The sequence below is a fragment of the Leucobacter aridicollis genome (genome assembly GCF_024399335.1).
Taxonomy (GTDB): Bacteria; Actinomycetota; Actinomycetes; order Actinomycetales; family Microbacteriaceae; genus Leucobacter; species Leucobacter aridicollis_A.
The window spans coordinates 1,372,558-1,429,142 of sequence record NZ_CP075339.1; the positions used below are offsets into that span (position 1 = coordinate 1,372,558).

General features: G+C 65.6%; 55 protein-coding genes, 1 tRNA gene and 1 pseudogene (2 of these 57 only partly in view). 29 read left to right on the forward strand and 28 right to left on the reverse strand.

What is annotated here, in order from left to right; translation table 11 throughout:
- The 9 genes from KI794_RS06110 to KI794_RS06150 form a co-directional block, all read left to right on the forward strand.
- Positions 1–1,315 carry the 3' portion of a PucR family transcriptional regulator gene (locus KI794_RS06110; RefSeq protein ID WP_119282972.1) on the forward strand. The gene continues 137 nt to the left of window position 1, outside the view, so the window shows 1,315 of its 1,452 coding nt (coding positions 138–1,452); its start codon lies off the left edge, out of view; it ends in the stop codon at positions 1,313–1,315.
- Between the two features lie 10 nt (positions 1,316–1,325).
- A complete protein-coding gene (locus KI794_RS06115) occupies positions 1,326–2,285 on the forward strand; it encodes a Ppx/GppA phosphatase family protein (protein WP_119282973.1) in 960 nt (319 codons plus the stop codon).
- 186 nt (positions 2,286–2,471) lie between these two features.
- On the forward strand, positions 2,472–3,575 hold the full coding sequence (locus KI794_RS06120) for a BMP family lipoprotein (protein ID WP_119282974.1): 1,104 nt from the start codon (positions 2,472–2,474) through the stop codon (positions 3,573–3,575).
- Positions 3,576–3,695: 120 nt separating this feature from the next.
- Positions 3,696–5,210: an ABC transporter ATP-binding protein gene (locus KI794_RS06125; RefSeq protein WP_255809499.1), complete on the forward strand. Its 1,515-nt coding sequence runs from the start codon at positions 3,696–3,698 to the stop codon at positions 5,208–5,210.
- Positions 5,207–6,463: an ABC transporter permease gene (locus KI794_RS06130; protein WP_255809500.1), complete on the forward strand. Its 1,257-nt coding sequence runs from the start codon at positions 5,207–5,209 to the stop codon at positions 6,461–6,463. The genes KI794_RS06125 and KI794_RS06130 overlap by 4 nt, the downstream gene beginning before the upstream one ends.
- Positions 6,460–7,749, forward strand: coding sequence for an ABC transporter permease (locus KI794_RS06135; RefSeq protein ID WP_119282976.1), 1,290 nt, complete (start codon positions 6,460–6,462; stop codon positions 7,747–7,749). Before KI794_RS06130 ends, KI794_RS06135 begins: the two co-directional genes overlap by 4 nt.
- A 5-nt stretch (positions 7,750–7,754) precedes the next feature.
- Positions 7,755–8,174 carry a cytidine deaminase gene (locus KI794_RS06140; protein ID WP_370647869.1) on the forward strand — a complete coding sequence of 140 codons (420 nt, stop codon included), beginning with the start codon at positions 7,755–7,757 and terminating at the stop codon, positions 8,172–8,174.
- 25 nt (positions 8,175–8,199) lie between these two features.
- Entirely contained in the window at positions 8,200–9,504 is a 1,305-nt protein-coding gene (locus KI794_RS06145; RefSeq protein WP_119282978.1) for a thymidine phosphorylase, read from the forward strand.
- Between the two features lie 111 nt (positions 9,505–9,615).
- Positions 9,616–9,690, forward strand: a tRNA-Gln gene (locus KI794_RS06150).
- Between the two features lie 59 nt (positions 9,691–9,749).
- Here KI794_RS06150 and KI794_RS06155 read toward each other — a convergent pair.
- From KI794_RS06155 to KI794_RS06185, 7 genes are all read right to left on the reverse strand, one after another.
- A complete protein-coding gene (locus tag KI794_RS06155; protein ID WP_255809501.1) occupies positions 9,750–11,345 on the reverse strand; it encodes an ATP-binding cassette domain-containing protein in 1,596 nt (531 codons plus the stop codon).
- Entirely contained in the window at positions 11,342–12,949 is a 1,608-nt protein-coding gene (locus KI794_RS06160) for an ATP-binding cassette domain-containing protein (RefSeq protein WP_255809502.1), read from the reverse strand. Before KI794_RS06160 ends, KI794_RS06155 begins: the two co-directional genes overlap by 4 nt.
- The gene (locus KI794_RS06165) at positions 12,946–13,812 is read right to left on the reverse strand and encodes an ABC transporter ATP-binding protein (protein ID WP_119282981.1); all 867 of its coding nucleotides are present in this window, start codon (positions 13,810–13,812) and stop codon (positions 12,946–12,948) included. The genes KI794_RS06160 and KI794_RS06165 overlap by 4 nt, the downstream gene beginning before the upstream one ends.
- Before the next feature lie 5 nt (positions 13,813–13,817).
- Entirely contained in the window at positions 13,818–14,900 is a 1,083-nt protein-coding gene (locus KI794_RS06170; protein WP_185986614.1) for a FecCD family ABC transporter permease, read from the reverse strand.
- Complete coding sequence (locus tag KI794_RS06175; protein WP_255809503.1) at positions 14,897–15,949, reverse strand: FecCD family ABC transporter permease; 1,053 nt, start codon at positions 15,947–15,949, stop codon at positions 14,897–14,899. Before KI794_RS06175 ends, KI794_RS06170 begins: the two co-directional genes overlap by 4 nt.
- Positions 15,950–16,020: 71 nt before the next feature.
- Positions 16,021–17,085, reverse strand: a complete 1,065-nt coding sequence (locus KI794_RS06180) for an ABC transporter substrate-binding protein (protein WP_119282984.1) — start codon at positions 17,083–17,085, stop codon at positions 16,021–16,023.
- Positions 17,086–17,161: 76 nt separating this feature from the next.
- Positions 17,162–17,980 (reverse strand): siderophore-interacting protein, encoded by an 819-nt coding sequence (locus tag KI794_RS06185; protein ID WP_255809504.1) that lies wholly within the window; start codon positions 17,978–17,980, stop codon positions 17,162–17,164.
- A gap of 161 nt (positions 17,981–18,141) precedes the next feature.
- Here KI794_RS06185 and KI794_RS06190 point away from each other — a divergent pair, with 161 nt between their 5' ends.
- Together KI794_RS06190 and KI794_RS06195 are read left to right on the forward strand one after the other, a co-directional pair.
- On the forward strand, positions 18,142–19,746 hold the full coding sequence (locus tag KI794_RS06190; protein WP_255809505.1) for an AraC family transcriptional regulator: 1,605 nt from the start codon (positions 18,142–18,144) through the stop codon (positions 19,744–19,746).
- Between the two features lie 237 nt (positions 19,747–19,983).
- Positions 19,984–20,442, forward strand: coding sequence for a hypothetical protein (locus KI794_RS06195; protein WP_255809506.1), 459 nt, complete (start codon positions 19,984–19,986; stop codon positions 20,440–20,442).
- Here KI794_RS06195 and KI794_RS06200 read toward each other — a convergent pair.
- The 6 genes from KI794_RS06200 to KI794_RS06225 form a co-directional block, all read right to left on the reverse strand.
- A complete protein-coding gene (locus KI794_RS06200; protein ID WP_255809507.1) occupies positions 20,323–22,134 on the reverse strand; it encodes an ABC transporter ATP-binding protein in 1,812 nt (603 codons plus the stop codon). The two genes, KI794_RS06195 and KI794_RS06200, sit on opposite strands and share 120 nt — an antisense overlap.
- Positions 22,134–22,958, reverse strand: coding sequence for an ABC transporter permease (locus KI794_RS06205; protein ID WP_255809742.1), 825 nt, complete (start codon positions 22,956–22,958; stop codon positions 22,134–22,136). The genes KI794_RS06200 and KI794_RS06205 overlap by 1 nt, the downstream gene beginning before the upstream one ends.
- Before the next feature lie 106 nt (positions 22,959–23,064).
- A complete protein-coding gene (locus KI794_RS06210) occupies positions 23,065–24,024 on the reverse strand; it encodes an ABC transporter permease (RefSeq protein WP_255809508.1) in 960 nt (319 codons plus the stop codon).
- Positions 24,021–25,610: an ABC transporter substrate-binding protein gene (locus tag KI794_RS06215; protein ID WP_255809509.1), complete on the reverse strand. Its 1,590-nt coding sequence runs from the start codon at positions 25,608–25,610 to the stop codon at positions 24,021–24,023. Before KI794_RS06215 ends, KI794_RS06210 begins: the two co-directional genes overlap by 4 nt.
- A 117-nt stretch (positions 25,611–25,727) precedes the next feature.
- Positions 25,728–26,858: an alpha/beta hydrolase fold domain-containing protein gene (locus tag KI794_RS06220; RefSeq protein WP_255809510.1), complete on the reverse strand. Its 1,131-nt coding sequence runs from the start codon at positions 26,856–26,858 to the stop codon at positions 25,728–25,730.
- Between the two features lie 235 nt (positions 26,859–27,093).
- Positions 27,094–27,309: a hypothetical protein gene (locus KI794_RS06225; protein ID WP_255809511.1), complete on the reverse strand. Its 216-nt coding sequence runs from the start codon at positions 27,307–27,309 to the stop codon at positions 27,094–27,096.
- Between the two features lie 270 nt (positions 27,310–27,579).
- Between KI794_RS06225 and KI794_RS06230 the strand changes: the two genes are divergently transcribed.
- The 4 genes from KI794_RS06230 to KI794_RS06245 all read left to right on the forward strand — a co-directional run bounded on the left by KI794_RS06230 (position 27,580) and on the right by KI794_RS06245 (position 30,557).
- Positions 27,580–28,047 (forward strand): MarR family winged helix-turn-helix transcriptional regulator, encoded by a 468-nt coding sequence (locus tag KI794_RS06230; RefSeq protein WP_255809512.1) that lies wholly within the window; start codon positions 27,580–27,582, stop codon positions 28,045–28,047.
- Between the two features lie 77 nt (positions 28,048–28,124).
- Entirely contained in the window at positions 28,125–28,799 is a 675-nt protein-coding gene (locus tag KI794_RS06235) for a DUF3105 domain-containing protein (protein ID WP_255809513.1), read from the forward strand.
- The gene (locus tag KI794_RS06240; protein WP_255809514.1) at positions 28,789–29,442 is read left to right on the forward strand and encodes a DUF305 domain-containing protein; all 654 of its coding nucleotides are present in this window, start codon (positions 28,789–28,791) and stop codon (positions 29,440–29,442) included. Before KI794_RS06235 ends, KI794_RS06240 begins: the two co-directional genes overlap by 11 nt.
- Positions 29,443–29,513: 71 nt before the next feature.
- Positions 29,514–30,557 (forward strand): VOC family protein, encoded by a 1,044-nt coding sequence (locus KI794_RS06245; protein ID WP_255809515.1) that lies wholly within the window; start codon positions 29,514–29,516, stop codon positions 30,555–30,557.
- Here KI794_RS06245 and KI794_RS06250 read toward each other — a convergent pair.
- Both KI794_RS06250 and KI794_RS06255 read right to left on the reverse strand, forming a co-directional pair.
- Positions 30,522–31,565: an alpha/beta hydrolase gene (locus tag KI794_RS06250; RefSeq protein WP_255809516.1), complete on the reverse strand. Its 1,044-nt coding sequence runs from the start codon at positions 31,563–31,565 to the stop codon at positions 30,522–30,524. The genes KI794_RS06245 and KI794_RS06250 overlap by 36 nt on opposite strands.
- Before the next feature lie 213 nt (positions 31,566–31,778).
- The gene (locus KI794_RS06255) at positions 31,779–32,654 is read right to left on the reverse strand and encodes a 3-hydroxyacyl-CoA dehydrogenase family protein (protein WP_255809517.1); all 876 of its coding nucleotides are present in this window, start codon (positions 32,652–32,654) and stop codon (positions 31,779–31,781) included.
- Positions 32,655–32,750: 96 nt separating this feature from the next.
- Here KI794_RS06255 and KI794_RS06260 point away from each other — a divergent pair, with 96 nt between their 5' ends.
- Positions 32,751–33,476, forward strand: coding sequence for a TetR/AcrR family transcriptional regulator (locus KI794_RS06260; protein WP_255809518.1), 726 nt, complete (start codon positions 32,751–32,753; stop codon positions 33,474–33,476).
- Positions 33,477–33,526: 50 nt separating this feature from the next.
- Here the strand turns inward: KI794_RS06260 and KI794_RS06265 are convergent, their stop codons facing one another.
- Positions 33,527–34,594 (reverse strand): ADP-dependent NAD(P)H-hydrate dehydratase, encoded by a 1,068-nt coding sequence (locus KI794_RS06265; protein WP_255809519.1) that lies wholly within the window; start codon positions 34,592–34,594, stop codon positions 33,527–33,529.
- Positions 34,595–34,845: 251 nt separating this feature from the next.
- On the opposite strand from KI794_RS06265, the gene KI794_RS06270 reads away from it, so the two are divergent.
- On the forward strand, positions 34,846–35,796 hold the full coding sequence (locus KI794_RS06270; protein WP_255809520.1) for an alpha/beta fold hydrolase: 951 nt from the start codon (positions 34,846–34,848) through the stop codon (positions 35,794–35,796).
- A 90-nt stretch (positions 35,797–35,886) separates the two neighbouring features.
- Here KI794_RS06270 and KI794_RS06275 read toward each other — a convergent pair whose 3' ends face one another.
- From KI794_RS06275 to KI794_RS06285, 3 genes are all read right to left on the reverse strand, one after another.
- Entirely contained in the window at positions 35,887–37,095 is a 1,209-nt protein-coding gene (locus KI794_RS06275) for an MFS transporter (RefSeq protein ID WP_255809521.1), read from the reverse strand.
- A 62-nt stretch (positions 37,096–37,157) separates the two neighbouring features.
- Positions 37,158–38,717, reverse strand: coding sequence for a class I adenylate-forming enzyme family protein (locus KI794_RS06280; protein WP_255809522.1), 1,560 nt, complete (start codon positions 38,715–38,717; stop codon positions 37,158–37,160).
- A gap of 3 nt (positions 38,718–38,720) precedes the next feature.
- The gene (locus KI794_RS06285) at positions 38,721–39,209 is read right to left on the reverse strand and encodes a MaoC/PaaZ C-terminal domain-containing protein (RefSeq protein ID WP_255809523.1); all 489 of its coding nucleotides are present in this window, start codon (positions 39,207–39,209) and stop codon (positions 38,721–38,723) included.
- A 189-nt stretch (positions 39,210–39,398) separates the two neighbouring features.
- Here KI794_RS06285 and KI794_RS06290 point away from each other — a divergent pair, with 189 nt between their 5' ends.
- The 6 genes from KI794_RS06290 to KI794_RS06315 all read left to right on the forward strand — a co-directional run bounded on the left by KI794_RS06290 (position 39,399) and on the right by KI794_RS06315 (position 46,266).
- Entirely contained in the window at positions 39,399–40,013 is a 615-nt protein-coding gene (locus tag KI794_RS06290) for a TetR/AcrR family transcriptional regulator (protein ID WP_255809524.1), read from the forward strand.
- 69 nt (positions 40,014–40,082) lie between these two features.
- Positions 40,083–41,015 carry a helix-turn-helix domain-containing protein gene (locus KI794_RS06295; protein ID WP_255809525.1) on the forward strand — a complete coding sequence of 311 codons (933 nt, stop codon included), beginning with the start codon at positions 40,083–40,085 and terminating at the stop codon, positions 41,013–41,015.
- On the forward strand, positions 41,015–41,806 hold the full coding sequence (locus KI794_RS06300) for a helix-turn-helix domain-containing protein (protein WP_255809526.1): 792 nt from the start codon (positions 41,015–41,017) through the stop codon (positions 41,804–41,806). The genes KI794_RS06295 and KI794_RS06300 overlap by 1 nt, the downstream gene beginning before the upstream one ends.
- Before the next feature lie 151 nt (positions 41,807–41,957).
- On the forward strand, positions 41,958–42,755 hold the full coding sequence (locus KI794_RS06305) for a siderophore-interacting protein (RefSeq protein ID WP_255809527.1): 798 nt from the start codon (positions 41,958–41,960) through the stop codon (positions 42,753–42,755).
- Positions 42,755–44,470: an ABC transporter transmembrane domain-containing protein gene (locus KI794_RS06310; RefSeq protein WP_255809528.1), complete on the forward strand. Its 1,716-nt coding sequence runs from the start codon at positions 42,755–42,757 to the stop codon at positions 44,468–44,470. The genes KI794_RS06305 and KI794_RS06310 overlap by 1 nt, the downstream gene beginning before the upstream one ends.
- Complete coding sequence (locus KI794_RS06315; protein ID WP_255809529.1) at positions 44,470–46,266, forward strand: ABC transporter ATP-binding protein; 1,797 nt, start codon at positions 44,470–44,472, stop codon at positions 46,264–46,266. The genes KI794_RS06310 and KI794_RS06315 overlap by 1 nt, the downstream gene beginning before the upstream one ends.
- Before the next feature lie 171 nt (positions 46,267–46,437).
- Here the strand turns inward: KI794_RS06315 and KI794_RS06320 are convergent, their stop codons facing one another.
- From KI794_RS06320 to KI794_RS06335, 4 genes are all read right to left on the reverse strand, one after another.
- Positions 46,438–46,731, reverse strand: coding sequence for a rhodanese-like domain-containing protein (locus KI794_RS06320; protein ID WP_162921165.1), 294 nt, complete (start codon positions 46,729–46,731; stop codon positions 46,438–46,440).
- 46 nt (positions 46,732–46,777) lie between these two features.
- Positions 46,778–48,220 (reverse strand): MBL fold metallo-hydrolase, encoded by a 1,443-nt coding sequence (locus tag KI794_RS06325; RefSeq protein ID WP_119283006.1) that lies wholly within the window; start codon positions 48,218–48,220, stop codon positions 46,778–46,780.
- Positions 48,221–48,447: 227 nt separating this feature from the next.
- Complete coding sequence (gene trxA / locus KI794_RS06330) at positions 48,448–48,834, reverse strand: thioredoxin (RefSeq protein WP_119283007.1); 387 nt, start codon at positions 48,832–48,834, stop codon at positions 48,448–48,450.
- A 35-nt stretch (positions 48,835–48,869) separates the two neighbouring features.
- Complete coding sequence (locus tag KI794_RS06335; protein ID WP_119283008.1) at positions 48,870–49,058, reverse strand: hypothetical protein; 189 nt, start codon at positions 49,056–49,058, stop codon at positions 48,870–48,872.
- Positions 49,059–49,185: 127 nt separating this feature from the next.
- Between KI794_RS06335 and KI794_RS06340 the strand changes: the two genes are divergently transcribed.
- Positions 49,186–49,521 (forward strand): metal-sensitive transcriptional regulator, encoded by a 336-nt coding sequence (locus KI794_RS06340; protein ID WP_119283009.1) that lies wholly within the window; start codon positions 49,186–49,188, stop codon positions 49,519–49,521.
- A 76-nt stretch (positions 49,522–49,597) separates the two neighbouring features.
- Positions 49,598–50,059 carry an SRPBCC domain-containing protein gene (locus KI794_RS06345; protein WP_119283010.1) on the forward strand — a complete coding sequence of 154 codons (462 nt, stop codon included), beginning with the start codon at positions 49,598–49,600 and terminating at the stop codon, positions 50,057–50,059.
- Positions 50,060–50,069: 10 nt separating this feature from the next.
- On the opposite strand, the gene KI794_RS06350 is transcribed toward KI794_RS06345, so the two are convergent.
- The 4 genes from KI794_RS06350 to KI794_RS06365 form a co-directional block, all read right to left on the reverse strand.
- A complete protein-coding gene (locus KI794_RS06350) occupies positions 50,070–50,882 on the reverse strand; it encodes an ABC transporter permease (RefSeq protein WP_119283011.1) in 813 nt (270 codons plus the stop codon).
- On the reverse strand, positions 50,879–51,850 hold the full coding sequence (locus KI794_RS06355) for an ABC transporter ATP-binding protein (protein WP_255809530.1): 972 nt from the start codon (positions 51,848–51,850) through the stop codon (positions 50,879–50,881). Before KI794_RS06355 ends, KI794_RS06350 begins: the two co-directional genes overlap by 4 nt.
- A gap of 129 nt (positions 51,851–51,979) precedes the next feature.
- Entirely contained in the window at positions 51,980–52,234 is a 255-nt protein-coding gene (locus KI794_RS06360) for a Txe/YoeB family addiction module toxin (protein WP_119283013.1), read from the reverse strand.
- Positions 52,235–52,486, reverse strand: coding sequence for a type II toxin-antitoxin system Phd/YefM family antitoxin (locus KI794_RS06365; RefSeq protein ID WP_119283014.1), 252 nt, complete (start codon positions 52,484–52,486; stop codon positions 52,235–52,237).
- An 83-nt stretch (positions 52,487–52,569) separates the two neighbouring features.
- Here KI794_RS06365 and KI794_RS06370 point away from each other — a divergent pair.
- Positions 52,570–53,266 (forward strand): annotated as a pseudogene (locus KI794_RS06370) (transposase); the annotation flags it as partial.
- A 178-nt stretch (positions 53,267–53,444) separates the two neighbouring features.
- On the opposite strand, the gene KI794_RS06375 reads toward KI794_RS06370, so the two are convergent.
- On the reverse strand, positions 53,445–54,023 hold the full coding sequence (locus tag KI794_RS06375; RefSeq protein ID WP_119283017.1) for a MarR family winged helix-turn-helix transcriptional regulator: 579 nt from the start codon (positions 54,021–54,023) through the stop codon (positions 53,445–53,447).
- Positions 54,024–54,185: 162 nt separating this feature from the next.
- Between KI794_RS06375 and KI794_RS06380 the strand changes: the two genes are divergently transcribed.
- The 3 genes in view from KI794_RS06380 to KI794_RS06390 are tightly spaced (each overlapping or abutting the next) and all read left to right on the forward strand, a layout consistent with a single transcriptional unit that may run on beyond the window.
- On the forward strand, positions 54,186–55,121 hold the full coding sequence (locus tag KI794_RS06380) for a transporter substrate-binding domain-containing protein (protein ID WP_255809531.1): 936 nt from the start codon (positions 54,186–54,188) through the stop codon (positions 55,119–55,121).
- Entirely contained in the window at positions 55,121–56,029 is a 909-nt protein-coding gene (locus tag KI794_RS06385; RefSeq protein ID WP_119283019.1) for an amino acid ABC transporter permease, read from the forward strand. The genes KI794_RS06380 and KI794_RS06385 overlap by 1 nt, the downstream gene beginning before the upstream one ends.
- Positions 56,026–56,585, forward strand: partial view of an amino acid ABC transporter ATP-binding protein gene (locus KI794_RS06390; RefSeq protein WP_119283020.1) — the 5' portion only. 238 nt of this gene lie beyond the right edge of the window; 560 of the gene's 798 nt are visible here — the first part of the coding sequence; its start codon is at positions 56,026–56,028; its stop codon lies off the right edge, out of view. Before KI794_RS06385 ends, KI794_RS06390 begins: the two co-directional genes overlap by 4 nt.

The following is a 56,585-nucleotide window of genomic DNA, read 5'->3' on the forward strand; positions in this document are numbered from 1 at the left end:
CCTCGTCACCGGAACCGTCGCTGAGCTCGACGCCAGGTTCGCGCAGGGAAGCGAGGCTGCGGCAGTGACCTCGCGTGCCGTGTTTGTGAGCCACGAAGACACGCCTCGCCTGCGAAAGGTGCTCGCTGCGCATGGCATGAGCGCCGTGCTCGGGGCATCCTCGTCTGGCGACGCATTGCACTACCGGCTCGCAGCGCTGCACGCCGACGATCTCGCCGCAACTGACCGACTCGTCGCGTCGGGAACACGCGTGCTCACGCAGGTCGCGAGACGGGGCGGCGCGACTGCGGTGATGGCTGAGCTCGCCCACAGGATCGACGGCTGGGCCGTGCTGCTCGACGCCCACGGTCAGCTCATCGCGAGCGCCGGTGCGGGGAGGCTCCACCTCGACGATGCGAAGGCCGTCGCGCTCGGACGGCCCGTGCGTGTGCGGCACCCGGGCCTCCAGACCCACCAGGTCGGATCGGATCTCGACTTCACCGGGTATCTCGTTGTCGCATCCAGGTCAAGCGCGACGAGCCGCATCCGCGACCTCGCCTCGCAGGCCGCCGCACTGTTTGACCTGGTGCTGCGTACCCGCGACCCCTCCGTCACCGAGCATCTCGGGCGAGAGGCGCTCCTCGAGATCTTGCACGCAGGGGGAAACCCTGCAACCCAGCTCCTGCGCAAGTGGGGAGTGCGTGAGATCGAGCTCACCGCGTTCGTACTCGGGACGCGAACGCGCACGGTCGACCTCGAACGGCTCGTCGAGCGTTGGCTCGACGAGCTCGGCGTTGAGCATATCTTCGTTGGCGACCCCGGCCTCGTGCGCGGATTCGTTGCGGAGCACCACGTCGGTGACCTTGTCGCGCTTGCTGACGGCTTCGAGCCGCTCGGCGCGACGTCGCTCCATCTCGGTGTCGGGGCTGCGGCCCCGATCGACGCCCTCGGCCGCAGCGCGGTGCAGGCGCGCCAGGCGTTCGACGCGGCGTTTGACGCGGGGATCGGGGCTCAACGCTACGCGGAGCTTCCGACAGTGGACTTCGTGCTTGACGTGATCTCCGAGGATCATCGCACACAGCTGGGCGGGGTGCTTGACGAGTTGCGGGATGCTCGGGGCGAGCATGGGGAACTGCTCGAGACGCTGCTCGTGTTCCTCTCGGAGAACGGTGCGCACCGCGCGAGCGCGGCACGCCTGGGGATTCACAGGCAGACGCTGGTGTCGAGAATTCACCGAGTGGAGGAGCTCACGGGCCTGTCGATGTCGCGACCAGACGACCGCGCGGCGGCCTGGCTTGCACTGCGGGCGCTCGGACACGAGGCGTTCACGCAATAGAATCGTGCTCATGCGACTCGGAGTCATCGACGTAGGTTCGAATACCGTTCATCTCCTCGTGGTTGACGCCCATCCTGGCGCGAGCCCGAACCCATACCACTCGCAGCGTTCGACGCTGCGGCTCATGCGCTACCTCGACGACGACGGTGCGATCACCGAAGAGGGTGTCACCCGGATCATCGCCGCGATCGCGGATGCAGTGAAGACCGTGCAGGAGATAGGCGTCGACGATCTTCTCGCGACGGCGACCTCCGCGATCCGTGAGGCTGCCAACGGTGAGGAAGTGCTCGCGCGGATCGAGCGCGAGACCGGTCTGAAGCTTGACGTGCTGTCGGGCGAGGACGAGGCGCGGATCACGATGCTTGCGGTGCGCCGCTGGCTGGGCTGGTCGGCGGGGGAGATTCTGCTCTTCGATATCGGTGGAGGATCGTTCGAGATCGCGCAGGGAGCAGACGAGTACCCCGACGTGCAGGTCTCCCTGCCACTCGGCGCTGGACGCTCGACGATCATGTACCTCCCAGAAGATCCACCCACAGCCGAGGGCATCTCCAGGCTGCGCGCGCACGCTCGCGAGGAGTTCACGCGGGTGCGCAAGGAGATGTTCAAGGGCAGGCCGAAGCCGAAGCGTGTCGTCGGCACGTCGAAGACGATCCGGTCACTCGCGCGCCTCATCGGTGGGCCACCCGACCCAGCGACTGGCGACCTTGCTGAGCTGCACTACGCAGGTCTTCGGGAGTGGGAGCCGACGCTGCGCGACATGCCGGGCTCGGTTCGCGAGTACCTGCCTGGGATCACGCCCGAGCGCGGCTACCAGATCATGGCAGGCGCCGTGGTGCTGCGCACGGCAATGAAGGTGTTCGATGTCTCGACTCTCACGATCTCGCCGTGGGCGTTGCGCGAGGGCATCGTGCTGCGCTACATCGATGCGCTCGATGGCCGCGGAACGGATCCGGTCTCGGAGGACAACTAACGCCCGAAAATCGGGTAGTTTTGGCGGAAGGTACAAACGCTTAACGTAGCTTCCGTGGGGTTGATATCGAAAATGCAACCATTTCCACTCTCGCGGTGCGTCGAGGGGCGTCGTGCTGTAGGAATACACTAATGAATCTCATTCGCCCGCGGTAGGCGCGGGCGCTCATCCATGGGGGTTAACCAATTGACCATCTCAACAACTAAGAAGATGCTCGGCCTCACCGCCGCGGCGGGCCTCGTGCTCGGCCTCTCGGCGTGTGGCCAGGCGCCCGAGGCTGGCGGCGAAAGCGGCGGCGCAGAGGCCGTTGCCGGCTTCAAGCCCTGCATGGTGTCTGACGAGGGCGGCTTCGACGACAAGTCGTTCAACCAGCTCGGCTACGAGGGGCTGACCAAGGCAGCCGAAGAGCTCGAGGTCGAGGCCGGCGAGACCGAGTCCAAGAGCGCGAGCGACTACGCATCGAACCTCAGCGGCCTCGTCGACGCAGGGTGCACCTTCATTGTTTCGGTGGGCTTCATGCTCTCGGAGCCGACGGTGAACGCTGCAAAGGCGAACCCCGACGTGCAGTTCGCGATCATCGACGACTGGGCTGACAACGACTTCGACGGCGAGACTGATGCGCCGAACATCAAGCCCCTCGTGTTCGACACCGCACAGGCAGCCTTCCTCGGCGGCTACGCTGCGGCAGCTGTCTCGGAGACCGGCACCGTCGGCACCTTCGGCGGCGCAAAGATTCCGCCTGTCACCATCTTCATGGACGGCTTCCAGGACGGCGTCGACTACTTCAACAAGGAGAACGGCAAGGACGTCAAGGTCATCGGCTGGGACGTCGCGAAGCAGGACGGCCAGTTCACCGGCGAGTTCGCAGCGAACGACACCGCGAAGCAGATGGCACAGGGCATCCTCGACCAGGGCGCAGACGTGCTCCTCCCCGTCGGCGGCCCGATCTACCAGTCGGCTGCTGAGGCGATCCGCGACTCCGGCGGGACCGCGAAGCTCGTCGGCGTTGACGCCGACGTGTACCAGACTGACCCGAAGGTGCAGGACATTCTCTTCACCTCGATCATGAAGAGCATGGACATCGCTGTGTACGACGCCGTGATGGAGGCCGCTCAGGGCAAGTTCAGCGCCGAGCCGTTTGTTGGCGTACTCGAGAACGACGGCGTGAGCCTCTCCGGGTTCAACGACTTCGCAGACAAGGTCCCCGCAGACCTGCAGAAGCAGCTCGACGAGATCAAGGCAGGCATCATCGACGGCTCGATCAAGGTTGAGTCACCCTCCTCGCCGTAAGGCACTCTGATGGCGGGCCGGCGGGCGATCCTTGATCGCTCACCGGCCCGCCATCGTGGATTCACCAGGGGTTGTGCCACTGCACTACCCCAGAGAAACGAACTTGGATAGATTTACGGCATGACGCTCGAACTGCGCGGGATCACGAAGCGATTCGGATCATTCACCGCGAACGACCGCATCTCAATCGAGGTGCGACCCGGAGAAATTCACGCCCTGCTGGGTGAGAACGGCGCCGGCAAGTCCACACTGATGAACGTGCTCTACGGGCTCTACCAGCCCGACGAAGGTGAGATCGTCGTCGACGGCGAGGTGCAGCACTTCAAGGGACCGGGTGACGCTATGGCCGCAGGCATCGGCATGGTGCATCAGCACTTCATGCTCGTGCCCGTGTTCACCGTCGCCGAGAACGTCATGCTCGGACACGAGAGCACGAAGTTTGCTGGCGCACTCGACCTCACGAGCGCACGCGCCCACGTGCGCGAGGTCGCAGATCGCTTCGGCTTCGAGGTCGATCCCGACGCAGTCGTCGAAGATCTCCCCGTCGGCGTGCAGCAGCGCGTCGAGATCATCAAGGCGCTGTCGCGCGACGCGAAGGTGCTCGTGTTCGACGAGCCGACAGCCGTGCTCACGCCGCAGGAGACCGACGAGCTCATGCAGATCATGCGACAGCTGCGCAGCGAGGGCACGGCAATTGTCTTCATCACCCATAAACTCCGCGAGGTCCGTGAGGTCGCCGACCGCATCACAGTCATTCGCCACGGCAAGGTCGTCGCGGAGGCGTCGCCCGAGTCTTCGACGAACGAGCTCGCCTCGCTGATGGTTGGCCGCGCTGTCGAACTCACCGTCCAGAAGGACGCCCCGAAGCTCGGCGACGGCGGACTACGGCTCTCCGATGTCACGATCGCCGACAGCACAGGCCACATCGTCGTGGACCGAGTGAACCTCGAGGTTCGCCCCGGCGAGATCCTCGCGATCGCCGGCGTGCAGGGTAATGGCCAGACCGAACTCACCGAGTCGCTGGTGGGCCTGCAGCAGCTCACGTCAGGGGACATCACCCTCAACGGGAAGTCGATCGTCGGCAAACCCGTAAAGCAGATCATCGACGACGGTGTCGGATTCGTGCCCGAGGACCGCATCGAGGACGGCCTCGTCGGCACCTTCTCGGTCGCGGAGAACCTGATGCTGAACCGTACGAGCGACCCCGAGTTCGTAAAGGCCGGAACGGTCAGGCGCGGCGTTCTCACAGACTTCGCCGAGGCGAAAATCGCCGAATACGACATTCGCACGCAGGGCCCCAGCTCTCCGGCCGGAAGCCTCTCCGGCGGCAACCAGCAGAAGGTCGTGATCGCCCGCGAGCTCAGCCGGCCGCTGAACCTGCTCGTCGCTTCGCAGCCGACGCGCGGCGTCGACGTCGGCTCGATCGAGTTCATCCACACCCGGATCGTTGAGGCGCGCGACGCAGGCGTCCCCGTCGTGCTCGTCTCAACCGAGCTCGACGAGGTCTCCGCCCTCGCAGACCGCATCGCCGTGATGTACAAGGGAGCGATCATCGGCATCGTTCCAGGAAACGCTTCGCGCGAAACCCTCGGCCTCATGATGGCCGGCGAAACCCCCGAAGGAGTCGCGGCGTGAGCGCACCGACAATTGACACGAACGGGCAGCCCGCAGGGGCGAAGCCCGAGACGGCGGAACGCCCGCCGCAGAACAAACTCATCAGCGAGCTGCTGTCGAGCTCGGTCACGACGACCGTGCTCGCGATCGTTCTGTCGATGCTCATCGGCGGCCTGCTCATTGCGTTCACCGACCCGAAAGTGATTGAAGCCTCAGGGTACTTCTTCCAGCGTCCGGCTGACACCTTCGTGGCGATCTGGGATGCGATCGCAGGCGGCTACGCCGCGCTCTTCCGCGGCTCGATCTTCAACTACGAGGCGCCGAGCTTTCTGCGCGCGATCAAGCCGCTGTCTGACACTCTGAACTTCGCCACGCCGCTCATCATGGCTGGCCTTGGCGTCGGCCTCGCATTCCGCGTCGGCCTCTTCAACATTGGTGGCCGCGGCCAGATGCTCATGGGCGCGGCGGCCTCAGGCTTTGTGATGTTCGGCATGGACCTGCCGTTCTGGCTGCACCTGCCGCTCGTCGTCGTCGCAGGCATCGCGGGCGGCGTCATCTGGGGCGGTATCGTCGGGTTCTTGAAGGCCCGCACCGGCGCGCACGAGGTAATCCTGACGATCATGCTGAACTTCGTCGCGTTCTACTTCATCGCGTGGCTGCTGTCGACGCCCGGCCTCCTGATGCGCCCCGGCGGCAACCAGCCGATCTCGCCGGTCACCCCAGAGAGTGCGAAGTTCCCGCTGCTGTTCGGTGCACCGCTCACCACCCACTGGGGCTTCATCGTCGCGCTGCTCGCGGCGGGCTTCGTCTGGTGGCTGATGGAGCGCTCGTCGCTCGGCTTCCGCATGCGCGCCGTTGGCGAGAACCCGCACGCGGCCCGCGCCTCTGGCATCAAGGTTGAGCGGATCATTTTCTACGCGATGGCGATTGCGGGCGGCCTCGCAGGTCTCGCCGGCGCGAACCAGATCGCCGGCACCATCACCACCGGCTTCGGCAGCCACATCGACGCGGGCATCGGCTTTGACGCGATCACTGTCGCGCTGCTCGGCCGATCGCGCGCGTGGGGCGTCGTCTGGGCGGGCCTCCTGTTTGGCGCGCTGAAGGCAGGCAGCTTCACGATGCAGATTACCGAGAAGATTCCCGTCGATATCGTGCTCGTCGTGCAGGCGCTCATCGTGCTCTTCATTGCGGCACCGCCGCTCGTGCGCACGGTCTTTGGCCTCAAGCGCTTTGACCGAGTGCACGCACTCCAGCAGAAGGGAGCGTCGGCATGAGCGCGGTCCACGAACTCACAGGCACCCAGGTCGTCGTCGACGGCGCTGGCGTCGTCCGCACCCGCAGCCTGAAGGCGCCGATCGCGTTCGCGGTCGTCGCGGCGATCGGTCTCCTGCTCGCCTTCCCAGGCTCGCGCGCGGGGGAGAGCACGTTCCGTCTTTCCGACCGGACCCAGTCCATGCAGCTGCCCGACGTCGCGCTGCCGACCGCAGGCACCGTTATCGCGTGTGCGCTGATCCTGACCGCGATGGCGGCGCTGACGTTCGTCTTCGCAGCCCAGTACAAGCGCATCCCGCTGTGGTTCACCGTGATCTTCGCGATCATCGGCATCTTCCTGTTCCTCACCTGGTCGGCCGCCGGTGGCATTGTCCCAGTGACGGGCCTGCTCTTCGGTGCGCTGTCGCTGTCGGTGCCGCTCATCTTTGGTGCCCTCGGCGGAGTCATCGGTGAGCGCGCGGGCGTCGTCAACGTCGCGATCGAGGCGCAGTTCCTGTTCGCCGCGTTCACGAGCGCGCTCATCGCCTCGATCACCGGATCCTACGTCGCGGGCCTCATCGGCGCGCTCGTTGCGGGCGCCCTGGTTGCCGCGATCCTCGCCGTATTCTCGATCACGTATGTCGTCACCCAGGTGATCGTCGGCGTCGTGCTCAACGTGCTCATCACTGGCCTCACGAGCTTCCTGCACGGAGCCCTCCTGCAGCCGAACGCTGCGACACTGAACTCGCCGCCGCGCTTTCCGCGGTGGGCGATCCCGGGGCTCAGCGAGATCCCGATCGTGGGACCCGTGCTCTTCAACCAGACCCTCATCGTCTACCTTGCCTACATCATCGTGCCGCTCGTCACGTGGGCGCTGTACCGCAGCCGCTGGGGGCTCCGCCTCCGTGCAGTCGGCGAGCACCCGCAGGCCGCTGACACCGTGGGCATCAAGGTGAACCCGACACGGTTCTGGAACCTGCTGCTCGCTGGCGCGATTGCCGGCATCGGCGGCGCCTACTTTACGCTCGGCTCCGTTGGCGCGTTCGACAAGGAGATGGCGGGTGGCCTCGGCTTCATCGCCCTCGCAGCAGTCATCTTTGGCGGCTGGGATCCGTGGCGGGCGACGCTCGCAGCACTGCTCTTCGGGTTCACGAAGAACCTCGAGACGCTGCTGAACAACCTCGGCTCGCCAATCCCGTCCGAGTTCATGTCGATGCTGCCGTACGTCGTGACGATCCTCGCCGTCGTTGGCTTCTCGGGTAAGTCCCGTGCGCCAGCCGCGAGCGGCAAGCCCTACGTGAAGGGATAACGGCCGTGACAATTGACGACCACGGCGTCGACTGGGCGGGGCTCCGTGCCGCCGCGGTCGCGGCGCTTGATCACGCCTACGTGCCCTACTCGAAGTACCCAGTGGGAGCGGCTGCGCTCACAGACTCGGGCAGGATCGTCTCGGGGTGCAACGTGGAGAACGCGTCGTACGGGCTGACGCTCTGTGCCGAGTGTGCGCTCGTCGGCGACCTGCACATGGGCGGCGGCGGCAAGCTCGTCGCATTCGTGTGCGTGAACCGGGCCGAGGAGACGATTATGCCGTGCGGGCGCTGTCGGCAGCTCCTGTACGAACACTCAGCCGAAGGCATGCTGCTCGAGACCGTGTCGGGCATCCGCACGATCGACGAAGTGCTGCCCGACGCGTTCGGTCCGCGCGACCTCGAACGCGTCGCTGAGTCGACCTAACCTAGCCCCTTCGAAAGGAACCACCGTGAGTGTTGAGCCATTTGATGCCGTAGATGTGATCCGTGCGAAGCGCGACGGGGGAGCGGTGCCCGAGCCGGCGCTCCGCTGGATGGTTGACGCGTACACCCGTGGCTACGTCTCCGACGCGCAGATGGCGTCGTTCGCGATGGCGGTCTACCAGCGCGGGATGGCCCGAGACGAGATCCGCGTGCTCACCGACGCCATGATCGACTCGGGTGAGCGGATGAGCTTCGCTGGCCTCTCCAAGCCGACCGTGGACAAGCACTCGACCGGCGGCGTCGGCGACAAGATCACGCTGCCGCTCGCGCCGCTCGTCGCGTCGTTCGGTGTCGCTGTGCCGCAGCTGTCAGGGCGGGGCCTCGGGCACACTGGCGGGACACTCGACAAGCTCGAAGCGATTCCCGGCTGGCGTGCGGCGCTGTCGAACGAAGAGATGTTCGCGCAGCTCGACGGTGACGTCGGCGCGGTGATTTGCGCTGCTGGGTCGGGCCTCGCCCCGGCAGACAAGAAGCTCTACGCGCTGCGCGACGTGACTGGCACCGTCGACTCGATCCCGCTGATTGCGTCGAGCATCATGTCGAAGAAGATCGCCGAGGGGACTGGCGCACTCGTGCTCGATGTGAAGTTTGGCTCGGGTGCGTTCATGCAGGACTACGCGATGGCGCGCGAGCTCGCAGAGACGATGGTCGCGCTCGGCACCGACTCGGGCGTCAAGACCTCTGCGCTGCTTACCGACATGAACGTGCCGCTCGGCCTGACGATCGGCAACGCGAACGAGGTGCGGGAGTCGGTCGAGGTGCTCGCAGGTGGGGGTCCCTCCGACGTGCGCGAACTCACGATCGCGCTCGCGCAAGAGATGCTCGCGCTCGCAGGGCTGCCAGACGCCGATGTCGCAGGCGCTCTCGATGACGGCAGGGCGATGGATTCCTGGCGTGCGATGATCGCCGCCCAGGGTGGCGACCCAGACGCTGCGCTCCCCGTGGCGCGCGAGACCCACGTCGTGACCGCGCCCGTTTCTGGCGTGATGTCGAAGCTCGAGGGGCTGCCATTTGGCATCGCGGCCTGGCGCCTCGGTGCGGGACGGGCACGAGCGGAGGACCCAGTGATCCATTCGGCGGGCATCGACCTGCACGCGAAGCCAGGCGACTCGGTCGTTGCGGGTCAGCCGCTGTTCACGCTTGCCGCGGAGGACGCTGCTCGGTTCCCGCGGGCCCTTGAAGCACTCGAAGGTGCCTGGGAGATCGACGCCGACGCGGCTCCGGGAGCCCACGCGCCGGGTCCGCTCGTGCGCGAGCGCATTACCGGCTGAGGCACGGCGCGCCCGGCGGCCGCTCGTCGCCGGGCCGGTTTTGAGTTCCGTGGGGAAACCGGGTAAAGTAATCTCTTGGTGCGGCGCTCGGAAGAGTCGCCACAGCCACAGTGGGATATGGTGTAATTGGCAACACTACGGTTTCTGGTACCGTCATTCTAGGTTCGAGTCCTGGTATCCCAGCCACAGAAAAGCCCCGGTTTTCCGGGGCTTTTCGCGTTAAGTCGGGTCGTGTTGGCTGCTCACTACGCGGGAGGTCGGTCGCTCTCGGCTGAAAGCGTGATGCGAAGCGACGGCTGCCAGATCTCAGACGATCGGTGCGTCACGAGGACGACCGTGCCGCGTGTTGCAGCGATCGACTCTACGACAGTGCGCTCAGCCTGAGCATCCAACGCCGACGTGGCTTCGTCGAGCACCAATACCGGTGCATTCTTGAGTAGCGCCCGAGCAATCGCAACGCGCTGGCGTTCACCTCCTGAGAGATTGGCTCCGCGGTGACCGGCTTCCTGGTGCACGCCCAACGGGGAGCGGTCGATCACCTCGCCGAGTGCCGCCCTGCGCGCAGCATCGATGACTGCATCGTCGCTTGCGGCAGGGTCGCCGAGGCGGATGTTCTCCGCAAGGGAGCCGGAGAACACATCCGGATGCTGCGGTACATACGCAACGTGCTCCATGAGCTGTGCGTGGTGCAGGTCCCTGAGATCTGCGCCGCCGAGCAGCACCCGACCCTCGTCAGGATCGTCAAACCGCAACAGCAAACTAAGTAGGGTGCTTTTCCCGCTCCCAGTGGGGCCCTCCACAATGACGGTCGATCCCTCGGGGAGTACCGCAGACACATCGCTGAGGACGGGCGAGTGCGAAAGCCGTTCGAACTCGATGACGTGGCCGCGAATGGCACCGGGACGCGATGGCTCAGGTAGATCTGGGGCATTGACGATCGTACCGAGCCGGGTGACGGCGTGACGCAGGTCGTTCACCGAGAGAGCAGCAAGCGCGAACGCTTCGAGCGGGGCAGACGCGCGCAGCGCGAGAATCGCCGTCGCGAGCAGCACGGAGGAGTCATACCCACCCGTAACTGCGCCCCACAGGATGATGCCGAGGACGGGAAGTACGCTCACCGCGGTAGCGAGAAAAGTTGCGGTCGCCGTAGCACGATTAGTGTTCCGTAGCGCTTGGGCTTGCGCTTCCCAGCGGTCTGTGAGGCGGTCAACTGCGTGGCGATTGCCGAGGGCGGATCGAAGCAACTCGAGGTGGTCAAGGAATTCGAAGGCAGACTCATGTGCCTCGTGTTCGCTTCGCCCCCGCGCGGCGTCAGCCCGGGCCAGCGAGCGCTGGGCGGCAACTTGTGCCGCGAATGCAACGCCAATTAGTACGGCAACGACCGCGGCGAGCCACCCATCACCCACGATCCAGACGCCGATGACCAGCAATACGGGAAGCAGCGGCGCAACCAAGAGGGTCTGGAGCTGGTGCGCAGGAACGCTCATGAGTGACGGGATGGTTCGGCCTGCGACATCACCTGCGAGAGCCCGGTTCGATTCAGTGAACCACGAGAGCTTTGCGCGTGAGAAGGTCTCGCCGACTGCGCGATAGAGATCCGCGGCGAGGCCTGCGCCGGTAATATACCCGCTTCGCGAGACCACGACCGTGACGGCTATCGCGACAACCGCAGTGACCAAGACCCAGGCAGGGCCCTGCTGCCTCGCAATCGACGCTCCCAGGGTGGTGTAGGCAGCGGCCTCGGTGAAAGCGACCAGGACCCAGCCGAGCGAGATCGAGGCAATCTTTCGCTTCACCACGGTTGGGAAGCCCGGGCTGAGCTGTTGAGGTACAGAGTTCATGCGAGTTCTCCTGAGGCCGTGACGTGATCCGCGCCGAGATCGAGCCGTTCGTCGGCAAGTTGTGCCATGCGCGTGTCGTGGGTGACGAACACGACGGCGCGATCCTCATCGTGCGCAAAGCGCACCAGCTCGGCGACGAGTGCGTGGCCTGTGGCGTCATCAAGCGCGCTCGTTGGCTCGTCGAGCAGGATCAGGGATGCATCACTGAGGAACGCCCGTGCAATGTTCACCCGCTGTCGTTCGCCGCCGGATAGCGGGCCGGCGGGTGTCTCGGGGCTGGCAGCCAATTGGGCCTGCTTCAGTGCTCGCACAACCTGGGTGCGCTGCGCATCACCGTTGCCGAGACGCACATTCTCCGCAATCGTCCCAGGCAGTAGGTCGCTACTTTGAGGGATGAGTAGTGGTACGGCACGCTCGGCCGCTCCAAGAGGGTTCGTTCCGAAGCGGATCTCACCCCGATCCGGTGAGTCGAGGCCGGCAATCGCTCGGAGCAGGGTTGACTTTCCGCAGCCACTTGGCCCAGTGATTGCGGTCACTTTTCCGCGAGCAAAGGAGTGGGAGAGTCCTTCGACAAGTGTCCGATCTCCAGTGAGTAGCGTGACGTCAACGATCTCAGCGACTGCACCCGAGTCGACCGCTGCCGCAAAGTTCTCTGGGACAGTGGCCAGGTGGAACAGGCCGGTCACCCGGTGAGCCGCTTCTCGGCCCGTGCGAATGTAGTCGATGCCGTGTCCCAGCCGCATCGCGGGCGTCACTATCGCAAGTCCGAACAGGAGCATTGCTGCGAGGGCCTCGGGATCCGCTGAATAGCCCAGCGCGTACGCGATTGCGTATGTCGCGACGGCCTGCATAAACGCGGTCGCTAGGGCCGAAAGCGTTGCAACCTTGCGGACGTAGCGCACGAATCCATCGGTGAAGTTCCGTGTGGCGGAGGCGTAGTCTGCGGCAGCGCCGCTTGTTGCGCCGAACACTCGACAGGTCTGCATGCCATGGGCGTAATCGTCGACCGCGGTGATAATCTCGCCCATGACGCGGGCGTTGCGGTCACCGTGCCGGCGTGAGAGTTTCGGGACGACGAGCAGGAAGTGCGCTGCTGCGAGGAACCCCGGGACGAGAGCAAGGAGCGACACCGGCCCCGCGAAGCTCATAAGCGCCCCAATTGTCGCGACGGGCACGACGACAAGCGTTGTGAGCTCGGAAGGGAGATGGGCGACCATATGGTGCAGCGCCGAAATATCGTCTCCGATCAGGCGCCGGAGATCATTTCCGCTGTACCGTGAGAGGGTTCGGCTCGGTAGTGCGGCAATGTGGGTTGCGGTCTGGCGGCGGAGGCTCGCCGAGAACCGCCCCTCGCCTTCGTGTGCCAGCCACGACGAAAGCGCAGCACCAAGCGCACTGAGCACCCACAACCCGCATATTGCCGCGGCGAGCGGCACGGATGGAGAAACCACGCTGCGAACGACGCACCACAGTGCCCCCACCATAGCGAGACCGCTCGCGGCAGCGGCGATCACCGCGATGGTGAGCTGCCACGCGCCACGTGTCAGCGCAGAAGCGATCGACGGTTCGCGCCTGACTCCTTTGGAATTGCCAGCTGCAGTCATGACATCACCGCCTCTCGTTCGGCGGTCACATCTTCCAGATGAGTCCGCCCGAGCGGGATGACCTGCGGGGTGCCGGCGACCGGGTCTGGGACCACCCTGCATGGGAGGTCGAACACGTGCTCGACGAGTTCTTCGGTGATGACAGCCGCCGGCGCCCCTTCCGCGACGATTGCCCCGTCTCGCATCGCGATGAGGTGGGTCGCGTAGCGTGCGGCCTGGTTGAGATCATGGAGCACCGCGACGAGCGTCCGCCCTGAGCGGTGGAGATCGGTGAACAGTTCAAGGAGTTCGATCTGATGCGTGAGGTCGAGGTAGGTAGTGGGCTCGTCAAGGAGCAGCACGTCAGTTTCTTGGGCGAGTGCCATGGCAACCCACACCCGTTGGCGCTGCCCGCCAGATAGCTCATCAAGAAGCCGACCGGAGAGCTCGTGCACGCCGGTCGCGTTCATCGCCTCCGAGACCGCGGCTTCGTCGGACGGGCTCCACTGCCGAATGAGCTTTTGGTAGGGGAATCTCCCGCGGGCGACTAGGTCGGCGACGCGAATGCCGTCGGGCGCGATCGAGGTCTGGGGGAGAAGCCCGAGGCGCCGTGCAACTTCCTTCGCGGGATAACCGTGAATGTCGCGTCCATCGAGTACCACCTGCCCAGCTTCGGGCTTGAGCAGGCGCGATAGTCCACGTAGGAGCGTTGACTTTCCGCACGCGTTCGGGCCGATGATCACCGTAAACGAGCCATCAGGAATCGCGACGGTGAGGTCAGAGGCGATTGTGCGCTTGTCGTAGGCGAGCGCCAGGTGCTCGGCTCGCAACCGGTGCTCGGTGTGTGTCTCCGGGGCGCCGCTTGCGCGGCTGGGAAGGGACATGTGTGTCAAAGTGATTTTCTCGTTTCTCGGATGAGCAGCCAGATCAGGTAGAGACCGCCAAGGCAGACCGTGATCAAGCCGACGGGAATTGGCCGGTAGAGCTCTGCGATCAGTAGTGAGAGTGCGTGGGCGCAGGTGAGCAGAGCTGCTCCCATGCAGGCAGCGCCGCCGACGGTGACCCCTGGAGTGCCGGCAAGACGTCTGGCCAGTTGCGGGGCAGCGAGAGCGACGAACCCGATCGGGCCGGCGGCCGCGGTCACCAGCGCTGTCGCAGCGACGCCGGTGATGAGCAGCGCTGGGCGCGAGCGGTTGGCATTCAAGCCCTGAGAGAGCGCCGCATCGTCGCCGAGCTCAAGCTGCCTGAGTGCGGGGGCGAGTGTCGCGATGAGGCCGACGATGATGAGGCCCCCGATCGTGGCGGGGAACAGCCCCTCCCACCCGACCCTGCTCAGGGAACCGGCTGCCCAGAACCCGACGCTCATCGAATCGGTGATGTCTGCCCGGGTGACGAGGTAAATGTTGACGGCCCCCAGCATCGCGGAGACCGCGATACCCACGATGATGAGCCTGAAACCCTGAACGCCTCGCCGATAAGCCAGTAGGTACACGATCGCAGCTGTCGCGAGCCCACCGATCAACGCGGCAGACGCGACGCCCCAGTAGTTTTTTGTGCCCAGCGTCAGTACGGCGATTGCGACCGCGGTGTAGGCCCCGGTGTCAAACCCGATAACGTCTGGCGACCCGAGCGGGTTGCGCGTGAGCGACTGAAAGACGGCGCCGCCGATGCCGAGGAGTAAACCGAAGAGGAGCGCAGCGAGGGCAACGGGAAGACGCCATTCGATGACAATCATGCGCTGGAACTCGTCACCCTGCCCGGCCAGGGCGGCTACCACTTCCGCAGGGCTGAAAGGGTAATCACCGAAGCCGAGCGCGAGCACCGCAGCAACGAGAGCGATGGTAACGAGCGCGGCGTTGACCGCGACACTGCGAACACTCCAGCGAAGCGAGACTTGCGCGCCAAGGCGAGTCTGACGCGAGCTGTAGCCGAAATCGATGGGGGTTCTTTCCGGGGTGACACTCGCGCTCATAACGTGGATGCCTTTCTGCGCCGCACGAGCGCGATGAGAACGGGGGCGCCGAGAACCGCGGTCATCACGCCGGCTTCGATCTCGCCGGGGCGCGCAACGACTCGTCCGAGAACGTCCGCGCTGAGCACGAGCACCGGAGAGGCGAGGGCTGTGTACGCGATGATCCAGCGCTGATCGGGTCCCGTAAACCAGCGAACGAGGTGCGGCACAGCGAGCCCGACGAACGCGATGCCTCCAGTCAGCGCGGTCGCGGCCCCTGCGAGAAGTGTGACGCTGATGAGTCCGATCGAGCGTGTCCGGGCGATGTTTGCCCCGAGCGATGCGGCCTGATCGTCTCCGAGCGCGACCGCGTTGAGCGATCCTGAGATGACGACAGCGAGCACCAAACCCAGAACAATCAGCGGCAACACGGTGAGTGTGTCTGATACAGAGACCCGAGCGAGCGAGCCGAGGCTCCAATTCCGGAATGAGCGGAAGGTCTCCTCGTTGATGAGTTGGAGGAACGTCGCGAAGGCTGTGAGTACTGCCGCGAGCGCGACACCGGCGATAACGAGGGTGACGGGGGAGGCGCTGCCGCGGCCCGAGGCGCCGATGAGGTACACGAGAACGGTCGCGAGGACTGCTCCGGCGAACGAAAACCAGACGTACCCGGCGATCCCCGTCACTCCGAACACGGCGACACCGACGGTGATAGCAAAGCCGGCCCCGGCATTCACACCGAGAATCCCCGGGTCAGCGAGCGGGTTTCGAGTGATGGCTTGGATGAGCGCGCCAGCGACCCCGAACGCCGCCCCAGCTACGATCCCAACGAGCGTGCGGGGTGCGCGCAGCGTCCAGACGATTGAGGAGGCCTCGCTCCCGTCTGAGTCGAACACGGTTCGCCACACCTCCGACATTGGAACGGGGTTCGCGCCGTAGGCGATGCTCAACACCAGCGCGAGGCAGAGTGCCGCTATGAGGGCTGCGATTCCGAGAAGTCGCCGCTGCGTTGCATGGCCCTTGGCACGTAGTGGGCGCGCTGCGTTCTCAGTGTGAACAGGGGAAGTCATCTAGGTTCCTGGAAGTAGGGTCAAACTGGGCGCGGAGCCTCGTAGGCGCCGCGCCCAGCTTGGACGAGTTGCTAGAACTTCTCGGCGAGCAGCGGCACGAGTTGTTCGGCCGCCCACGCGTTTCCGATCGGCCCACCGCTGGTGATGGCCCAAAGGAGGTCACCGCCGTCGTCGGTCTTCGGGGGGAGCTGGACGAACCTGCCAGACTTCACCGCTCCGAGGCTGGTGAACAGGTCGGTGCCGGTCACGCGCTCAGCCATTTCATCGAGGGTCGTGGCCTCGCTCTGCCCGAGCACCAGCACGTCTGCATCGATCTTCGAGATCAACTCGTCGCTCACCGTCGTATCCTTCGCGAACGCGGCTGCGCCCGGGTTCGGGGCGAATCCAAGGTCGGTGAGGAAAAGCTCGGGCGCTGCTCCGTTCTGCGAGAAGTACTGGAGCCCGGTCGCCGGGCCGTAGTAGATCGCCCACGTTGCCGTCTTGCCGTCGAACTCTGGGTGCGCCTCTCGGATCCCCGAGAAGAGTTCTTCGTGCTCATCAATCACAGCTTCTGCTCGGTCGCTCAGGTCGATGGCCTCGCCGAGCAGCCGGATCGACTCTTGCCAGGGAACGATGCGCTGGTCGGACGCCGGGCTGGTGAGAACGGGCGCGATTTTCGCAAGCCGATCGTAGATGTCCTCCACGCCGCCAAATCCCGGCACCCAGCCCACCGTGACGATGAGATCTGGCTTGGCCGCTGCAACGGCTTCCATCGGCACGTCCTCGCCCCGTACATATTCGTAGGTATTGAGATCAGCCGCGCCGTGAGCGTCGAGGTAGCCGCCCTCGGAGACCATGTTTGAGTTGAGCACGGGAGTCACCCCGAGCGACAGTAGAAGCTCGGTATCTACGCCGTTGGGTACGATCGCCGCGATCCGTGTTGGCCGTTCCTTGAGTACTGTCTCGCCGTACGGGCTATCGAGGGTGAGCGGATACGACGTAGTTCCCTCGGCGGCTGGCACGAGCTCTGAAGCCTCGGCTGCGGCGCTGTCGTTCGAGCTGGATGTTGCTGGCGCCGAGCACCCGACGAGCAGGAGCAGCGCGGCGAGCGCTGACCCGACAAGGGCGGTTGAGTGAACATTTCTTCGCAGGGGCATGATTGCCTTTCGTGAGTGGACGAGTTCTGAGATTTCGAGACTGTGTGGTTGGCGACTGAAGAGGGCCTGAGCTGGCTCAGGGCGCGTCTGACGCGTCAGGCACGGGAACGCCTGACTGCCCGCGTTTCCAGTAGCCGGTGAAACTGATCGCGGCCCGCGGCAGCTCCCATGTCTGCACAAGGAAGCGCCGGATCTCGCGCACTTCTGCCTGCTCTCCAGCAACCCAGACAGCGAGGTTCTCGCGCGGCAGAGTTGTCGCCTCGAGCGCTACAAGCAGGGGGCTCCTGGTAGGGCTTGCAACTGCGTCCGCATTGATCCAGCGAACACGTACCCCCGCGGGGGCTTGAAGTTCGTATCGGTACTCCTTGCCGGGCACGCTGAGCAGCACCTCGCCTGTTGCTCGCTTGGGCAGCTCCTCGAGTAACCGCGCGACAGCCGGGATCGCGGTGTCGTCGCCGAGGATGAGGTAGTTGTCGGCGCCGCTCGGAAGATCGACGGTTTTTCCGGGCCCCACGACATACATGACATCTCCGACTGATGCCGTCGACGCCCACGTCGAGGCAACGCCTGTGCCATGAAGCACGATGTCGATGTCGAGCTCGCGGGTCGTGGGGTCAAAGCGTCGGACCGTATAGGCGCGGGCGATCGGGCGGCGGCCAGGCGCAAACGTGACTCGCCCGTGTTCGATTTCAGGCAATACAGGGGTCAGATCTCCCGGGTAGGGGAACAGCAGCCTGACGTCATCGTCGAACCCCGGGCTCGAGAACGCCGGCGTGACGTTACCGGCCTGGTCTGTGTGGGCGTCAAGGGCCGCGCCGGTGAGCGTGATGCGCAGCATCGTTGAAGTGACCTCGGTGAGCCTGCTGACCCTGAGTGGTCGGATGCCAACGGGCATGAGCTGTACCGTTCGAGCGGATACGGGCAAGTCGTGTTCTCCCTCGGAGAGTTCCCGTCTGATGGGGGCCGGTGTACCTCACCGGCCAATGAGAAAGGCTATTGTTGGAATCATCAGATGATTTATCCTGATGCGCAAAGATCACATACTGAGGGGGTTCGGTGCCGCAAGATTCGCACTGTGTGCTGCTCGAATCGAACGAATTCGCCGCTGCGGTCGCTGAGAAGGTTTGCAATTCGCGCGAGCCATCCCTTATTTGGGCCTATGCGGGACAGGGGCGCGTCTCCATCGGCAATCATGTCTATCCGCTGCGCCAGGGCGACGCGATCTGGGTGCCGGCGGGCCTGGAGTACGATATTCGAAGTTCCCCGAACAGCGTGCTTATCCCAATCTTCCCGGCAGCCAGGCGGGCCCACTTTGCGCTCTCGACGCCAACGAGAACGCACTTCGCTGCTGAATGGAACGACTGGCTTGTCTATCAGTTCGCACGGAGCATCGGGTACCTCCGTGGCGCGGCTGCCGCCCAGGGGCTTGCGGGTGTCGTCGTCGGTTCTCCCGGGTCAACCCCAGGAGGCACACCGATGCCCGCGGCACCTGTGCCGCTGCCTCCGAGGCCGAACTCGCCCGAGGCGTCACGGGTCGCATTGCGTCTCATGCAGGATCCTGCCGATTCTGCTTCGATCGATGAACTCGCCTCGGGTGTGAGCGTCTCCGTACGAACGCTGCAGGCGCAGTTTTCGAGCGAAACCGGCTTCGCGATATCGGAGTGGCGAGCCCAAGTTCGTATCGCGGCAGCAGCGACGTATATCGATCTTGGCCACGACATTGGGTGGACTGCGCAGCAGGTCGGGTATGCCACTCCCGCAGGGTTTACCAAAGCATTTTTCAGGCAAACGGGGGTGACCCCGAGCGCTTTCGCACAGCGCAGAGGGCAGCGGGTCCGCCCTAGCGAGCCAGCGTCTGATTTGGCCCCTCCTGGTGAGGCCGGCGAGACTGCTGCATCTCGTCGAGGCGTTCCTCCCGTCGTGCCTGCGAGCAAGACTTGGGACAGGGTGAGCGATTTCCATGTGCTCGTGTGGGTGTATCGAGGTTCAGCACGGGTGGAAATCGCAGGCGAACTGTTCAAGCTGCGCGAAGGCGAAGCCGCCTGGCTACCGGCTGGCCTCTCGAACAGTGTCAGCTTGCCCGCAGGGTCGATCCTGCTGCCCCTTGGATCACAGGAAGTGAATTACGGGGCGGACGCTCCGGATGTTCTGGTGCAGCGGTTCTCTGACGATGCTGGGCTGTTTCTCATGCACACAATGGTGGCCAACTACTCGCGCCTTCGCCCCACAATCCACGACCCGCATGCGATCACGCGGGCGTTTGCTCAGCAGAGCGCGGTCATGGGCGTCTCCGCGGGGGTGCGCGCTTCATCCAATGCCTCGCGCGTTCAGGCGCTCGCGGCCGAGCTGCATAGAACCCCCGCAGATCGAAGAAACCTGAGTGAGTGGGCCGGCCATTTCGAGATCGAACCCGCTCAGCTGGCGTCGGCGGTCTTGTCGATTACCGGAATGGAGTTCAGCCGGTGGCAGAGCCAGATCCGTATGACGATGGCCCGCCGCTACCTGGCAGAAGGGATGAGCGTGGCGCGGGTAGCGAGGACTCTCGGATACGCCCACGCCTCCGGCTTTGGACAGGTGTTTACGCGGAAGCACGGACTCTCCCCGCGCGCCTATCAACGCGAAGGGTGGCAGCAGACTGCTGAGCCATTGATTGTCCCCTGACTCCGCTTCGGCGGACCACGCCCCTCCGGTGTGAGTGTGACTGGGGCGAACTGCACGAGCCGCACGCGCCGCACGCGCCGAGGCTCCGGAATCCCCGCGACGATTTGCGTTCGGTGCGCGGATGGGGGACGGCGGCGCCATGGCGGGTCCTTCTACGGCATTGTCCGACGGCCGACGCTCAGGTTGGCGCATGCCGCAGAGTCGATGCGGCGAAGGGCGCTCGAAATGGCGTTGGTGATGGCAGCGCTTGCAATTGTGATTACCCTTGGCCTCGCGACGGAGGACACGCTTTCGTCACTTGCAAAGCAGACGCACGAACGGATCGGCCCCGTGCACCTCATGCCAGAAAGGGGAGAGCCGGGCGTTGAGCCCTTCACAGATGTCATGCTGGACGCGGCTGTTGAGCCGTTCACCAGCGACGACGCGGAACGCGAAATACGAGTGCTCGTCGAGGCGGCACTGGCGGAGCCCAGCGGGCCCGCAACGACGAGCGAGCGGATGAGCGAGCCCTCCATCGAGTTCGACGCAGCTCACCCGCCGATCGTCGGGCAGAGCTGCGCCTGCGCCACCGCCCTCCTACAGCGTCGGGATGTTCGCGAGCAGCTCCTTCGTGTAGGCGTGCGTCGGGTTGTTGAGCACCTCGTCGACCGGGCCGTCGTCCACTATCTCGCCACGGTTCAGCACGGCGACACGTGACGCGATGTGGCGCGCCAGCGCGATGTTGTGGGTGACGAAGAGTACCGTGAGATCACGCTCCTCCTGCAGTGTGTGGAGCAGCGAGATGATGTTCGCCTGCACGGAGACGTCGAGCGCCGACGTGATCTCGTCGCACACGAGCACCGACGGCATGTTGACGAGGGCCCGCGCGATCGCGGCGCGTTGCCGTTCGCCGCCCGACAGGTCGCCTGGCCGCCGGTCGTAGAACTGCCGCCCGAGCTGCACGGCGTCGAGGGCGTCACGCACGCGTTCGCGGCGCTCTTCCGCGCTGTACTCGCTCGCCATCTCGAGCGGCACGAGGAGTGACTGCCCGAGTGTGCGGCGCGGGTTCAGTGACGAGAACGGTGACTGGAAGATGTATTGAATCTCGCGCCGCTGGAGCTCAGTGCGACCCCGTGTGGACTTCGCGAGCTCTTCGCCCTGGTAACGGATAGAGCCCTCGTAGCCGCTGAGCAGGCCTGCGATGGAACGGGCGAGGGTCGTCTTGCCTGATCCTGACTGGCCGAGGAGGAGGGTGCTCTCGCCCGCCGCGAAATCGAGGTCGATCCCCCGAAGCACCTGGTTCTTGCCGTAGGAGACGTGCAGGTCGCGGATCGAGATCCGCGCTTCCGCCGAGACTGGAGCGGCTGGGCTCCCGGCGCTGCTCACACGCGACACGCCTTCGGGCCCGCGGCCTGATCGGGACACGACCTTGTCTGGGGCAGTGTGCTTGAGGATGTCGAGCTCGCCGGTGAGGAACTCTGCGGTGCGCGCGTCCATCTTCGAGAGCTTTCCGAGCTGGTTCTTGCCCGCGAGGTCTGGCACGGCCCTGAGAAGCCGGCGGGTGTAGTCGTGCTGCGGTCGCACGAGCACCTGACCGGTGTCGCCGACCTCCACGATCTCGCCGCGAAGCATCACCGCGACGCGATCCGCGATCTCCGACACGACGGCGAGGTCGTGGGTGATGTACAGCCCGGCGACGCGGTTCTTCACGGTCATGTCTCGAATAGTGTCGAGCACCTGCTCTTGCGTGGTGACGTCGAGGCCTGTCGTCGGCTCATCGAGCACGATAACGTCTGGGTACATTGCGAACGCCATCGCGATCCCGATGCGCTGCTGTTGCCCGCCGGACAGCTGGTGCGGCCAGCGGCGCTGGTACTCGTCGCTGTCGGGGAGTCCGACCTCCCGCAGCACCGAGCGCACCCGGTCCGTGCGGTCGGCCTCGGACGCGCCGAAGCCGTGAATGTCGAGCACCTCGCGAATCTGGGCGCCAACCCGCATGCTCGGGTTCAGCGAGAGCGCCGGATCCTGAGGCACGTAGCTGACGCGAGCGCCGCGGAGCTGTCGCCTCGCGGACTCGCCCAGCGTGAGCATCTCGGCGGGGTCGGGGCTGTCGGATGGATACAGCGTGACCGTTCCGCCGGTGTGCGCGAGGCCCTCGCGGATGTGGCCGAGCACCGCGAGGCCGACTGTCGTCTTACCCGATCCCGACTCGCCGACGAGCGCGAGGATCTCCGCCGCCCGCAGGTCGAGGTTCACGTCGGACACCACGGCGAGGCCGGTGGCAGCCGCGGAAATCGTGAGGTCGTCTACCTCGAGGATCGGTTCGTCGGCCGACATGCGCAGCTGCCAGGCGGTGCCGTTCTTCTGCGCGTCAGTCTCGATGGGCGCGACGGGGGACTGCTGAGTCATTACTTCTCACCTGCGTTCGTGTTGGCGGATGCGCGAGCGATCGAGTCCGCAATGAGGTTGGTGCCGACGGTCAGGATCGCGATCGCGACGACCGGGAGCAGCACGCCCGCGGGCTGCAGCGAGAGGGCGATGCGGTTCTCGTTGATCATCAGACCCCAGTCAGCCGCAGGCGGCTGCACTCCGAGCCCGAGGAACGAGAGCGACGCGATTGCACCGATCGAATACGTCAGCCGCAGCCCGGCCTCGACGGCGAGCGGGCCGGTGATGTTCGGGAGAATCTCGCGGGTAAGGATCCGGCTGCGTGGCACCGCGTACATCTCAGCGGCGCGGATGTAGTCCTCGTTGATAACGTTCAGCGCGGCAGACCGCGCGACCCGGGCGATGCGCGGCGCGTGCGTGATCCCGATCACGGTGACGAGCACCCACCCCTGCGGGCCGAGCACGGTCACTGCGAGGAGCGCGAACAGCAGCTGCGGCACGGCGAGGAGCACGTCGTTCGCGCGCATGATGAGCGAGTCGAGCCACCCGCCGGTGTAGGCCGCAGCCATCCCGAGGGCGACGCCGATGACGAGGCCGACGAGCGTCGCGAGCGCCGAGTAGATGAGCAGGCTGAGCCCGCCCGCGAGGAACCTGGACCAGACATCGCGGCCGAGGTTGTCGGTGCCGAACAGGCCGTCGGGCTGGAACGGGCGACTCGCGAACTCGGTGGCGGTGTACCCGGTCGCCCACGGCAGGAGCAGCGGGCCGAGGAACGCGAGCAGCACGATGATCGCGGTGAGGATCACTCCGATCTTTGCCTGCCGCTGCCGCCAGAAGCGGTGCATGAACGACACGTTCGCGCCGGTGTTCGCGGACTTGCTGTGGGCGAGATCCTGCGCGGACAAGGTGTTCGTCGCGTTCAGCCCCGAGGCGTCTTGTGGGTTCGACATGTTAGTTCCCTCCTCGAGTGTGGAGTTTCGGGTTCGCGAGGATCCCGACGATGTCGGCGAGGAGATTCACGACGACGTAGATCGCGGCGACGATCATGGTGATCGCGACGACGACCATCACGTCGCGGTAGTTCACTGCCTCGATGAGCGCCTGGCCGAGCCCCGGGTACCTGAACAGGAACTCGACGACGACCACGCCGCCGGCCATCCACGCGAGTTGGATCGCGATGACCTGCGCGACGGGTCCGATGGCGTGGGGGAGTGCATGGCGCATGATGACGCGGCGCTCGGGCACACCCTTCAGGCGTGCCATCTCGACGTAGCCTGAGTCGAGCACCTCGAGCATCGTCGCGCGCATCATGCGCACGATGTACGGGGTGACGACGAGCACGAGCACGAGCACGGGCAGGATGAGCTGGGTGGGGAAGTCCCACACCTGCGTGCCCGGGGGCTGCATCGTGACGGCGGGCAGGATCGGGAAGACCGTCGTCGCGAAGAGCGCGACGAGGGCGATGCCGACGACGAACTCGGGCAGGGCCGCGAGCACGAGGGCGATGCCGGTGATCGCCGTGTCGGTCGTGCGCCCGCGGCGGAGCGCAGACCAGATGCCAACGAGGATGCCGACAGGGATCGAGATGATCGCTGCGGCAATCATGAGAAACAGAGACGCGCCCACCCGTTCGCCGATGAGTGCGGCGACGGGCTGCGAGGTCGCCGCCGAGATTCCGAAGTCGCCAACGAACAGGCCCCCGAGCCAGAGCAGGTAGCGCTTCCAAGCGGGCTCGTTGAGGTTCATCTGCTCGTGGACCGCCGCGATCCGCTCTGGGGTGGCCTGTTGGCCGAGGATCGCCTGGGCTGGGTCTCCGGGAAGGAGGAGCGTGATGAAGAAGATCACCATCGAGACGACGATGAGGATCGCGACGCTGATTGCGAGACGTCGCGCGATGAGCCGCAGAATCATGAGACTTCTCCTATCCAGACGCGCTGCAGTTGGAAGCCAGACAGCGGAATCCCTGTGGCGTTCGGCTCGAGCCCTCCGACGTACGATTGGTACGCGTCGAGTTGATTGGCGAAGCCCCAAATGATGAGGCCGCCACGCTCGTACATGGTTGCCTGCGCCGCCTCGATCAGCTCGCTCCGAGCGGCCTCGTCAGTCTCGCCGCGCGCCTGCACGACGAGGTCAACGAACTCGGCATCTGTCCAGTGGGTTTCGTTGAACGGTGAATCGGGCATCGCGCCCGAGTTCGCCTGTGGGAGGAAGTTTCGCGTGTACCAGAAGCTCTGCGAGAAGGGGTACTCAAGATAGTCGCCCCAGTACGTCGTGAGGTCCATCCGGTTGATCTTCACGGTGATCCCGGCCTCCGCCGCCTGCTCGGCGAACACCTGTGCGGCTTCGACGGTACCCGCCTGAATGGGGGCCGTCGCGAGCTCGACAATGAGGCCGTCAGGGTAGCCGGCCTCGGCAAGGAGGCGTTTCGCTTCCTCGATGTTTTGCGTGCGTTGCGGGAAGTTTGGGTAGGCGGGGTCGAAGCTTGCGAACATGTCGTTGCCGATGGTGCCGTACCCCGAGAGCACTTGCTCGACCATCTGCTCGCGGTCCACGACGAGGCGGAACGCCTGCCTGACGCGCTCGTCGTCGAACGGCGCGACGTCAGTGCGCATCGTGAACGGGAGCCACATTCCGGTCTCGGAGTTGAGGATCTGCATGCGCGCGTCAGAGTCGATTACCTCGGCGAGCGCCGCCGGAATTTGGGCGACGGCGTCAACCTGACTCGAGAGCAGCGCATTGATGAGCGCGTCGGTGTCGTTGAAATTGAGAAGCTCAATCGCGTCGAGGAAGGGCACGTCGTCGCCCCAGTAGAAGGGGTTTCGTTCGAGAACCGTCGACTGGCCAGGCGTGAAGCTCTGCAGCCTGAACGGGCCGGTTCCGACCGGCGCAGTCGGGTCGAAGTCTTCTGGCACGATCGTCATGGTGTACTGCCCGAGGCTGTCGTCGAGTGCCGAGTCAGGCTGGCTGAGTCTGAACTCCACAGTGAAGTCGTCGATGGCGACGACCTCCGTCAGGTGCCCGAGTCCGGCCGCGCCGTTCTTCGGATCGTCGGGATCGACGATCCGCTCGATGCTTGCGACGACGTCGCGCGAGGTCATCGGGGTTCCGTCTGAGAACTTCACGTCGGTGCGCAGGTGAGCCGTCCAGACTGTCGCGTCGGTGTTCGGGTCGACCGAGGTGGCAAGCATCGGCTTGAGCGCGAAGTCGTCGTCGCGGTAGAGCAGCGCGTTGTACATATTGACGGCTCGTGCGGTGTCTCCGAGGTTCGTGGCGATCGCGCCGTCGAGGGTGTCTGCCGCGCCTCCGCCGACGAAACCGACACGGAGCGTGCCGCCGTCGACTGGGGTGCCCGGGCCGACGCTTTCCGCGCCTGGAATCGCTTGGCCGCTGCAGGCCGCCAACAGGCTGGCGAGTCCGAGCGCGAGCGCGGCTCCCAGAACTCGGCGTCGCATGTGGCGACGCCGAGGGTGTGGCACTCCGGGGGTGCTGTTCACCATTGAATCGCTTCCTTTCGCATGTTCCGGCCACGCATACGTCGGGTCGGAGGTGTCACGCTGAGGGTGCGAGGCTCAGCGCATGGGGGTGAGATGTCTGTCGTTGGGATCTCCTCGAGGTCAGCGATCGGGTGAAGCGCTGGGTGAAGTGCTGCGTGCAGCTGGACACCTGTGCGCGAGACGGGTCTTCGCGAACGCGGCCCCGTCGCGCATGGCGGCCGTTGCGGCATCGAGCATGCGGCCGAAGTGAAGAAACGAGTGCAGCACACCCGGCGTGATTGCCCAGTGGACGTCGTGTCCGGCGGCCGCGAGCCGGCGCCCGAGAGCCTCCGTGTCGTCTCTGAGTGGGTCGAGCTCCGCGCCCAAAACGAACGTCGGCGGCAATGACGCTTCCAGGTCAGCGCTGAGGGGTGTCGCATACGGGCTCTCTCGATCAGCGGGACCCGTGAGGTAGGTGCTGTGGATGAGGGCGAGATCGTCGGACGACATGCCGTCCCAAAACCCGCCAAAGCTCTTGCGGGAGGGAGAGTCTTCGAGACCGTATCCGCCGTAGTAGAGCAGCATCGCCTTCAGCGAGGCGGTGACTCGGTCGGGATCGGCTGCGGCCTCAGGGACGCGTGAGGGCTCGTCGCGTAGGAGGAGCGCTGTTCCGAGTGCCAGCATGGCGCCCGCCGAGTCGCCGGCGACGGCGAGGTGTTCTCCGTCGATACCGTAGCGATCTCCGCTAAGTGCGAGGTGCGCGACGACGCCCGCGCACTCGAGCAGGGCCTGCGGGAAACGGGCTTCCGGGGAGAGCGAGTAGTCGACCGCGACGACTGCCGCGCCCGATTCGGCTGCCAACACGCGTGCGATCCGGTCATGCGAGTCGAGGTTTCCCAGCCTGAACCCGCCGCCGTGCAGATAGACAATGGCGGGGAGTGCGGGGGAGTCCGTCGGGCGGTGCAAGCGCGCCCGAACCCGTGCCCCCGCGACGTCAAAGGTGTGCTCCTGGGTCTCGTGCATTGCCGGCCCGCCAGCGTTCCAGAACTCACGCTCTGCAAGGTACTCGGAGCGGGCGGCCGCGAGGTCTTCGGCGGGGTCCCGCGGCCCGACCGGCCCGTGAATCCCGTCTGCCGCGCCGTACTCGTCGTTCAGAGCGGCCGCTACGTTGCGCTGTTGCGCGAGGCGGTCGAGCTGGTGGGTTACCACGCGACGCATCTGCGGGGTGAGTGCCGACCGAACATGGGCTGGAATATCAGCGAATGATTGCATGCCCACCCCTCCGACATGGTTGTGCAGGGCGCTCGGGCTCGGAGCCACGCGTAAGTGCGGTGAATCCGCGCGCTCGAGAGCCGGAACGCGACACGGCACATTCACGCCGCTCGCATGCGGTTTCAAGTGAACTTGGACGAGGGATCGCTCGCGCGAACTCATCGCCCTCACGCCACGGACCGGCGCGCGACGCCCCCGGCAGCGAGATACTTGCTGCGTGGGGCGCCTGTGCGGTTCATGGCGGAGTCTGGCCCGGGGGCAAGCCGCGATTCAGAAACTGGCCGCCCTCGATGCTCGCTGCGGCCCTCACGGGCTCCCGCCCAGACATGAACGCCCACAGCCCGGGCGCGGCAGATCCTGCCGAGAGGCCTGGCTCGCGCGATAGGCAGGCAGCGACGGTGACGGGTGTGGCCTGGGGCCTCCCGTGGACGTGCTGCTTCGCGTGTGCCATGCACCGACCATAGGTGAGGCCTCGTGAAGCCCGCAAGTGGTGAGTTTCCACTGAAAACTTGCTGACTTCTTCGCGACGAATGTGAGATAAATGCTCCACTTGCCTGTTGTGGGCTGAGTGTCGGCAGTGTGCTTGGCGAGGCGTATTGGGCGATTTGAGTGCCAAGATGGCACTGGTGAAGTTACTCAAATGTGATTTGGGACTCCCGGTCGGGGTGGTTTTGCTCGAGTCGCGTCGATGCTGCGTCTCGCGAGGTGATGAAATAGCGGTATGACTGATTTTGCGCCCCGCATGGACGCTCGGGAGTCTCGGGCCTGGCTCGGACTCATCGGGGTTGCCCAGTTGCTGCCACATCTGCTCGACGCGCAGCTCGAGCGGGATTCGAGGATGACCCACTTCGAATTCACCGTGTTGTCTGCTCTCTATGTCGCGCCCGACTCGATGCTGAGAATGTCTGAGCTCGCGCAGACGACCGCGGCGACCCTCCCGCGACTGTCTCATGTCTGCACGCGGATGGAGAAGCGGGAGCTCGTTGAGCGGGTACCGAGTGAGACTGACCGCCGGGCCACCAACGTTCGGCTGACCGCGGTTGGCCGCAGGGAGTTCATCCGCGCCATCCCCGCACACATCGACCTTGTTCGTAGTCTGGTGATCGACGCATTGACGGCGGAGCAGCTCGATTCTCTCGGCGAGATCGCCGAGGCTATTGGCGAGCGGCTGGCTGCGCGCCGCGGATAGGGGCCTCGTGCGGAGGTTTTTCCCAGGGCGTTGATAAATGATTGTCGCAACAACCAATTGTGGGGAGCGAGAGTCGAATGCCAGAGCCAGCAGTTCGCAAGACAACCAAACAGCAGCGCGCAGAAGCGCGGGCCGAAAAGGTGCGAGCCCATCAGCAGCAGGAGGTGGCGCGAAAGCGCAACCGTCGCATCGCAACCGTCAGCGGGGCTGTCGGTGGCGCGGCGATCCTGGCGCTCGTCATCACCTTCGTGGCAACAGCAACCGAGCCACTGCAGCGCCCCCAAGACATTGAGATTGAGGGGCTCAAGGAATTCTCGAACCTCCCCGCAACTCACATTGACCCGGCTCCTGTCGACTACCAAAAGAACTACGGCATGGCTGTTCCGGCCGGTGGGGACCACTCACAAATCTGGCTGAACTGTGGGGTTTACAACGAGCCGCAACCGAACGAAAACGCGGTCCACGCGCTCGAGCACGGTGCGGTCTGGGTGACGTATGATCCTGACACGGCAACCGACGACGACATCGCGGCGCTCCGAAACGCCATCCCCGATCAGTACACGATCCTCTCGCCCTACCCGGGCCAGCCGGCGCCGTTCATGGCATCGGCGTGGGGGGCGCAGATCGAGATGGACTCAGTATCTGATGCCCGTCTCGCGCAGTTCGTCGACAGGTACTGGAAGTCGGCGAACGCGCCTGAACCTGGGGCGTCGTGCTCCGGAGCGCTGCAGGGCCCAGGCCTTGTCGCCTAACGGGCGCAGCACGGGGCTCACGGCGTTCATCGTCACAATGCTCGCGCTCGTGCTCGTCGCCGCGTCATTGATCGTTGGGCGCGCGACCGCTGGCGCCGATCCGCTGCCCACGACCCGCAGCGCCGAGGCTGGGTTCGCTCGCGACATGCAGACCCATCATGACCAGGCTGTCGAGATGTCGATGATCGTTCGAGACCTCACCGACTCGCCTGAGATTCGGCTCCTCGCCTACGACATCGCGACCTCCCAGTCGCAGCAGGCGGGACAGATGTTTGGGTGGCTCGCGACCTGGGGTCTCCCGCAATCGTCGCCAGAGCCGGCAATGACCTGGATGCACCGCCCGGTCCCGTCAGGGGAGAGTCACGTACATGGCGCGCCGGACACGGAGACGGAGGTGCCCGACGCGATGCCGGGGATGGCGACGCGGGCTGAGCTTGATGAACTCAAGTCGCTTCGCGGTGTTGCGGCCGAGCGGATGTTCTTGCAGCTCATGATCGCCCACCACAAGGGCGGAGTCGACATGGCAGACGCCCTCCTCGACCGGAGCGACTACCCCGTCGTGACGGACCTCGCCGGCAGCATGGCCAAGGCTCAGCAGAGCGAGATTCAGCTCATGGAAGACCTGCTGGCCGCGCGTCAGTAAAGTCGGCACCCAGTGCCGCGCCGCCACCCAATCCCAGTACCAGTGACGCATCAATAGAAGGACACCCACCCATGACCCAAACGAGCCAGCCCGCGAAGCGCTCGCCGAAGCTCCTCCGCATCGTGATCGCCGCCGTAGCGCTCGTCGCAGTTGCTGGAGGTGTGCTCTGGGCAGTCCTCGCCGGTCGCGACGCCGCGCAAGGCGCCCCTGGTGCCGTCGACGCGGCGGGAGCGCCTGTGGAGCGTGCAGACGGGCTGCCGGCGGAGACGGAGCTCGGGATCACGGAGCTAAAAGTCACAAACCTCGACAACGTGCAGGCCTACTATCAAAATGCCGTTGGGCTCGCTGTCATCGACCAGCAGCCGGACTCGGTCACGCTCGGGCTCGACGGCGTGTCGTTGATGCGGCTAGAGCAGTCCGCGGAGCCGCTGCCGCAGGTCGGCGACGCGGGGCTGTACCACACGGCAATCCTCTTCGCCGACGAAGCATCGCTCGCGAAGGCAGTGCTGCAGACCGCGCAGCTCGCGCCGGGCAGCTATCAGGGCTCCGCCGATCACCTCGTGAGCCAGGCGTTTTACTTTGGTGATCCCGAGGGGAACGGCGTCGAGCTCTACGTAGACCGTCCGCGTGACGAGTGGAAGTGGAAAGATGGTGAGGTCGAAATGGGTAGCGAACCGCTCGACCCGAACGCATTCATCGAGGAACACCTTGATGAGAACGCGGCAGACACCGCCGTGATCGGTCACATTCACCTGAAGGTCGGAGACCTCGAAGACGCACGCCGCTTTTATGCCGACACGCTCGGGTTTGACGTGGTGTCGCAGTCCGAGGGCGCCCTGTTCTATTCGGCTGGCGGCTACCACCACCACATCGCGACGAACACCTGGCAGAGCGCAGGTGCGGGCCCGCGCAGTACGGAGGTGGGTCTCGGCGCGTTGACGATAGCGCTGCCGACCGTGGCTGATGTTGAAAAGGTGGCCGCCCGCGTCGAAGCCGCGGGCTTCGAACACGAAGCGATCGAGCACGGCATCGTCGTCGACGACCCCTGGGGGAACACAATCAGGCTGGTTGTCGGTGCCTTAGCTACTCAGGCCGCGTCCGAGGTAGCTCACTGACTCGGCGAGCGCCCGCGAGCTGAGCTTACCGACGCCTGTCGCGTTCACGAACGCGTGGATGTGGCCCTCGACGAGCTGCAGCGTAACCGGCACCCCGGCAACGCGCAGCCGCTCGGCATAGGCGAGGCCCTCGTCGCGCAGCACGTCGAACCCCGATACGGCGACGTGCGCGGGCGGGAGCCCGGTGAGTGCGGCGTCCTCCGCGAGGAGCGGCGACACGAGCGGATCAAGGGCGGCATCCGCGGTCGGCAGGTAGTGGTCTCGGTACCAGTCCATGTGCGCCTCGGTGAGGAAGTACCCCTCACCGAACAGCTCGTACGACCGGTGCTTCGTCGACAGGTCGGTGACAGGAAAGAACAGCAGCTGGAAGTCGGGCGGCCCGGTCGCGTCGTCGCGAGTGGCGATGCTGACCGTCGCGCTGAGGTTGCCGCCAGCGCTGTCGCCTGCGACCGCGATGCGCGCACCGGGCCGCTCGGCCCGCGCCCAGCGGTACGCGTCGATCGCGTCTTCGAGTCCCGCGGGAAACGGGTGCTCGGGGGCGAGCCGGTAGTCGACGGCGATGACCTCGAGCCCGCTTTCGGCCGCGATGAACCGGCACGCCGAGTCAGCGGATTCGAGGCTGCCCACCACCCAGCCGCCGCCGTGGAAGTAGAGCACCGTGCCGCGCCCCCGGGCATCAGGAGTGTTCGCGTATCGGCGGGCGCCGACAGTTCCAGCCCGCGTCGGGATGACGAAGTCGGTGACCTCTGCAACGTCGTGGGTGCCGCCGAAGATGCGCGCTTCGGCGTCGATCTGCGCGCGCGCCTCGGCGAGGGGGAGCTGTGTGAAATCGTTCCCGGGCAGTCTGTTCAGGATCCGCAGCGCCATCTGCACCTCGGTGGCGAGCTGCTGGCCGTCGACCTCGACTGGCTTTCCCGCGATGATGCGCTGGACCCAGTGCGGCATGCTGCCGAGCGTGCGAATCGCGCCGCGCATGAGGCGCTCTGAAAGTGGCTGGGGTGACGGCATCGTGACTCCTGGGTCGGCAGCGGTGGCGACAAACAGGGACGCGACGCTGCGCACCCTTGCAGATCACATTAGTGCGCATCGTCGCCCGACAACACCTTTCTCGCGAGAACACACGAACCCTGCGGTAGGGAAGGGGTGGTCTCGCGAGAAAGGTGTGTATTGGCGCGTGTGCGGGGCGCGCGGGTCGGCCCAGGCCAGGGTGGCCGCCCGCGACTACTTGTCGTAGGTGTAGAAGCCCTCGCCGGTCTTGCGTCCGAGTTTGCCCGCGTCGACATAGCTGCGGAGCAGGGTGCGTGGGCCTTCGGGCAGGTTCGGGTTCTCTGCTGCGTAGTGCTCCTCGATATCGAGTACCACGTCCAGGCCCACCTGATCCATGAGCGCGAACGGCCCGGCGTGGATGCCCATGTTGGCCTGCATAATCGCGTCGACGTCCTCCGGGGTGCTCACACCGTCGGCGACCACTGCGAGGGACTCGCGCTTGATCGCGGCCCAGATGCGGTTGAAGATGAAGCCCGTGCTCTCGGCGAGCGCGATGAACGGAGCGAGGCCGAACCGCTTGAGCTCCTCGGCGACCGCGGGCAGCAGCCCCTCGCTCGTCTGGCCGTCGCTCATGAGCTCGACCGCCATGCTCTGCGGTGGCATCGCGAAGTGCATATTGAAGACCCGCTCGGGGTTCGAGACCTCGTCGATGACCTCGCGCGACTTGTACGACGAGGAGTTCGTTGCGAGCACCGCGTCAGCGTCGGCGAGCTTGTCGAGGGTGCCGAAGAGCGGGCGCTTGATGTCGAGCCGCTCGGGGACCGCCTCAACGACGAGCCACGCGCCGGGAAGCGATTCCTCGACGGTCGCAACCGTGGTGACAGTGCCGGGAGTCGCGCTGATGCCCTGCTTCTCGAGCCGCGCGGTGAGCTCGGGAAGCGCCTCGGTGACGTAGTCGAGCGCGGCCTGCCGCTGCGGTTCCTGCAGCTCCGCGATGCGGACGTCTGAGCCGCCCGACGCGAACACGGCCGCGATACGCCTGCCAAGGGTGCCGCCACCCACAACGACGATCGGTCGCTCCTGGGCATTGGCTGGAACGGTGAATTGCATGTGATTCCTCATTTCCGTTGATCAGTACGCCTTGCATTCTCGATGCAATGTGTATTGAATACATTATGCATCGAACACTCGACGGAAGGAACCCCTGTGGCAGTTCGCGCTGAGAACCTCCCAGGCGACATCAAGACTTCGGCCGCTCAGCCGCCAGCTCAGTCGCCACCTCAGCCCGCGACTCAGCCTGCGGCTCAGTCGGCAGCCACAGCTGAGGCCCCGGCGAGACGTCGAGCGCGAGTACACACCCGCGCTGCGCTCCTCGATGCGGCCGAGGCGATCTTCGCTGAGCGAGGCGCGCCAACGGCAACGATCGACGAAATCTGCTCACGTGCGGGCTTCACCAGGGGAGCCTTCTACTCAAACTTTCGCACCGTGACAGACGTGTTCTTCGCGCTCTACGAACGAAAGACGGCAGATCTGCTCAGCGGTACGAGCCGGTTCGAGGTGCACCTCGCACCCGGCTCGCACTCGGCGGACGCGCTCGAACGCTTCGTCTCCGAGCTGCTCGCGGTCATCCCCGCCGACACGCAGTGGTACGCCCTCCGCGCGCTGTTCGGGCTGCGCGCTACCACGGATCCTGAGCTCGCTGAGGTGCTGCGCCAGCACGGCGAGGAGTTCCAGCGAGGGATCACCCCTCTGCTCGAACGTATCGCCGGGGCGCTCAACGCAACCCTCGCGCCCACCGCTGACGAGGCCGCCCGGGTGATCATCGCGGCCCACGTGGGCTCAGTGCTACAAGGCCCGTTCGTTGATGACCCTGAAAGGTTGCGGCACGCGGCCGTGCTCGCAGCGCTGCGCGGCGTGCTCCGCACTGCCTAGCGGGCTCAGGGAGTGAACGCGGCCTGCTGCGCGGAGTAAACGCGACCCGGCTAGCGGCGTGCGTCGGTCTCTGCGCTGGTCGCTGCGCCGGTCGCTGCGTCCGTCCTTGCGCCGGTCCCTGTGTCCGTCCCTGCGCCGGTCTCCGCGCTCGCCGCAGCGCCAGCGCGTGCGAGGAGCTCGACAGCCGCGGGGAGCTGGTGCGCGACATCGAGGGCAACGATGGGTCGGCCCGCGGCTCCCGAGGGCCCAGCGGCTCCCGAGGGTCCAACGGCTCCCGAGGGCCCAGCGGCTCCCGAGGGCCCAGCGGCTCCCGCCGCGAGCCGGGCGGCGGTGTCATGGAGCAAGGAGGCCGTCGCGCACAGCTCGGCAAATGCCCAGGGGTGATCTGGGTCGCCGATGATATCTGCGTGCCGCGCGGCCAGCGCCCCAAGGATCCCGGCGAGCACGTCGCCCGTCCCGGCCGTCGCGAGCCACGGGGTCGCCGGGCCGACGGTGATGACGCGACCGGCCGGTGGAGCGACTGTCGTCACCGAGCCTTTCAAGAGCACCGTGACGTTGAGTCTTGCCGCAAGGACTGCGGCGGCCTCCGCGTCGTCGGTGGGCTGCGGTTCGCCCAGCCCGCGCCAGAGTCGGGCGAACTCGCCAGCGTGCGGGGTGATCGCGACCGGTGCGGCGCGAAGTGCGGTGTCGCGGCGCCCGAGGCAGAGTTCTAGCGCGCCGGCGTCGACGACGAGGGGGCGCTGCTCGCCGAACAGGCTGGTGAGTGCTGCGGTCTCGGTCGCGTCGCGCTCGGCTGGGAGGGTGCCGCTGCCGATGAGCCAGGCAGTCACCCGCGTGGCGTCGCGCGTGACAACGGTTTCCGGTCGTGTCGCGAGCACCAGTTCGGCGGGCGACTGCATGCCGAAGCGGGGGCCCGCGTCGCCGAGCTGCGGGGTGAACTGCACGAGCCCGACGCCCGCGCGCCAGGCGGCCTCGACCCCGAGAGCTGCCGCGCCGGGGTAGGAGCGGGAGCCCGTGCGCACGCCGAGCACGCCACGAGAGTACTTGTGGTCGCGCGGCGTCGGTGCCATGAGGTGTGCCGCTGCATCCGAGGCGATCCACTGGAGGGAGTGATTCACGGAGTTCCTTCCCTGGCTTCGCGGCCGCCGCTCGCGGAGCCGCCGGTAACTGGCGCGGTACGAGGTGATCGTTCTGTGGGTCAGGATCGAGCGCCCTGCACCCAGCGTAGCCCTGTGGGTATGAGGCGACGTTGCAATGGTGAAACGGCTATGAGTTTGCAGGGAGAATTGGTGATTTCTCCCAGCAAGATCCAGTCCGCCCGTGCGATGCTTAGGGCCCGAAGTAATGCCTGTTTTTCGAGAGCGAGTCCGTGAAGAAACCACTCAAAATTACCCTCACCACCCTTGGTGTCATCGTCGGGCTCGTCGGGGCGACACTCGCCACGACCTCTATTGTGAACGCGGTGAAGACCCCGCGCGAGGTTGCGGCGCTCGAACCATATGGTGAGCTCGTGGAAGTCGACGGCAAACAGATGAACGTCGCCGAATTCGGCAGCGGCGAGCAGACGATCGTGCTCACGCCGGGCGCCGGAACCGCTTCGCCGGTCGCCGACTTCGCGCCCGTGATTAACGGCCTGAAAGACGAGTACCGGATCCTCGCGGTCGAGCCGTTCGGCTATGGCCTGAGCGACCAGGCGGATACCCCGCGGACGACGGAGAACATCGTCGCCGAGATCCACCAGGCCGTCTCGAGTTTCGGTGTCGACGAGTACATTCTCATGGGGCACTCGATTACAGGTATCTACGGTCTCGCATACGCGAACACGTATCCCGACGAGGTCACCGCCTTCGTCGGTATCGACACCTCCGTGCCCGAGCAGCCAGGCATGGACAGGGTGCCAGGGATCCTCAAGGGCGCCCCTGCGATCCGTGGGCTCGGGCTGCTGCGCGTGATCACCGAGCTTGGCGGCAACCCACTTGAGGGCAACCCGGCGTACACCGCCGAGGACATCGAGCGCATGGACGTGCTCGCGATGCGCAACTCCATGGCCCCCACTTACCTTGACGAGGTCAACCACCTTGCCGAGAACTTCGCTGCCGCGAAGGGGCAAACGTTCCCGAAGGACCTGCCGCTGCTGCTCATGTATCAGGCGCACAACCCAGACTTCCCCACCTGGACCGACATGCATGAGGCGCAGGCGGCGACCGTCGATTACGCGGTCACCCTCGAGATCGACGCCGACCACTACCTGCACCACACGAAGGGGGAGGAAGTCGTCGCAGCGACCAAGGAGTTCCTCGCGGGGCTGCCAGTCGAGTAGACGCAGGGGCAGACCAGCCGCAGTACGACGGGCCCTGGCGGTGCGCGAGCGCGCAACGCCAGGGCCCGTCCCCCGGTGTCCCAGTCTGGGCTAGGCTGCCTGCTCGGCACCTTCGATTCGCGCTGCGAGCCCGCGGGCGAGGAACAGGATCACGACAGCGAGCGCAACCGAGATCATGTAGGCGATGCGCATCGAGCTGAGGTCGGCAATCGGGCCGATGAGCGCAGCGCCGAGCAGGAACCCGACGTAGGTGAACGTGTTCGCGCGCGCCACGGCGACGCCCGTGTCGTCGATCGTTCCCGCCGCCGCGAACGCGAGCGGCGCGATCACGCAGAGGCCGCCGCCTGCGAGCGCAAACCCGACGAGTGCCATCCACGGCGCCGTGGCGAAGACAACCGCAAGCATTCCGGCGAGCGCGATGAGCGCGCAGACCTGGATCACGCGCTTCGCGCCGAACGCCCTGATCAGCCAGTCGGCGCTGAGCCTGCCGATGAGCATCGCGGCGCTGTAACCCCCGTAAGCGAGGGCGGCGACGCTCTCCGGGGCCGCGAGCGTGTCGTGCACGTAGACGGAGCCCCAGCTCGATGCCGAAGATTCGATGAAGTAGGCAGAGGTAAGGACGACGCCGATGCTGAGTACCGGGAGCCAGGGAACCTTGACGCGTGCCGGCGCGGTGCCGGGCCGAGTCTCCGCTGAACCTGCAGCGCCGACGCGAGCATGCACGAGGGACCTGCCCGTCCAGAGCAGCAGAGGCACGAGCACGATGAACTCGGCACCGAAGAAGACCCAGAGCGGTAGCCCTGCCTGGGCGGTGAACGCCGCGGCGAGCGACGCGACGATGCCTGCCGCGCTGTAGATCGCGTAGAAGCCGACGACGATGCTGCGCCTGTACCGCTGCTGCAGCGAGACCGCCTTCATGTTCATTGTGGCGTCGACCATTCCAAAGGCGATGCCCATCACGATCCACGCCGGAATGAGCAGCGCGAACGAATCGGCGAACCCGATGAGTGCGAGCGCCGTGAGGTTCGCGACGATCGCGAGCCGCAGCAGGGTGTCGCTATGGACGCGTTGCACAATTGAGCCGGTGATGAGCGTCGCTACTCCGGCCATAAGCGGCAGCGCGAGTGTCATAAGTGCGAGCGTTGAGTCGCTGAATTCGAACGTCGCTTTGACGGTTGGCAGCCGCGCAAAGAGGGAGCCGAACCCAAGCCCTTGCGCGAAGAACACGATGAACAGGGCGATGCGTGCCTGGCGCATGCCCGCCGTGATGTGGGTGTCGGTGGAGGTGATATTCGTCATTGTATGTCTCCTCAATCCCGGCTCTCCGTTGAGCCGCTAGTGGGTGTGGGTGCTGCGGGGCGTCAGGCTCGCGCGAGCCGGCGGAGGTGCTGTTTGTCGACCTTGCCAACCGGGAGTAGCGGGAGCGCGTCGACGATGACGAACTCCTTCGGCACCTTGTAGTTGGCGAGGTGCTCACGGGCGTAGGCGCGGAGGGCGTCGGCTTCGGGCGCGCACCCCGCCGCGGGGACGACGTACGCGACTCCGACCTCGCCGAACGTGTCGTCTGGCCTCCCGATGACGGCGGCAAGGGCGACATCGCTGTGCGCCTCGATGCGCAGCTCGATCTCGCGCGGGTACACGTTGTAGCCGCCCGACTTGATCATGTCTGACATGCGCCCGACGAGGCGGAGCGCCCCGTCGTCTCTAAGGACGCCCACGTCGCCGGTCTTGAACCAGCCGTCCGCTGTGTACGCGGCTGAGGTGCCATCGGGGTTGCCGAAGTATTCGAGAAACAGGCCCGAGTGTCGTACTTGCACTTCGCCCTGAGCGCCGGGCGCAACCGGGCCCTCCTCGTCGGCGAGCCGCACCTCCATGCCGGGGTCGAACCGCCCGACAGTCTCAGCGAGCACCTCGTCGCTGTCGCCGTCGCGTGTGAACGTGATCGAGGCGATCGTCTCGGTCATGCCGTAGACGGTCATGAGCGGGATTCCGCGGTCTTTGTAGGCCCGGATCACGTCGATCGGTAGGGGAGCGCCGCCCCAGACGACCCGTCTCAGCGATGTCAGGTCGGTGGCCGCGAACTCGGGCTGGGCCGCGATGAGCTGCAAGATGGTTGGCACGGTCATGAGGTTCGTGAGCCCGAGCTCCGGCACGAGCGCCAGCAGGCTCGCCGGGTCGAACTGTTCGAGGAGCGCGAGCATTCCGCCTGCCGCAAGGGTGGTGCCCGTGAGGTCTGCAAGGCAGGCAACGTGGTTGATCGGCAGGTTGCACGGCACGCGCGGTGCGCGGATGCCGAGCACGTCGGCTTCGACCCGCGCCGCGTAGACGAGGCCTCCGTGCGAGAGCACCGCGCCCTTCGGTGACCCGCTCGAACCCGAGGTGTACACGATCGTCGCCGGGTCGGTGGGGTGAATCTCGGGGTAGCTCGCGGGCAGGGGGGCGGCCTCCGGCAGCTCCGGCAGCTCCTGCAGCGCCGAGGCCACAGTCCGCGGCCCGATCCTGAACGCGCCGCGGGCGCCGACCGCCGCCGCGAGCTCAGTAATCTCAGCACCGTATTCGCGCCCGTCGACGGCGTCGAGTGAGAGAAACACTGACGGCCGTGCGTCGGTGGCGACGTGACGCAACTCTGAGAGTGTGTATTTCGGGTTGAGCCCTATCCAGACTCCACCCGTGCGCATCGTCGCGAGTAGGGAGATGAGGTACTCGGGCCGCGGGGTGCAGAGCGTCGCGACGCGGACGCCGGGAGCGACACCCATGGCGGTAAGTGTCGCGGCGAGCTCGTCGACGCGAGCGGCGAGGCCGGCGTAACTCAGTGTGACGCCCTCGAACCATACGGCGTCCGCTTCGGGGGTCGCGAGCGCGTAGTGGTCGAGGTAGTCGAGGTAGCTCGTGGGCTGCGGCACTGCAGCGGTGGCGTGCACGGCTCAGCGCTCGACGTTTGTGCCGTCGTCGCGGGTCGCGAAGAGCGACAGCCACCTGGCGACCATGGCCGGCTTCTCCTCGCCTTCCACCTCGATAGTGTTGTCGGTGGTGACGAGTACGGTGCCGTCGGGGCGTGGGGTGACCTCCGCGAGCGTTGCGACGCAGCGGATCTGCTGTCCGATGAAGACGGGGAGCGTGTACCGTACGCGATCGAGTCCGTAGTTGAACCCGTAGATGTCCTCGCCGCGGACCGGGCTGTTGTTGAAGTGGAACATCGTGAGCAGGCTCGTGAGCAGGAAGCCGTCGACGAGCGTCGCACCCAGGGGATTGTTCTTCGAGGCGGTGAGATCGGCGTGCTCGGCGTCGAGATAGCTTGCTGTTGCGAAGGCAGACAGGTGCTCGGCGTCGATCGCGAGCCAGTCGGAGGTGAAGAACTCAGTGCCAGCGTGGAGGTGAAGATCGGAGAGCGGGATTTCGCGGCGTTGCGACATTGAAACTCCTAAACGTAAGTAAATATTTACTTTAGTATGAGCGTGAAGTTGTCAGTGGTCAAGCCCGGTGTTGTAGCGCAGGCGCTGCAGCGCATCTCGGGCAGTGCGCCACGCGAAGTCCGGGCCGATGCGGCAAGATGGATCGAAACGCGCGGCAACCGGGCCGGGGGAGGAAGGATGGTGACGGCAGTGGAGCGACAAACACCCAAGCAGGCGCGCGGGCGCGCCGCTGTCGCCTCCATTTTGGCGGCAGCGAGCGAACTGCTCGAGGAGGGCGGATTCGACAGCCTGACCACGGCGACGATCGCAACCCGCGCCGGGGTGAACATTGCGACGCTCTATCGCTACTACCCGAACAAATTCGCAATCGTGCGCGAGCTCGCGCAATCAATCGAGGAGGAGCGATCAGGCGTTGCGCTTCGTGAGCTTTCTGAGCTGGGGGTGGCGCCCGACTGGCGTGAGCCAGTCGCGCGCGCAATCCGCGCGATGGCGCAGCTGCGGCGCGACACCTCTGGCGCGACGGCGATCAGGCGGGCCCTCCAGTCCTCGCCCGAGCTGTGGCATCTTGACCACGATGTGAACGCTGCGACCGCCGAAGCTATCGCCCCATACCTGCTGCGGGTGAACCCCGCGCTGCCGGTGGAGCGGGCCGCGGCGATCGCCCTCACCGTCGTGCACACGGTTGCGAGCCTGCTCGATCTCGCAGCTGGCGAACGGGAACGGGAGCTCGGTCTTGAACGGGAGCTCGAGCTCGTCGTCATCAACTACCTCGCGCCCGAGCTCGATCCCCCGAGGGCCGTCTGAGGCGTGTGACGCGGCGCGCAACCAGAATTACGCGCGCAGAACCTGCCAGGGGTTCGCTAACGTTAGTCCATGACCCCCGAGTTCACCCCGCGCCAGATCGCGGACCGCGACGTCTCAGCGTTTTCGAGTCAGGATCTGCACCGCGAGGGCACTCGCAGTCGCGATTCGATGCCGATTGGCGCCGTGGTGCACGCGTTTGGTCCTTTGTTTGTGATCGAGGCCTCGGGTGGACCGACCGAGATTGAGCGACGCCCGCTGCTGCCTGGCATGCCAACGATTGACTTCGTGTTTGTGGCGCGCGGCACGTTCACGTACCTCGAGGACGGCGCGTGGCTTGAGTCGAGCGACCCGCTGCTCGTCGCACCGAGCGGCCTGCCGATGCGGGTGCGATTTCTCACGGACTGGAAGTTTCTCGTCGCTCGGATTCAGCGCGATGCGCTCATCCCGTTCCTCCCGCGCCTGCCTGACGGGGCGACTGTCTACCCTGAGCTCACGCTGCCAGAGCGAGCAATGCGCGGCTACCTCGCCGAGCTCGCTGAGGCGCCGGCAAGTGTTGGGCCCGGCGACGCAGCGACGGTGTCGCGGGTGGTGGTCGAGATGGCGGGCGCACTGCTGCGCGGACGGTTCCCGCTGCTGTCGTCGCAGCCCACGCAGGGCGCGAAAGATGTGTGGGGTGACGCGATGGGGGTGATTGCTCGGGAGTGTCGGGAGGCAGGGTTCGGTACCCGCGAGCTCGCTGAGGCGGTTGGGTGCTCTGTCAGGCGACTCCAGCTCGCGTTTACGAATCACGAGACGAGCGTCGGGGCAGAGCTGCGGCGCGAGCGCGCTCGAATCGCGCGGTCGACGCTCCAGAACCCCGAGCACGATGGGTTGTCCGGCGCCCAGGTCGCAGCCCGTTCAGGGTTTGGGTCGGCGTCGACGATGTATCGCGTGCTCCTCGATATGTATGGCGTGACGCAGCAGGACCTGCGCCGCAGGGTGGCGCCCTCGCGAGACGCGTGATGGTGAACGTCTCGCACGTCTCGACGGCGTCGCAGCGAATCCGTGGTTTTTTGCTCACGAGTGTGCGCCACGAGAGCCGCAGCATTCGGGCATGGGAAGCTGAGGTTCACGAGCACGACGAGCTCATCTGGTCGACAGCCGGAGTCGCTCGAGTTCGCGCCGGCGACTCGGTCTGGACTGTGCCGGCGCAGCGGGCGGTCTGGGTGCCGAGTGGGGTGCCGCACACGATCGAGACCTCGGCCGACTCGCTGTTCTACGCGACTTTTCTTGAGGCTGGGCTTGCTGCGCAGCTTCCCCGTGAGGCCATGATCGTCGAGCTCATTCCCGCGGTCCGAGAGCTGCTGCTGCTCAACGCCGAGGCTGAGATGCCGACGAGCACGCGGCTCCGGCTCCAGCGCCTCGTGATCGAGTTGCTCACGCCAAGCCCGGGGGCTCAGGTCGATCTGCGGATGCCGGTGACGCCAAGCCTGCTGGCGGTAGCCGAACAAATTCTCGCCGATCCGGGAGCCTTCGAAACGACAGTCGACTGGGCAGAGCGGGTGGGGCTTCCGCCGCGAGAGCTGACGCGGGCGTTCGTCGCCGAGACCGGGCTCTCACTGACACAGTGGCGGATCCGCGCGCGGGTGCGGGCCTCACTTGTCCGTCTAGCGTCCGGTCAAACTGTGGCGGCGGTGGCTGCAGCCCTCGGCTATTCCAACCCGAGCACCTTCATTGGCCACTTCCGTGGCATCGTGGGGACGACCCCGGCAGCGTACTTTGCGGGAGCCGTGACAAAAAGCGATATAGATTGACCGCATAGCGATATTTGGCTTCGCTATGGTGGGTGAAGTAAGGCAACCCTTACCAAGATCGCATCAATGTCAAAGGATCGCTCGTGCCCGTTATTTACGCCGGTTTTATGCCGCCCCGCGTGGCGACCCCCTCTGAGCGGAGGGGCTAGCCGTGGCAATCCCATGCGCACCAGCGCGCGTCGTCGAGACTCGCAGGCTGACGCCCAACATGATTCGAATCACCGTCGAAGCCGTCGGCGACTGGCTCTGGCCAACTTACGGTCGCGGCGACGAACGGGTCGATATCGCACTGCCGGCACCCGGCGAGTCCGTCGCCAACATCGAGGTGTTCAACCTGCCCGAGTACGGTCGCGGGTGGGAGGGTGAGGAGCCGCCGTGGCGGCACTACACGGTTCGCCAGGTCAGGGATGGTGGCAGGCTCATCGACATTGACTTCGTCGTGCACGACGGCGGGCTCGCGTCGGGCTGGGCCGAACGGGCGGAGCCCGGACACATAATCGGAATCTTTGGGGCTGGCGAGCGCGAGGAACCCTCGTCGTACTATGCGGCTCCCAGTGACGCCGAGTTCCAGCTGCTCGTCGCAGACGCGACGGGTGTGCCCGGCCTCGGGCGTATCCTCGAGCAGCTCCCTGCTGGCGCCCGCGTGCTCGCAATCGCCGAGGTGCCAACCGAAGCTGACATTCAGGAATACGAGACCGCCGGTGATGTCGAGATTCGCTGGATCATCGGATCTGGCAACGGGCATGGCCCGAGCGCGCTCGCGGCTGAAGTCGCAGGCTTCAGCGCCCCGGACGGGCCGTGGTACGCGTGGGTCGCATGCGAGGCAGCGACGAGTCGGGCAATTCGGCGAGACCTGCGTTCACGGCTCGGGCTCGCGCGGGACCGGCATCACGCGATCGGGTACTGGACCCAGGATCGCACAGGCAATATGTCGGCAGACGTCGGCTGATGGCTCGACGGCGAGCCGCGACGCGAGAGGCAGCGGAGCAGCCGGTTCCCAACCTGCTTCGCGTCGCCCTCGCTGGTGACCGGCGTGACCGGAAGCTCGCCCTCGCGACGCTTGGGCTCATGCTTCATCAGGCGGGGGAGGCGGCAGTGCCGATCCTGATCGGTGTTGTCATCGACCGCGCGATTGGGCCGGGGAGCCTCGCTGCGCTGATTGTCTGGCTCGCCGTGCTCGGCTCGGTGTTTCTCGTGCTCTCGCTCAGCTACCAGCGCTCCGCGCTCGCGATGGTGAGCGTGTTTGGGTATGGGGAACACGACCTCAGGCTGCTCGCTGCCCGGCGCGCGCTCCACCCGCGCGGGCTGCGGACCGGCCGCCATCCCGGGGAACTACTGTCAATCGCGACGAGCGATACCGGCCGAGTCGCCGGGATCGCCTGGAGCATAGCGCAGCAGGCGGCGACACTCATGGCGGTCGTCGCAGCCACAGCCGCACTTCTCGTCATCTCGGTGCCGCTCGGACTCGGGGTCGCGTTCGGTGCCGTCGCCGTGCTGTTCGTGATGCAGTGGCTCGCCAGGCCGCTTGAGCGCGCGGGGGCGACGGAGCAGCAGGCAGTCGCGACTGCGAGCGAGGTCGCGACAGACTCGCTCGCGGGGCTCCGCGTGATCCACGGACTCGGGGCCCAGGCTGAGATTGTGCGCAGGTACCGGCGTGCGAGCGTTGCCTCGCGGGATGCCGGTGTCGCCGCCGCGCGACTGCTCGTCACTTATCAGGCAGTTAGCACGACGGTGTCCGTGCTCTACCTCGCCGCGCTCGCGCTCGCGGCTGGATGGCTCGCAACCCGCGGGGAGATCACCCCGGGTCAGCTGGTCACGGTTGTCGGCCTCGCGCAGTTTCTGCAAGGGTCGCTCGCTCACGTCGGCACGTTTGGCGCGAACTGGGCGCACAAGCGCGCCTCAGCTAAGCGCCTGCGGGCGCTCCTCGAAGACGAGTACGCGTTGGGAGCCGGAACCCCTGGCGCGGTCGCAGCGCTTGAGCGCGCGCCGGGAGCCGGTACCGTGCTCGAGTGGGACGCGCCAAGCGGTGAGACGCTCACCGTGCGCGTTGATGACGGGCTCGTTGGGGTTCGCGTGCGGACCGCTGCCGAGGCACGGACCGCCGCCGCGACGCTTGGCTTTCGCCGTGATCCTGCGCCGGGCGAATTGCGGATCGGTGGCCTGTGCGCCTGCGAGCTCGGGCCCGAGTGCGTAGCGCGGCGGGTCGTTGCGCCCCCGCACGACGCCGCACTCTTCACCGGAACGCTGCGCACGAACGTCGCACGGGATGGGTGCCTCCTGCAGCGGCCGATCAACGCCGCAGCCTTGGCAGACGTCGTTGATCACCTCGGCGATGCCGACGAAGAAATCGGCGCGGGGGGTCGCAGGCTCTCTGGTGGTCAACGGCAGCGCGTATTGCTCGCGCGTGCGCTGCACACCCCGGGGGATGTCGTCGTGCTCGACGAGCCAACGAGCGCGCTCGACCCAATCACCGAGCAACGCGTTGCAGAGTCGCTCGCGCTCCTCGGGCGGCCGGTCGTCGTCGTCACTGCGAGCCGAACCCTGCTCGCGGCGTGTTCGCGCGTCGTCGACGGGCGCTGCCCTGAACCCGAGCGGCAGTGCTGCTCGGCCGCGGCGAGTCCGGCACATGCGGGCACCCCCTGCTGCGCGTTTGGGGTGCGGTGATGGGTGCGAGAAACCTCGGACGGGCGGACGCATCCACGGGCACAGAGAGCGCGGCGCTGTTGCCCACATCGACGGCGGGAGCCGCGGCTCGGCTCGGCGCGACACTCCTCTGGCGGCAGCGCTGGCTGCTGCTCGCGACAGTCGCCCTGCTGCTCCTCGGAACGTCGGCGATGCTCGTCATCCCGCCGCTTCTCGGCGAGATCGTTGACGCGGTGATCGGCGGTGAACCGTTCGCGCGCGTACTATGGCTCGTCGCAGGCGTCGCGGCCGCAGGCGTATTGGCCGCCGCGCTCGAAGGGATCGGTGGCGTGCTGCTCGTCCGCTGCTTGCAACACGCGCTCGCCGCCCTCCGCGAGGACGTGTTCGAGGCGGCCCTCAGCTTGCCACTTGGCCGTGTGGAAGCCGCGGGCGACGCCGACGTCATCTCGCGGGTGACGAACGACGTCGAAGCCGTGACTGAGGCGATCTCAGGGGTGATCCCGCTGTGCGCGCGAGCGGTGTTTACAATTGTGCTCACGCTCGTTGGCATGGCAGTTCTCGACCCGTGGCTCGCGGTCGCCGCGCTCGTCGCGGTCCCGATCCAGATCGTCAGCACGCGCGTCTTCATGCGCCGCTCGCGTCCGCTCTACGCCAGGCTGCGGCGCGAGGAGGCGGAGCGCGGGCGCGCCTTCGTGGAGGCCGTCGCCGGGGCTGAAACCGTGCGCGCGTTCGGCACGGCTGATGAGCACCTCGCCGCGATAGCGGCAGCGAGCGACACTGCGGTGCGCACGCACAGAGAGACCGGCAGGGCGCGAAACATTTTCATTGGGGGCTTGAACGGCGCGGAGTTCGTTGGCCTCGCCGCGGTGCTCGCCGTCGGGTTCGTTCGCGCCACTGCGGTAGGGCTCTCGGTTGGCGCGGTGACGGCGGGAGCGCTTTACTTCCACAGGCTCTTCAACCCGATCGGTGATCTGCTTGGGAGCATGGACGACCTACAGCGCGCCCTTGCAGGGCTGCAGCGCCTCACTGGAGTCGTGAACGCTGGCGCCGCGGAGCGAGCAGGCAGAGCCGCCGGTGCCAGCGCCAGCGAGGTCGCGAACGGCGCGATCGAGCTCCGCGGCGTGAGCTACAGGTACGGGGCGCGGGCTCGGCGCGCCGCGCTCCGCGGCATCGACCTTGAGATCCAAGCAGGCGCCACCGTCGCCCTCATCGGCACCTCCGGGTCGGGAAAGAGCACGCTTGCGCGCCTCATCGCTGGGTTCGATGAACCCACCGCGGGTGAGGTGCGCATCGGCGGCATGCTAGCGCACGAGGCGCGCGCTGGCGGGCGCCCCGCCGCCCTGCTCGTCGCGCAGGAGACGCACATGTTCGCGGGGTCAATCGCAGACAACCTCAGGATCGCGGCGCCCGGCGCGACCGACAGTGAACTCTCGCAGGCGCTCGCCGATGTCGGGTTCGACCTCGCGCTCATCGAGGGCGGGCTCGCCGGGTCGCTTCCCGCAGCGGTGAGCCACCGCGAGGCCCAACAACTCGCGCTTGCCCGGGTGCTGCTCGCGGACCCACCGGTGGTCGTGCTCGACGAGGCCGGCTCACAGGCCGGCTCGGACGCGTCACTCGCTCAGGCCATGCGGCGCGTGAGCGACGGTCGCACCGCCGTCGTCATCGCCCACCACCTCGACCAGGTGCGCGGCGCCGACCGAGTCGTTGTGCTCGAGCACGGGCACATCATCGAGCAGGGTGCACCCGACGAGCTGCTCCGGCGGCCAGACGGCGCGTTCTCGAGGCTGTGGCGCATGGCTGGCGGTTCCGAGCTGTAGTGTCTGCCTGCGCCTGGTGGCTGTTGCTGGGTGAACATACAGCACCCCTTCCAAGCGTCACCAGCCTCTACTAGCTGGGCTGAGCGGCAGTCGGGATCTTGATGTCAACGTCGCGGCTGTCAGGGGCAGCGTCGTGCGAATCCGGTGGTCGGTTTGGGGTCCACGCTGTGGTTACCGAACGATGTCAATGCCCGTACTCTCAGCCGCTTCGGTCAGGGAACCAATGTTTGTCGCGCTCGTGAAGCCCGCGGCGCTCATGAGCGCCGCGGCCTGGCCAGAACGGTTGCCCGAGCGGCAGTAGAGCAAGTAGGTGGCGGCAGGGTCGAGCCCCGGGATTGCTGCTTCAATCTCGCCGCCATTGAAATCGATGAGGCGGGCGCCCCGGAGGTGCCCCTCCGCGAACTCCGCTGGCGTGCGAGTATCGATGATGATCGGCTCGGCCGTGCGTTCGTGTGCTTCGTTCATGAGGTTCCTCTCGGGGCGTCCACTCAGTCTGGCAGAGCGGCGCGTTCTAGGCTGCCGCAGACGAGGGGAGCTGCCCGACCGCTGGCTGGTTGCCAGAAATCGCGTTCCAAGCAAGGTAGCTGCCATCGAGCTCGGCGACCTTGTACCCCTCTCGCCGCAGGGCGCTCGCCGCAACGCTGTTGCGAACCCCGCTCTGGCAGTAGGTCACGATGGTTCCCGCGCCCTTCTCGGGAAGCTCAGCAAGATTCCACAGCAGCCGGCCGCCCGACAGCTGGGCGGCGCCGGGGATGTGCCCGTCGGCGTACTCGGTCTTGTTGCGCACGTCGAGCAGGGCCACATGATCGTGTCCGGCGAGTTCGCTCGGCGCCACTGTCTCAGGCGTGACAAGCTCGAGGCCCGCGAGCGACGTGATGAAACCTGTCACCGAGTCGATCCCGACACGCACGAGGTGATCTCGAAGCGTCGCTGCCTCGTCGCGGTCTGCGGCGAGCAGCACGAGCGGTCGGGTTTCGACGTCCGGGTTGTACACCCAGGCGCCGTAGCTCGCTGCCTTCTGAGTGCCGGGCACGTTGAGCGAACGCTCGACGGTGCCGGTGTGGACCTCGTCGTGGTTTCGTGTGTCGACGAAGATGACGGTGTCGTTTGCGAGGGCGGCAGCCAGCTCGGTCACCGAGTACTCGGTGAGCTCCGGGGCAGCGCCGATGACTGCCGGGCCGAGCTTGTTCTGCACTTTCATTCGACCAAAGTAGGCGTGCGCGTCTGGCTGGCCGCTGAGCAGTTCCTCGACGAATCCCCGCTTGTCATCGTTCCGCAGATACTTTCCCCACCACGAGAAGTTCCGCTCGTAGCCGACTGTCGTCGACGGCACCGAGCCGAGCGCCTTGCCGCAGGCCGAACCAGCGCCGTGCGCGGGCAGCACCTGGACGTAGTCGGGGAGTGTGAGGAAACGGTCGCGGAGACTTGCGAACAGATCCTCCGCGCCCGCGAACCTCGTGTCGACCCCGCCGGCAGCCTCGTCGAGCAGGTCTGGCCTTCCGAGGTCGCCAACGAACACGAAGTCACCGGTCAGCATGAAGCCGGGCTCGTCAGACTGTGCCCCATCGGTGACGAGGAAGGAGAGGTGCTCGGGAGTGTGGCCCGGGGTGTGCACCGCCTCGACGGTGATGTTGCCGAGCGTGATCCTGTGGCCGTGCTTCATACGCACGGCGGAGTCGAAGCCCGCACCGTAGGTCCAATCGGGGCCGCCCTCGTCCGAGACGAACATCGTGGCGCCGGTGCGCGCAGCGAGCTCGCGAGTACCCGACAGGTAGTCTGCGTGAATGTGAGTCTCGGTAACGCCGGTGATGGTCATGCCGTTCTTCGCGGCAAGCTCTATATAGACGTCGAGGTCGCGGCGCGGGTCGACGACGATCGCCTCGCCCTTCGCTTGGCAGCCAATAAAGTAGCTTGCCTGGGCGAGGTCTTCGTCATAGATGCGTTCGAGCAGCATGGTGGTTCCTTCTTCCGTGAACGGCAGGGGGCGGGGATCGAGTGTTGGCCTAGTTGCAGCTGCAGCGGTCGGCGACCGCCACGCCCTCAAGCGCCTGTTCGATGTGTTCCCCGCAACCGGCCCAGGTCGGCTTGTTGCAGGTCGTGCAGGTGACTCGTGCGCACATATGTGGACTCCTTGAGATGAATGCTTGGGTGTGTACGTGGGTGGTGTCGCCGGAGTGGTCGCTAGGCGGAAGCGTTCGCGGATCCTGACTGGGCGGCTTCGGCGAGCTGCCGACGCACGTCGTCCATGTCAAGGTCGCGAGCGCCCTGAATAAGGTGCTCGAGCTGCTGTGCGGGGAGCGCCCCGGCCTGCGAGAAGACGAGGATGCCGTCGCGAAATACCATGAGCGTCGGGATCGAGGTGATTTGGAATTCTGCCGCGAGTGCGTGTTCGGCCTCCGTGTCTACCTTGCCGAAGGTGATGTCGGTGTGCGTTTCAGACGCCTGCTCGAAGATGGGCGCGAACGAGCGGCATGGACCGCACCAGGCTGCCCAGAAGTCAACGAAGACGATGCCGTCGCCTTCGACAGTAGGGACGAACGTGTCGACAGTGAGATTGGTGGTGGCCATGTTGCTGACCTTTCGTGTCTGGTGGGGGAGTGTGATTAGCGGCCGAAGAGCCGTGCGAAGAAGCCCGGCCCGCGGGCGGCCTGCGCTGCGTCGATTTGCGCCTGCGTGTGCTTCCCGTTGCACCACTCTGATGCGGGGACGCTCATCTTGACCATCTCGACGTGCTGACCGCAGCCTGCCCAGGTTGTCTTGCTGCAGGTGCGGCATTTCGTCGGTCGGCACATGTGAGTTCTCCTTCGTGGGCCTAGGGCCGCTACGTGATTGTATACCCCCGGGGGTATCTTAATGACGAGCACAACTATACCCCATGGGGTATCCTGGTGGTCAAGTCTGATCCTGAGAGAGGGCCCCATGCCAGAAGTAGAGACCACCGCAATTCCCGAGCGCGACGAGGCAACGTCGGTTGCCCCTGCAGTCGCGGCCGGAACTGGAGCGCCCGAGGCGAAGCGCAAGATTGTGAACCGCCTGCGCCGTGCGCACGGGCAGCTGGCGGCGGTCATTGAGGCCGTGGAGGGGGAGGCGCACTGCCGCGACGTCGTCCAGCAGCTCTCTGCGGTCACCAAGGCGCTCGACCGCGCAGGCTTCCTCGTGATCTCGACGGCCCTGCAGGAGTGCCTCGCTGACCCCGACAACGAAGACTCGGCGAAGCCTGAGGAACTCGAGAAGCTGTTCTTGTCGCTCGCGTAGGGGATGGGCGCTAGGGCCCTGGCGCTGCGACGCTGCGACGCTGGGCTCAGCGGGCGGCAACACGTAGGGTGTTCGCATGAGTAGAACAGATCGCGCCAGCCTCCTCCTCCACACTGGCAAAGATGCAGTGTTCTCGGCACTCACCAGCAGCGACGCGCTAGCGGCTTGGCTGCCTCCCAGCGGAATGCGTGGCCGATTCGAGCGGTTTGATATGCGTGAAGGGGGCTCGTACAGGCTCGTTCTCACGTACGAGAATGCTGGCGATGCCCCAGGAAAATCGTCAGCCGACTCGGACGTGTCGGAAGCGCGAATCACTCAACTCGATCCAGGGGAGCGGGTCGTCCAGGAAGTGGACTTCGAATCAGAGGACCCTGCTTTTCAGGGCACGATGCAGATGGAATGGAAGGTCCTCCCGGTTGCGGAGGGGACCATCGTTGAAGTCATTGCACGCAACGTTCCCGCCGGAATTCGTGCGCGCGACCACGCTGCAGGGCTCACCTCCTCCCTGGCAAACCTCGCGGCTCTTCTCGAGCCGTAGCGCACCTGCGCTAGGTCAGCTTCGTGATAAGGCGTTCACGCTCGAAGGTCTTTGCCACCGCGAGGAACACTGCGACGTCGATCGCGGCGATCACGACCACGGCGATGAGCGCGATGGGTGCGTCGAACAGCATGAGGCCCGTCGCCTGTCCGATGACGAGTGCGAGCACGGGCAGCAGCACGAGCACCGAGATCCCTTGCGCCCCCTGCACCGTTGTCGATCGCCCCGACACCGCGACAATCAGAGTGATCGCAAGAAACGCTATGACTGGCACGAGCAAGAACACGACGATCAGCCATGTCGGGTTCGGGAAGAATGTGCGCCCGACGACAGGGTTGCCGAGCACGTTCGCGATGACAGTGTAGATGGCGAACGATCCCCAGGTGATGACCACAGCGGGAACGAGCGACGCGAGTACTTTGCCGAGCACGAGTTCCCGGTTAGTGACGGGCGTATAGAGCAGGCCCTCGAGCGTGCGTCGTTCTTTCTCGCCGACGAAGCTTGAGCTTGCGACGACCGAAGCAACCATCACGGGGATCAAGAGAAACAGTGGCGCCATGAAGTAGGTGAGCGCCGCGTAGACGACAACCCCGCCGGTGTCGAGGTCGGGTGGGAGCACGCCCTCCGGGATGTTGTCGAGGAATGCGTCGAGGCCGTTGACCGACGCCGTCGGTATCGGGCTCCTGCCGAGCAGCGCAATCGCCGCGGGGAAGATCGCGGCGAACATGATCGGCACAACAAGCAGCGGTGCGAGAGTCTGCTTGTTGCGGAGCACCTCGCTGAGGTCTTTGCGGGCGATCGTGAGGATCCTTTGGCGGTTCATCGTGCATCCTCCCGGTGTGTCTTGATGACGTCGAAGTAGAGGTCGCCGAGCGTAGGGGTTTCGGGCACAACGGCGCGGATCGCAGCGCCACCTGCCGCGAGCGTTGCAACAGCGGCCTCGACGGCGTGATCGTCTGCGACGGTGAGTGCCAGCGAGCCGTCGGGCTCCGGGATCGCCGTGCCCGCGCGAACCGCGTCGCTCACGAGCGCCGCAGCGGCTGCCCCAGTGATGCCCGAGTCCCCGAGCTGTACCGTGACTCTCTTGCCCGGCCAGCGGTCGTCGATCAGGTCGCCGATCGCGCCCTGCGCGACCATCTCACCGTGCATGAGGAAGCCCGCATCCTCGCACAGCTCCTCGAGCCCATGAAGCTGGTGGGTGCAGATGACGAGGGTCGTCTTGAGCGATGCGATCATCTGCTTGAGGTAGTCGATGAGCTCGAGCGACGCCTCGGGGTCGAGGCCAGCGGTCGGCTCGTCGAGAAACAAGAGCTCGGGCTCGTGGATGATCGCGCGGCCGACAGCCACTTTTTGCCGCATGCCTTTGCTCAGGGTGCCGGCAAGCGAGTTCGCCCTGTCGGCGAGGCCCAACACCTCGAGGAGCTCGGTGATGCGGCCAGGCAGCTTCGCCTTCGGCACGCCGTACAGCTCGCCCCAGATCTTCAGGTTCTCGTGCACTGACAGCGTCTCGTAGAGGTTCGTGTCGGTCTGCACGCCAACGCGCTCTCGCAGTCTGTCGCCAGACGCCTGAGTGAGCGGCTCGCCGAACAGTTCGACGCTGCCCGCCGTCGGGGCGAGCACCCCATTGAGGAGGCGCACGATTGTCGTCTTGCCCGAGCCGTTCGGTCCGAGCAACCCGAACGCGCGCCCCCGCCGGACCTTAAACGTCACGCCAGAGACTGCTTGGAAGTCTCCAAATCGCTTCGAGAGTCCCGTCGCGCTGAGCGCGGCTTGGGGCTCATTGGGATGCATGCGTTGATCCTTCCACCGTGGGCTCGTGCCCGTAATGTACCACTGTATTACGACAGTGGTACAGAACGCAATGGGTGGGGTGGTGCTCGCCTGGGTTGCGATGTATTCGCGCTTTACTTGGCGTTCTCGCTAGTAGTGGTATCGGGCCTGCAGGATGATCACGAGGTCTCCCTCGACGAGGTACACGAGCCGATGCTCTGCTGTGATGCGACGCGACCAGGCGCCTTGCGCTCCGTACTTCAGTTGCTCTGGCTTGCCAATCCCCTCGAACGGCGTGCGCAAGCATGCATCAATGAGCGCGTTGATGCGTTTCATCGTGCGTCGGTCGGTGGCCTGCCAATAGAGGTAGTCCTCCCAGGCCGACCGATCCCACGCGAGTCTCATCTACTCGCCCCGGTCGAGTTTGTGATCCTCGGTGTGGCCGCTCCGGGCGCGTTCGTATGAATCGAGAAGCCGTCGCGCATTCGCCGGGGATGCGAACAGGTAAGCGGTTTCTTGCCACGCCGCGTACTCGTCGGCGGGCATCAGCACTGCATTGCCCCGTCGAGAAACAATCTCTACCGCCTCGCGGTCTGCATTCACGCGCTCGATGAGCGGAAAGAGGGACCTGCGTGCTTCGCTTGCTGAGATTGACACTGTGCCTCCGCTCGTCAACACGTACCGGATTATTGTACCACTGAGGGTGGTCCGGCCTGGTCTGGCATTTGAACTTGAGCTGCGGCGCTGAATGGAACAAGGCGTCCCTGGAGCGCACTGCGTAGCGCAAAGGGTGCCGACCCTGCGATCTGGATGCCAGGGTCAGGTTGATTGACCTCGCGATCCCGAAGCTGCGCACCGGGGGCTACTTCCGGAATGGCTGTTCGAGTGTCGCAAACGCGCCGGGGCCGCGCTGATCGCAGTCGTCGCGAGCCGCTACCTTGCCGGCGACTCCACTCGCCGGATTGACAATCTGGTGAACACTATCGGGATCCATTCGCTGTCGAAGTCGCGGGTGTTCCGGATGGCGGACGGGGTGGGCGCCGTGAAGCGCTCGGGCTGCGAGTCGCGACGAGTGGGGCCGGGGCGGCCTGGAGCGGTATCTTCGCCGACCTTGTTGCTTGCGGGTTCGGCGAAGTCCGCCTGGTCGCCTCTGGCGCCCAGTCTGGTTTTGTCGAAGTGATCGCGGCGAGCCTGCTCGGCTCGGTCTGGCAACGCTGCCGCACCCACTACGCCGCGAACCTCATGATCGTCACCCTGCAATCTCTGTGGCCCGCGGTCAAGGTGATGCTGCATTCCGTCGATGATCAACCCGACGTTGCCACCGTGAACGCCCAGTTCGACAGGCTTCCGGACCGCGTCGACGGGAAACTCCCCGACGTACTCCGCCTGACCCTTCAACAAATCGACGGAACTCGAGCTACGCCACTGCCAGGGACTTGGCCAGTCCGCGCACGCTGTTAGGCGAGTTCTTGAGAGCGGAGCGGTTGAGCAACGGCCCGTGCTCGTGTTAGTTGCGGGTCGCGATCCAATGCGACCATCGTGCGAGTTTAGTCTGCGGGGGTAGTCTCATGAGCAGGTTTGGCCCTGTGTGTCTGTCGCTCTGGAACCTGGTGGTCTACCGCGAGGGCTCCGTCGGGGCCCTGGTGATGCCTTGGCCAGTCTCTTCGGCCGCGACGCGCATGAGTTTCTCGAGTATGTCCATGAGGTGCCGCTGGTCTTCTGGGGTGAGGGCCTGTAGGAGTTGTGACTCGCGTCGATTTCGCTCAAGAAACACCCGCTGATAGGTGCTTTTTCCGTGTTCGGTTGCGGTGTGCACGACTGCCCGTCCGTCATGCGGTGAGGTCTCTCGGCTGACCATGCCGTCGGCTAACAGGGTACGCACGGCGGAAGAGACAGCTGCGCGGCTCATTCCCGTAAGGTCCGCGATCTCTGACTGGGTGAGTGGGCCGCAAAGAGTCAGAGTGAGCATGATGCGCTGGCCAGCGGTCGATAACTCGGTGCTGCGTGAGCCGTGCTCGGCCCGGGCGAACTCGCCCATTGTTCCTGTTGCGCGACGCATGCGCATGACGAGGCGCGATGCGTCGGCGTCGACTCCGGGGAAATGTTCGGGGAGGTGGGAGTACGCAAAGTGCGTGAACCACCAGTCGGGCAGTACCGCATCGTCGCGTTGAGTGCCCGCATCGTCAATCCACATCGCGTCACCTTTCTGGGTTTCACTGATCGTATAAGAGGTGAGGTGTGTTGCGGTTGTGCCGCGAGGAACTCACTGCATAAATATAACAAACAAAGTCTTGACTAATTAGTCAAAGGGTTGAATACTTTGAGGTGCCTGACTTGGGCTGCAAAGGAGGAACCCATGACTATCAAACGATCACTGAAGATCTCATCGCTCGCGGCAGCTGCCGCACTCATGCTTGCGGGCTGCACCGCAACTGACAGCGGGAAACTGGCGGACGGTGGCGAAGGAGAGGGAACGAGCGCCTTCGCCCTGCCAACTGAGCTACGCGAACCCACGGGCGAGTTCGGCTCGCTCAAAGACCTCGTCCCTGCTGATGAGGACGGTGTCTGGATCGCGGCCGGGTCGGGGCAGGTTGCCCCGCTGCAGTACGTGCCCGAGGGGAACAGTGAGATCATCGGCATTGTCGCCGATCTCACCGCGGAGTACGCGCACCGCCTTGGTCTCGAGCTCAAGATCGAGCAGGTCTCCGGCGGTGGCGTAATGCCTGGAGTTGAATCAGGTCGTTATGACGCTGCGCTCGCCTCGGGCGACTTCATCGAGCGGCGCGGGACGGCATCGTTCGTTGACATCCTCAAAGGTGGAACGGCGCTTATCGGGAATGCGGCCGCGCCGACAGACATCACTGGGGTTGACACGCTGTGTGGCCACTCGCTTGCGGTCACGATTAGCTCGATCCAGCAGACCCGCGCTGAAGAAGAGAACAAGACCTGCGTCGATGCGGGCAAGGACCCCATCGACGTGCAACCCTACGACACGGTGCAGGCGGCAGTGCTCGCTGTCCAGTCGCAGCAGGCCGAGGTTGCATGGTCCGACATCTCGCCGATCAACGTCATTCTCGCCGAGACGCCTGGTGTATTCGAGCTCGTGGGTGAGCTCATGTGGTACGCGCCGTATGGGGTGGCAGTCTCCGTTGACCGGCCAGAGATGGTCGAAGCGGTGCGTGCGTCGCTGCAGAGCATGCACGAAGACGGAACCTACCACGAAATTCTCGAGCGGTGGGGGAGCGAGTCTCTCGAGCTCGACGAGATCGTGGTTAACGGTTCAGAGTTCTAATGACTACCTCCGTGCAACCGGCCCTCACCGGGCCGATTGAGGTTGACCTGACAACCCCCGACATCGGCCGACGGCGCCTGTCGTGGTGGATCTGGGGCGGTGTCGGCGCCGTAGTACTTTTCGGCATCGCCAGGTTCATGATCGTGACCCCGGGGTGGCAATGGAACGTGGTCGCCGAGTACCTTTTCAAGCCCGAGATTCTGCGTGGGGTGATGAACACCATCTGGTTGACCGTGCTGTCAGCGATCACAGGGCTTGTCGCCGGCGGGCTTGTTGCGTTCCTGCGCATGTCAGAGAACCCCGCGTTCCGCCTGGCTGGCACAGCCTTCATCTGGTTGATGCGTGCGATCCCTGCGCTTGTCGTGTTGCTCTTCATCTTCTTCATGGGGGCGCTGGTGCCTGAATTTACAGTCGGCATTCCTTTCACCGACGTGACGTTCTTCTCCGTGAAGACGAACGACGTGATCAACAAGTTCACGGCCGCACTCATTGGTCTGACACTCATCCAGGCAGCGTACGTCGGCGAAATCTACCGTGCGGGCATTCTCTCGGTCTCCAAAGGACAGTACGAGGCCGCCGGTGCGATCGGCATGACTCGCGCGCAGGCGATGAGACGAATCATCATGCCGCAGGCCATCCGGGTGATCATCCCGCCGCTCAGCAACGAGCTCATCACGCTGTTCAAGAGTACGTCGTTGGTTTCCGTTATTGGCTTCACTGAGCTTCTCACCTCCGTGCAGCTTGTCTATGGACGCACGTACCAGACGATCCCGATGTTGCTCGTCGCATGCCTCTGGTACCTGCTCCTCACAAGCATTGCGATGGTCGGACAGGGCGCACTTGAGAAGCACTACTCAAAGGGCTTCGTTCGTCGCAGCAAGCTCAAGACGCTGGAGGTTCCCGCATGAGCGACTCAGTTGTGACAGTCCGCGGACTCATCAAGAAGTACCACGACGTCGCCGTGCTGCAGGGCGTTGATCTCACCCTGCATCGGGGCGAGGTGCTGAGCATCATCGGCCCATCGGGGTCAGGGAAATCCACGTTGCTTCGCTGCCTGAACCAGCTGGAAGAAATCGATGGCGGCGAGATCCGTCATGGCGGCGAGGTGCTGGGAATCGAGACTGTACGGGGCAAACTCATGCGTGTGCGTGAGAGAGACGTCGTCAGGCAGCGACGCTCGTTCGGGATGGTGTTTCAACACTTCAACCTCTTCCCCCACATGACTGCCCTCCAAAACGTGATGGAGGGCCCGACCCAGGTTCGCCGCCTGCCCCAGGCGGAGGCACGCGCGCTCGCCCAACATGAACTGAGTCGAGTCGGCCTTGCCGGGCACGCGAATCATTATCCTGCCGAGCTATCTGGCGGCCAGCAGCAGCGCGTGGCGATCGCCAGGGCGCTCGCTATGCGACCCGAGATCATGCTGTTCGATGAACCGACGAGTGCGCTGGACCCCGAACTTGTCGA

Coding starts and splice junctions, on each gene's coding strand:
- KI794_RS06115 (WP_119282973.1), top strand. CDS start 1,326: ATGCGACTCGGAGTCATCGACGTAGGTTCGAATACCGTTCATCTCCTC.
- KI794_RS06125 (WP_255809499.1), top strand. CDS start 3,696: ATGACGCTCGAACTGCGCGGGATCACGAAGCGATTCGGATCATTCACC.
- KI794_RS06135 (WP_119282976.1), top strand. CDS start 6,460: ATGAGCGCGGTCCACGAACTCACAGGCACCCAGGTCGTCGTCGACGGC.
- KI794_RS06155 (WP_255809501.1), bottom strand. CDS start 11,345: ATGAACTCTGTACCTCAACAGCTCAGCCCGGGCTTCCCAACCGTGGTG.
- KI794_RS06160 (WP_255809502.1), bottom strand. CDS start 12,949: ATGACTGCAGCTGGCAATTCCAAAGGAGTCAGGCGCGAACCGTCGATC.
- KI794_RS06165 (WP_119282981.1), bottom strand. CDS start 13,812: ATGTCCCTTCCCAGCCGCGCAAGCGGCGCCCCGGAGACACACACCGAG.
- KI794_RS06170 (WP_185986614.1), bottom strand. CDS start 14,900: ATGAGCGCGAGTGTCACCCCGGAAAGAACCCCCATCGATTTCGGCTAC.
- KI794_RS06175 (WP_255809503.1), bottom strand. CDS start 15,949: ATGACTTCCCCTGTTCACACTGAGAACGCAGCGCGCCCACTACGTGCC.
- KI794_RS06180 (WP_119282984.1), bottom strand. CDS start 17,085: ATGCCCCTGCGAAGAAATGTTCACTCAACCGCCCTTGTCGGGTCAGCG.
- KI794_RS06185 (WP_255809504.1), bottom strand. CDS start 17,980: ATGCCCGTTGGCATCCGACCACTCAGGGTCAGCAGGCTCACCGAGGTC.
- KI794_RS06195 (WP_255809506.1), top strand. CDS start 19,984: ATGGCAGCGCTTGCAATTGTGATTACCCTTGGCCTCGCGACGGAGGAC.
- KI794_RS06200 (WP_255809507.1), bottom strand. CDS start 22,134: ATGACTCAGCAGTCCCCCGTCGCGCCCATCGAGACTGACGCGCAGAAG.
- KI794_RS06205 (WP_255809742.1), bottom strand. CDS start 22,958: ATGCACCGCTTCTGGCGGCAGCGGCAGGCAAAGATCGGAGTGATCCTC.
- KI794_RS06210 (WP_255809508.1), bottom strand. CDS start 24,024: ATGATTCTGCGGCTCATCGCGCGACGTCTCGCAATCAGCGTCGCGATC.
- KI794_RS06215 (WP_255809509.1), bottom strand. CDS start 25,610: ATGGTGAACAGCACCCCCGGAGTGCCACACCCTCGGCGTCGCCACATG.
- KI794_RS06220 (WP_255809510.1), bottom strand. CDS start 26,858: ATGCAATCATTCGCTGATATTCCAGCCCATGTTCGGTCGGCACTCACC.
- KI794_RS06225 (WP_255809511.1), bottom strand. CDS start 27,309: ATGGCACACGCGAAGCAGCACGTCCACGGGAGGCCCCAGGCCACACCC.
- KI794_RS06230 (WP_255809512.1), top strand. CDS start 27,580: ATGACTGATTTTGCGCCCCGCATGGACGCTCGGGAGTCTCGGGCCTGG.
- KI794_RS06235 (WP_255809513.1), top strand. CDS start 28,125: ATGCCAGAGCCAGCAGTTCGCAAGACAACCAAACAGCAGCGCGCAGAA.
- KI794_RS06245 (WP_255809515.1), top strand. CDS start 29,514: ATGACCCAAACGAGCCAGCCCGCGAAGCGCTCGCCGAAGCTCCTCCGC.
- KI794_RS06250 (WP_255809516.1), bottom strand. CDS start 31,565: ATGCCGTCACCCCAGCCACTTTCAGAGCGCCTCATGCGCGGCGCGATT.
- KI794_RS06255 (WP_255809517.1), bottom strand. CDS start 32,654: ATGCAATTCACCGTTCCAGCCAATGCCCAGGAGCGACCGATCGTCGTT.
- KI794_RS06275 (WP_255809521.1), bottom strand. CDS start 37,095: ATGACGAATATCACCTCCACCGACACCCACATCACGGCGGGCATGCGC.
- KI794_RS06285 (WP_255809523.1), bottom strand. CDS start 39,209: ATGTCGCAACGCCGCGAAATCCCGCTCTCCGATCTTCACCTCCACGCT.
- KI794_RS06295 (WP_255809525.1), top strand. CDS start 40,083: ATGACCCCCGAGTTCACCCCGCGCCAGATCGCGGACCGCGACGTCTCA.
- KI794_RS06300 (WP_255809526.1), top strand. CDS start 41,015: ATGGTGAACGTCTCGCACGTCTCGACGGCGTCGCAGCGAATCCGTGGT.
- KI794_RS06310 (WP_255809528.1), top strand. CDS start 42,755: ATGGCTCGACGGCGAGCCGCGACGCGAGAGGCAGCGGAGCAGCCGGTT.
- KI794_RS06315 (WP_255809529.1), top strand. CDS start 44,470: ATGGGTGCGAGAAACCTCGGACGGGCGGACGCATCCACGGGCACAGAG.
- KI794_RS06320 (WP_162921165.1), bottom strand. CDS start 46,731: ATGAACGAAGCACACGAACGCACGGCCGAGCCGATCATCATCGATACT.
- KI794_RS06325 (WP_119283006.1), bottom strand. CDS start 48,220: ATGCTGCTCGAACGCATCTATGACGAAGACCTCGCCCAGGCAAGCTAC.
- trxA (WP_119283007.1), bottom strand. CDS start 48,834: ATGGCCACCACCAATCTCACTGTCGACACGTTCGTCCCTACTGTCGAA.
- KI794_RS06335 (WP_119283008.1), bottom strand. CDS start 49,058: ATGTGCCGACCGACGAAATGCCGCACCTGCAGCAAGACAACCTGGGCA.
- KI794_RS06340 (WP_119283009.1), top strand. CDS start 49,186: ATGCCAGAAGTAGAGACCACCGCAATTCCCGAGCGCGACGAGGCAACG.
- KI794_RS06345 (WP_119283010.1), top strand. CDS start 49,598: ATGAGTAGAACAGATCGCGCCAGCCTCCTCCTCCACACTGGCAAAGAT.
- KI794_RS06350 (WP_119283011.1), bottom strand. CDS start 50,882: ATGAACCGCCAAAGGATCCTCACGATCGCCCGCAAAGACCTCAGCGAG.
- KI794_RS06355 (WP_255809530.1), bottom strand. CDS start 51,850: ATGCATCCCAATGAGCCCCAAGCCGCGCTCAGCGCGACGGGACTCTCG.
- KI794_RS06360 (WP_119283013.1), bottom strand. CDS start 52,234: ATGAGACTCGCGTGGGATCGGTCGGCCTGGGAGGACTACCTCTATTGG.
- KI794_RS06375 (WP_119283017.1), bottom strand. CDS start 54,023: ATGTGGATTGACGATGCGGGCACTCAACGCGACGATGCGGTACTGCCC.
- KI794_RS06380 (WP_255809531.1), top strand. CDS start 54,186: ATGACTATCAAACGATCACTGAAGATCTCATCGCTCGCGGCAGCTGCC.
- KI794_RS06385 (WP_119283019.1), top strand. CDS start 55,121: ATGACTACCTCCGTGCAACCGGCCCTCACCGGGCCGATTGAGGTTGAC.